The following is a 57,671-nucleotide window of genomic DNA, read 5'->3' as shown; positions in this document are numbered from 1 at the left end:
TCCTCGCGCAGCCGCGGCACGCGCAGCGCGTCGGTCAGCGCCTGGTAACCGTCCAGCGGCATCAGGGGGTTGAAGTTGTAGAGGGTGTTCAGGTAGAGGCCGAAGGCCAGGTGGTAGAGGACGGCGGAGGCCGGTCCGGCGGGCAGCAGGGCCGCGCCCGTCGCGCACCAGCCGGCCAGGGCCGCCGTGGACAGCGGCCCGGAGAGGGCCACCACGACGCGTGACCAGCGGGAGCCGAACCACATGTCGCTGGTGTCCACGAACGCGAACGGCATGCCCATCATCAGCAGGAACCCGCCGCGCCGCACCGTGCGGCCGTACGACTTCACGGCGAGCGCGTGGGTCAGTTCGTGGACGAGCAGCGCCGTCACGTATCCGGCGATGAGCAGCACGGGGCCCCACGCGCCCGCTCCGCCGAAGTCCAGCAGGCGGTGGTGTCCCTGCGCGGAGAGGAACGCGACGAGGCCGCCCACGACGGACAGCCAGCCCAGCGTCACCCCGGTGCGGGTGAACAGCCGCCAGCCGAAAGCCTGGTAGAGGCGGGTGACCAGCCGGTCGAGGCCGGGTACGGACACCTCCAGTTTCAGCAGGGCGCGGTGGACCGCACGTGCCGCGCGACGCAGGCCTTTCGGCTGCTCCGTCTCCGGGCGGCCCGGCAGGCCGCGCAGCAGCCCGGCGTCCGCGAAGGCGGCCAGCGCGGACTCGATGCGGGGCAGGGCGAGTTCGCCGTAGCGCTCGGCGTACGCGAACAGCAGGTCCCGTACGGTGTTCTCGCCGTCGGCCGCGTGCCACAGGAAGACCTGGCGTTCGTCCAGCTCCAGGTAGCGCCCGGTGCGGGTGCTGCTGAGCACCCAGCGGGGCTCGCCGCCGCCGCTGGGCACCTGCTTCAGCGCCCAGCCGGAGCGGCGGCGGGGGCGCGCGGTGAGCGGGCCGGTCGCCTCCGGGGCCTCCTCCTGTGCGGGGGTGGGGAGTTGGGTCAGCTGGGTGCCGACGACCATCGTGCGCGAGCCGATCCGCGCGTCGCGCGGCTGCTCGAAGACCAGGCGTACGTCGCCCACGGACAGTTCGGTGCCGTCGGCGAGGCCGGCCGCTCCGCCGTGCAGCTCGACGCCCGCGACCGCCGTGCCGTTGAAGGAGTCCAGGTCCTCGATCCGGAAGCCCTCGGAGCTACGGACGATGCGGGCGTGGCGGCGCGAGACGCTGCCGTCGGCGAGGACCACGTCGTTGTCCGCGCCGCGGCCCAGTGTGGTGACCGGGCCGGTCAGCGGGACCAGCAGGGCGGGGTCGTCGAGGCCGCGCAGCTGGGGCGCGGCGTACGCCGTGGGGGCCGCGCCGCGGCGCAGGGTGCCGCAGCGCAGGCAGTACGGGAAGTCGCGCCGCGTGTGGACGCGGCAGACATGGCAGAGCATGGGGTGGCTCAGCCTCCGCCGGAACCGCTGAGGAAGGTTCCGCCGTTGAAGCCGCCGTCCGCCTCGGGCGCGGAGGGCGTCATGCGGGTGGCCGCGCCGCCGACGCCGGGCAGGTCGATGCCGCCGCGCACGGGCGTCTCGGCACCGCCGAGGGAGCCTTCGCGGCCACCGCCGCCGCTGCCGAAGCGTCGGCCGTTCTCCGAACCGCCTACGCCGTCGTCGCCGCTGCCGCCTTCACCGCCGCCGGGCCCGCCACCACCGCTGGGCCGACGGCCGTTCTCCATCGGATCCGCGCCACCGTCACCACCGCCCTCACCGCCACCACCACCGCCGGGCTCACCACCACCGCTGGGACGACGGCCGTTCTCCATCGGATCCGAGCCGCCCTCACCACCGCCACCGCCACCACCACCGCCGGGCTCACCACCACCGGGCTCACCACCGCCACTGGGACGACGGCCGTTCTCCATCGGATCCGAGCCGCCCTCACCACCGCCACCGCCACCACCGTCGCCGCCACCACCACCGGGCTCACCACCGCCACTGGGACGACGGCCGTTCTCGCCGGCGCCCTCACCGCCACCGCCCTCGCCACCGCCACCGCCACCGCTGTCGCCGCCGCCGTCCTCGCCGCGGTCGTAGATGCCGCCGTGCCCGAAGTGACCGGCGTCGCCACCGTCTTCGCCACCGGCCCCGCCGAAGCCACCGTGGCCGCCGAAGTCGCCATGGCCTCCGAAGTCACCGGATCCGGCACCGCCGTCACCGAAGCCGCCGAAACCACCGTCAGTCCCGCCGAATCCACCGTCGGCCCCGCCGAAACCACCCTCGCCGAAACCACCGTCGGCGCCGCCGAAGCCGCCGTGGCCGAAGCCGCCGTCGTTCCCGTCGCCGAACCCGCCGAAGTCTCCCTCGGCGCCCCCGGCATGGCCTCCGAGACCGCCGAGGTCCGTGCCGTCCCCCCCGTTCTCGAAGCCCCCGAAGCCGCCGAACTCACCGGATCCGCCGAACTCGGCCGCGCCGCCGCCCACTTCGCCCGGGGAGCGCTCGAACAGCTCGCCGCCCAGCAGGCTGTGGGCGCCGGTCGAGGACGCGTCGACGCCGCCGAAGCCCTCCTGAACGCCGGTGTCCACGGGCACGTCGGAGTGCGCCGGGACCTCGGTGTTCGCGGCCACGTCGGTGTGCGCAGGCGCCGCCTCGGTGTGCGCCGGAACGTCGTGGTGGGCCAGCGCGTGTGCCGCGCTGCCGAAGAACAAGGAGGACTTGGACAGTCGCGGGTCGAGTGCGGCCGGTCCCCCACCGGCCGCGGACTCGATGCGCAGGGAGCGGAGTGCGTCGACCTGGGCGGGCGTCAGGCCGAGTCTTCGGGCCACCTCGGCGCTGTCGCCGTCGAGTTCGGCTCTGAAGCCGGGGTCGGCGGCAAGCCGGATCATGGCAGCACGGTAGGCGTCGTCGGTCATGGCTGAGGTCTCCGTCGGTCTGCGGGCGGTGATGCCGATCGCGGCGGAGCCGAGGATCCCCCTGGTCGGCGGCAACTGCCATTTCCGGCCATCCCCGCCGATACCTGCTGGAGACGTTATAGAGGTCGCGCCATGAGCAGCGCAAGAGCTACGAGCTGGACATCCGGGGCGGTTTCGCCCAGGTCGGGCGGTGCGACGGCGTACGCCGGCCGATCGAATACGGCCATCGCGGACGGCGACGGCACTCGGGCCCCGGCAGCCGCCTCAGCCCGGCACGTCTCCCTGCCGGAACCCGGCGATCCACTCCGACGTGGCCCGCAGCCCGCCGAACGTATAGAAGTGCACCTTCACCGCGCCGTGGCGGGCGGGGTCGTACTGCCGGGCCAGGGCGTGCAGGAAGCGGTCCGGGCCGGTCGTACCCATGAGGTTGGTCAGCGAGAAACCGTACTTGCGGGCCACGGAGGCGCCGACGCCGAAGCGGGTGGCGTAGCCGAGCAGCCGTCGTACGCCCGCCGGGCCGGGGACGCCGATGCGGACGGGCAGGTGGACGCCCCGCGCGCGGGCGGCCTCCAGCCAGGCCAGGACCGGGTCGACGTCGAAGCCGAACTGGGTGATGACGTCGCCGGAGAGCTGTTCGGCGCCGAGGGCCGCCGTCTTGTCGGTCAGCGCCGACCACAGCGCGCCGTCGGCTATCGCGGGGTGGCCCTCCGGGTAGCCGCTGATGCCGATGTGACGGGCGCCGTGGTGCTGGAGCAGCCCGGTGCGGATGAGCGCGAGGGCGTCCTCGTAGGGGCCTTCGGGGCGGGCCGGGTCGCCGCCGACCACGAACACGTTCTCCGCGGTGCCGTCCGCCGCCAGCCCGGCCAGGAACTCCTCCAGGTGGGCCCGGGAGGGCAGCCGTCGGGCGGAGATGTGCGGCACGGGGACGAAACCGAGCCGCTTGACCGCGCGGGCGGCGGCCAGCCGCATGCCGAGGTCCTCGCCCGCGAGGAAGGTGATGTTGATCCGGGTGCCCTGCGGGATGCCACCGGCCGCCTCCTCCAGCGCGGGCACGTCCTTGCCGGTCATCTCCAGGGAGAAGTCGTCCAGCAGTGCGGTGCCCACCGCGGGCGCGGCAGGGAGAGCGGGGGTCATCGTGCTCCTTGTGCGAGGGCGTGCGCGCTGGTGGCGCGCGATTTGTGCGCTGGTGAGGCACCATGCCGGGGGTGTACGGCGGTGGGCCCGATCCCGGCCGATGATGCCACGCGGGCCGGGTCCGGCCCGGGCCAGGGGGCGGGCAGTGTGTGCGCCCCGCTGGGCGGCGGCCGGAACAGGGAGCCGAATATGGACCTGTCGTTCGCGCCGTCTTTGGCCCTGGCAGGCGGACCACACCCCCGGCAGGGTGGGAGACCCCGATCCGACCGGAGGTCTGTTTCACCATGCGATTCCGGCACGCGGACGCCGTCTGGTCCGCCTTCCCCGAACTCGCCGCCGGCGCTCTTCATGCCACCGGGGTCGGCGCCCCCGCCGACACCGGGCCACGCGCCGTCGAGTACACCGCCCGCGCCCTGGCCCGGCTGGCCGATGCCACGGAGGGCGAGTTCCCCGAGGTGCTGGCCTGGCGGCGGACGTTCTCCCGGATGGGGCTCCGGCCGACGCAGTACCGGTGCGCGGCGGAGTCGCTGCTGCGGCGGCTGCGGAAGGAGGGCTCGCTGCCCCGCATTCATCCGCTCGTGGACCTGTGCAACGCGGTCTCGGCGGCTTACGCGGTCCCGGTGGCGGTCCTCGACGCCGACCGCATCTCCGGTCCCCTGCTGGAGGTGCGGCACGCCCGCGGTGACGAGACGTACACGGCCTTCGGCGGCGGCGCCGAGCAGCCCGCGCCCGGCGAGGTGACCTTCGTGGACTCCGCCGGGCGGGCGCACGCCCGGCGCTGGACACACCGGCAGAGCGGCCACTCGGCGGTCGGCGAGCACACCACCCGGATCCTCGTGGTGACGGAGGCCATGCACGACGGCGGCGCGGACGTGGTGCCCGAGCTGCTGAAGACCCTCGCGGAGGAGCTGGCGGCCCACTGGCCCGCCGACACGCAGTCGGCCGTCCTCACGCCGTCCATGCCGTACTTCGGCTTCGGCCGCTGACGGCGCATGACAGCATGAGCGGGGTGAACGCGAGTGAACTCCCGTCCCGCGGCCCGGATTTCCCTTCTCGCGGCTCCGACTTCCTTCAGCTGGCGGTCGGTGACGTGCCGCCCGGCGGGAAGGCCGAGTGGCTGGCCGGCCGGTTGCGCGCGGCGATAGCCGACGGTCGGTTGGGGGCGGGCGGGAGGCTGCCGCCCACCCGTGTCCTCGCCGCCGAGCTGCGCGTCTCGCGCGGGGTGGTCACCGAGGCGTACCGGCGGCTGGCCGAGGACGGTCAGGTGGCGGGGCGGCGCAGGGGCGGCACGGTCGTCGTGGCGGCGCCCGTCACGGCGCCGGCCGCGCCCCGGGAGAGCGCGGCGGGCCCGAACCCGGCCACCACGGCCGGCGCACTCTTCAGCCCGGAACCCGGCCCGGAGATCTTCGACGCGCTGCGTGCCGCCCCCGCCGCCGTCGACTTCACCCCCGGCCGCCCCGATCTCGCCGTCTTCCCGCGGGCGGCCTGGCTGCGGGCCGAGCGGGATGTCCTCGCCGGGCCGGCCGCCGACAGCCTCGGCTACGGCGACCCGCGCGGCGCCCCCCGGCTGCGCCGGGCCGTCGCGGGCTGGCTGGCGCACAGCCGGGGTGTGCGGGTGGATCCGGACGAGGTGCTGATCGTGGCGGGTACGGCGCAGGCGCTGACCTTGCTGCACCCGGTGCTGCGGGCCGACGGTGTCGACGCCGTCGCCGTGGAGGATCCCGGCTCGCTCGGCGCCCGTCAGCACTTGCGCAACGGAGGGCTGGCCACCCCGCCGGTGCCGGTCGACGAGGACGGGGTGCGGGTGGACGCGCTGCGGGCGAGCGGCGCCCGCGCGGTGCTGCTCACTCCCGCGCACCAGTTCCCGACGGGCGTGGTGACCAGCGGCGGACGCCGGCGCGAACTGCTGGGCTGGGCACGGGACGGCGGGCTGATCCTGGAGGACGACTACGACGCGGAGCACCGCTACGACCGCCCGCCGGTCCCGGCGCTGCACGGCATGCTGGCCGACCGGGTGTGCTACATGGGCAGCGTGTCGAAGCTGCTCGCGCCCGCGCTGCGCATCGGCTGGCTGGTGCCGCCGCCCCGCTACCGGGCCGCGCTGGTGGAGGCGAAACGCTTCAACGACCTGGGCAACGCGGTGCTGCCGCAACTGGTGCTGGCCCGGCTGATGGAGTCCGGTGAACTGGAACGGCATCTACGGCTGCTGCGCGGGCGCCATCGCAGGCGGCGCGACGCGATGATCGCCGCCGTCGCCGCGCGCCTGCCGGGCGGGACCGTGCACGGCGCCGCGGCCGGTCTGCATCTGACGGTCACGTACGCCTCGGACGTCCCCGACACCGCGCTCGCCGCGGCGGCGCTCGCCCGCGGTGTGAAGGTCCAACCCCTGTCGTGGCACCGCCAGTTGCCCGGCCCTCCCGGCCTCGTTCTCGGCTACGCGGCCACGGCGCCGGGTGTCATCGCCGAAGGGGTGGAGCTGCTCGGCGCGGCCCTGCGTGAACTGGCCTGACACTCCGGTCGTGCCGTTTGTCTGCTTATGGCAGGCTCGAACCATGACCATCCCGGTAAACACGACCGGTGCGGACGACGCCACGGTGTACTACGGAGACCTGGACAGCCCTCATGAGCTCCAGGTCTTCCTCGAACTGCGGGACCGGGCGAGCCAGCAGATGGCGGAGAGTCTGCTGGGCACGTTCCGGCAGGCCGCCGACGAGGGCAGGTTCGTCGTCAAGTTCCATTTTGCGGCGCTGATCGACGACACGGTCGGCGGCAGCGGTTCGCAGCGCGGCCTGAGCGCGCTCGGCGCGGCGGGCGACGCGGGGCAGCGGCAGTTCATCGAGTACCTGGCGGTGCTCTTCGCCGAGCAGCCGTTCCCTCCGGGGTACGACCGCTTCGCCGACACGGCGGTGCTGCTGGATCTGGCGGGCCGGGTCGAGGGGCTGCGCTCTCCCGACTTCGACCGCAAGGTCTCGGGCGAGACGTATCTGACCTGGGCGGGAGAAGCTGTCGGCAGTTTCGACTCGTTCGGTGTCGTGGGCACCCCGGTCGTCTGGTACGACAAGGAGGTCGTCCCCGTCGTACAGGTCGGCGGCGGCCCGGCGATCACGCCCCAGGACTTCCTGGCCCAGCTCCCGCGCTGAGCCGGCCCGCGTCATCCGCCGTGGTGCAGGCGGTCCAGCAGGGCGTAGGCGCGCCGTTCGGCGGCGGCGAGTTCGGCGGGGTCGATGCCGGCCGGCCACAGCTCACCGGCCGCCGCGTCGTCGGCGTCGCGCAGTTCCACCACCGCCAGCGCCAGCCGCACCTGGACGCGGGCGGGCGGCGGCCCGGCGGCGGGGTCCAGCGCGCGTTCGGCCCGGTCGGCGGCGGCCACGCAGGCGGCGAGGGCGCGGTCGACCCGTACGGCGGCCCGGTCGTGGACGACGAGCAGCGCGCACAGCAGGCCCGTGACGATGCCGACGACGCTGCCCAGCACCCGGTCGAGGACCAGTTCGCCGACGGGTGCGGGCGTCGCCAGGTCGCTCAGCAGCAACGCCAGCGGGGTCAGGAAGACGACGCCGAGGCCGTAGTTGCGGGCCACCACGTATTCCAGCAGGAACTCCAGGGCCACGATCACCAGCGCGAGCGTCATGGGAGGCGGCTGCGCGGCCAGCACACCGAACGCGATGAGCAGCCCGAGGACCGTACCGAGCGTGCGCTGCACGGCCCGCTGGGCAGTGGTGCGCACGTTGACCGAGTGCAGCACGGCGGCGGCCGAGATCGCCGCCCAGTACCCGTGCTCCAGATGCAGCAGGAGGGCCAGCCCGCCCGCCACCCCCGTACCCAGGGTCATCCGCAGCGCGGGGACAGCCACGACGGCACGATGATGGGGCCCGCCCGGCCGCCCGACGAGCAACTCCGTGGCCCGCAGCGCGACGAGGTCACCCCTGACCCCACCCGAACCCTCCGGCCATCCGGTCCCGCCCGCACTCCCCGCCTCTCCCTCCGTCCCGCCGTCCGGTGTCCCCCGCAGCGGCGCCGCCGGGATGAACGGCAGCTCGCGGAGCACCGCGGGAGTTCGGCGGCGGCGTTCGGTGAGGAGGGTGGCCTGGCGGCGGAGGTGTGCGGCCGTCGTGGCCCGTTCGTCCGGGGGTCGTCGCGCGGAGCCGACCAGGAGGGTCCAGGACAGGTCGGTCAGGCGCAGGAAGACGGTGTCACGGTCGGACGCGGCCCGCCTGCCCTGGGCCGGTGGCGGATAGCCGAGGCACTGGTACGCGTGCAGGACGGCGACGGTCGCCCCGTGCCGGGTCCGGTGCGGGGCGGCTCCCGCCGCCGACACCTCCAGCAGGTCGGCGAGTCGGCGCAGGGCCGTGGCCACCGCCAGGCGCTGCGGCCGGTCGGGGTGGACGAAGCGGCCCAGGATCCCGAGCAGCCAGGCGCAGCCGGCGCCCGCCGCCGCAAGCGCCATGCCGGGGAGCACGTCGGCCCAGGTGGACGGCTCGTTGGCCGCCACCGCGAACGAGGACAGCAGCAGGACGACGCCGAGCCCGCCGAGCCGCGCGGTGTCGCAGACGTACTTCGCCGTGCCCGCGACCAGGGCCGTCGCCACGACCACCACGGCGGCGCCGGCCGTGCTCTCCCCCGGCCGGGCCGCCACCGCGAGCGCCGCGCCACCGCCCACGCACGCGGTCATGGCCAAGCCCGCCGCCGCGAGGACGCGGGCGCGGCGGGCGTAGGGCAGATTGCGGCCGAAGGTGGTGGTGAGGGATCCGAGCATGGCGTAGACCGCGAGGCCCGGCTGTCCGGCCGCCACCAGCGGTACGGCGACCAGCCCCATGGCCAGGGCCGCCCGCAGGGCGAACAGGACCGCTCCGTCCACGTCGTGCAGAGTCAGCGCGCCGCGCGGGGAGAGCGCGCGCCCCGCCCCGGCGACCGGATTCCGCCGCCCGTGCCGGGGCACGGAAGGGAAGGGTCGGCGCGGGTTCGGCATGTCTGGTGTATACCTCGCCCCTCTCCCGGACGCGCGGCGACGCGGGGCCCCCGGCCGCCCCGGAGGGCGTACTACGACGGGCCGGCCGGCGCCGGCGGCAATACCGTGGTGGCGCATGAGCACCTGGTCGCTGCTGGAGGCGACGCCCCGCCTGGTGGGTTCGATGGTTCTCGGCGCGGCGGTCGGCGCGGCCGTCGGCCTGACGAGCCAGGCCCCGCTGGGAGTGCTGGCCGGGATCGCGGCGACGGAGCTGGCCTTCGTCGTGTCGGGCTGGGTGGTGCTGTGGCCCATGGATGCGAAGGCCACTCAGGACAACGCCGGCCGGGAGGACTTCCGGCCCGGCGCCGAGGAACTCGCGGTCGTGAGCGCCGCCCTGTGCGGGCTGGTGACCATCGTGGTGCTGCTTCTGCTCGGCCGCTCCCGCACCGGCAACGCCGGCGCCGCGACCGCGCTGCTCGGGGTGTTCGCGGCCTGGGCGGCCGTCCACCTGGTCTACGCAGCCCGCTACGCCTACGTGTACTACACCGACGGCGACGGGATCGACTTCAACTCCCAGGAGCCGCCCACGTACCGGGACTTCCTCTACTTCAGCTACAACCTCGGCATGACGTACCAGGTGTCCGACACCGACGTGTCGAGTACGACGATCCGCGCGATCGTGCTGCGGCACACCCTGCTGTCGTACGTCTTCGGGACCAGCATTCTCGCCACCGCCATCAACCTCGTCGTGAACCTCGTCAGCCGCTGACCCCGGTCTTTGCTCCGCTTGCGGAGCCGTCGGCATCGCGCTTGGGTTGAGGGGGGCTCGTCACCGCACCAGGAGCGCACCATGTCGATGTCGTCGTTCGGTTTTGGCCCGTCGGATCCCTTCAGTGAACTGCTGAATCGATTCTTCGGCATGTCGCCCGCGTCCTCGCCGCCGGCGGTGCAGCGGGTGCCGATCGGACGGCTGCTCACCGAGTCCTCGCAGGAGCTGCTCAACCTGGCGGCCAGACGGGCGGTGGAGGACGGAACGTCCGATCTCGACACCGAGCACCTGCTGTGGGCGGCGACGAAGGTGGACCCCGCGCGTGCGCTCCTCGCCCAGGCGGGCGTCGACCCCGACACGCTCGCGGCCGAGATCGCCAAGATCCTTCCCCACGAGTCCGGCGAGCCGTCCGCGGAACCGGGGCTCACCCCGGCGGCCAAGCGCACCCTCGCCACGGCGTACGCCCATTCGCAGGCGACGGGGACGTCGTACATCGGCCCCGAACACATCCTCGGCGCCCTGCTGGACGACCCCGACTCCGGAGCCACCCGGTTCCTGCGCGCCGAGGGCGAGGACGTGCGGAAGCTGGCGGGGCTGACCGAGCAGGCGGCCCGCGCGGAGGGGCAGCCGGCCAAGGAGAAGAAGCCCGCGACGACCCTGGACGAGTACGGCCGCGACCTCACCGACGAGGCCAGGGCCGGCAGGCTCGACCCGGTGGTGGGGCGGTCCGAGGAGATCGAGCAGACCGTCGAGATCCTCTCGCGGCGCTCCAAGAACAACCCGGTGCTCATCGGCGAGCCGGGGGTCGGCAAGACCGCGATCGTGGAGGGGCTGGCGCAGCGCATCGTTGCCGACGAGGTCCCCGAGTCCCTGAAGGGCAAGCGGGTGGTCGCCCTCGACATGTCCGGGCTGGTGGCGGGGGCGCAGTACCGAGGGCAGTTCGAGGAACGGCTGAAGAAGGTCATCGAGGACGTGCAGGCCGCGGGCGGCGACATCATCCTGTTCATCGACGAAGTGCACACGGTCGTCGGCGCCGGCGCCACCGGCGAGGGCTCGATGGACGCGGGCAACATCCTCAAACCCGCCCTGGCCCGCGGCGAGTTGCACGTGGTGGGCGCGACGACCATCGACGAGTACCGCAAGTACGTCGAGAAGGACGCCGCGCTCGAGCGGCGCTTCCAGCCGGTGATGGTTCCCGAGCCGACGGTCGAGGAGACGGTGCAGATCCTGGAGGGGCTGCGCGACGCGTACGAGGCACACCACCAGATCCGTTACACGGACGAGGCGTTGGCCGCCGCGGCGGAGCTGTCCGACCGCTACATCACCGACCGGTTCCTGCCCGACAAGGCGATCGACGTGATGGACCAGGCCGGCGCCCGGGTGCGGCTGCGCACCGCCGGCCGGTCCACCGAGGTGGTCAGCCGCGAGGACCGTATCGCCAAGCTGCGGCGGGAACAGGACCAGGCCGTCGCCGCCGAGGACTTCGAGAAGGCCGCGCAGCTCAAGCCGCAGATCGCCGAGGTGGAGGGCGAACTCGCGGGCATCGAGGAGCGGCGCGCGGGGGTCGTGTCCGTCACCGCCCACGACATCGCCGACGTCGTCTCGCGGCGCACGGGGATCCCGGTCTCCCAGCTCACCGCCAGCGAGAAGGAGAAGCTGCTGAAGCTGGAGGAGCAGATGCACGCCCGGATCGTCGGCCAGGAGGAGGCGGTCACCGCCGTCTCGCAGGCCGTGCGGCGGAACCGGGCGGGCATGGGCGACCCGAACCGCCCCGTGGGCTCCTTCCTCTTCCTCGGTCCCACCGGCGTCGGCAAGACCGAACTCGCCAAGACACTCGCCGAGTTGCTGTTCGGCGAAGAGGACCGCATGATCCGCTTCGACATGAGCGAGTTCCAGGAGAAGCACACGGTCGCCCGGCTCGTCGGTGCCCCTCCCGGATACGTCGGCTACGAGGAGGCGGGCCAGCTCACCGAGAAGGTCCGCCGGCAGCCGTACAGCGTGGTCCTGTTCGACGAGGTGGAGAAGGCGCACCCCGACGTCTTCAACACGCTGCTCCAGATCCTGGACGACGGCCGCCTCACGGACGCCCAGGGCCGCACCGTCGACTTCCGGCACTGCGTCATCATCATGACGTCCAACATCGGCGCCCATCGCATCCTCGACCACAAGGGCGATGTGTCCGAGCTCAAGGACGAGTTGATGGGCGACCTGCGCACGCTGTTCCGGCCGGAGTTCCTCAACCGCATCGACGACATCATCATCTTCCACGGCCTCACCGAGTCCGACCTGGCGGAGATCGTGGACCATCTGCTGGACCGGAGCAAGCGCCGGGTGCACGCTCAGGGCATGCGGCTGGAGGTCACGGAGGCCGCCAAGAAGCTGCTCATCGCCCACGGCCACCAGCCGGAGTTCGGCGCCCGCCCGCTGCGCCGCACGATCCAGGCCGAACTCGACAACCGCATCGCCTCGTTGCTGCTCAGCGGTGAGGCGGAGCCCGGGGACACGATCGTCGCCGACATCGTGAAGGACTCGCTGCACTGCACGGTCCGCAAGCCGGACGCCGACGAGGGCTGAACGGGCCAAAGGCTCAGGGCGTACCGCCGAGGGACACCACCACCGCGGTCGCCGGTCCGTGGGGCGCGACGTACCGCACCGAGTCGCCGGCCCGGCGGCCGAGGAGGGCGCGCCCGAGCGGGCTGTCGGCGGTGACGAGGGTCTGGTCCAGTACGGCGGCCGTCCCGCCGATCTGGACGGTGTCCTCGGTGCCGTCCGCGAAGCGCAGGGTGACCGTGGTGCCGACCCCGACCACGTCGGTGGAGGGCGGGCCCGCGTCGGCCGCCTGCCGCAGCCGGGTGCGGATCTCCTCGATACGGTCGTCGAGGCGGTTCAGCTCGGCGGCGCGCTGCAGTTCGTCGGCGCTGTCGGCGAGCGTGCCGACGGTGTCGTCGCTGTCCCGCAGGGTCGTCGCGACCGTGTCGCGTTCGGTGTGCAGGTCGGCCAGTTCCTTTTCGAGTGCCTGACGAGCGGCCTCGCTGATCGGCTCGGGTTGGCTGGTCATGCGTACTCCTGAAATGATTGCAGAACTACCATCATAGGAATTGTCGTATATAACTGGTTTTGGGCATATTGGACGAAGGGGTGAGTGCCGTGAGCGCCTCCGGTGACGAGCAGGAACACCTTGAGCCCCGGGTGGGGCCCGCCCCCAGGGGAGAGCCGGAGTTCCACCCGTACCATCACCCCGCAGCGGGCTGGGGCGCCGCGAAGAGCGTGAGCCAGGTGCTGGTGCGCGAGCGGGCCTTCGTGGACGGGCCGCGGGCCATCATGCGGATGAACCACGAGAACGACGGCTTCGACTGCCCCGGGTGCGCCTGGCCGGACGACACCAAGGGCCTGCACCTGGACATCTGCGAGAACGGCATCAAACACGTCACCTGGGAGATGACCCCCAAGCGGGTCGGCCGCGAGTTCTTCGCCGCCCACTCGGTCACGGAGCTCTTCGGCTGGAGCGACTTCGACCTGGAGGACCAGGGCCGGCTGACCGAGCCGATGGTCTACGACCCCGGCTCGGACCACTACGTCCCGGTCAGCTGGCACGACGCCTTCGAGCTGGTCGGCCGCACCCTGCGCGAACTCGACGACCCGAACCAGGCGTCGTTCTACACCTCCGGGCGGCTGGGCAACGAGGCCACGTTCCTGTACCAGCTGATGGCCCGTGAGCTGGGCACGAACAACCTGCCCGACTGCTCCAACATGTGCCACGAGGCCAGCGGGCGCGCCCTGGAGGCGTCCCTGGGCACCGGCAAGGGCACCGTCGACCTCAAGGACTGGGAGACCGCCGACGCCCTGTTCATCATGGGCGTCAACGCGGCGTCCAACGCGCCGCGGATGCTCACCGCCCTCGCCGAGGCCTACCACCGCGGCGCACAGATCGTGCACGTCAACCCGCTGGTCGAGGCGGCTGCCACGCGCACCATCGTGCCGCACGACTTCACCGACATGGCTCTGTTCAAGACGACCCGGACCAGCACCCTGAACCTCCAGCCCCGGGTCGGCGGCGACATGGCGCTCGTGCGCGGCATGGCCAAGGCGGTCCTGGAGCAGGCGAAGACCGATCCCAAGGCCCTGGACCAGGAGTTCATCGACCGTCACACGGCCTACTTCGACGAGTACCGGGAGCTGTGCGAGGCGACGTCCTGGGAGGAGCTCGAGCGCCAGTCCGGCCTGGACCGGGCCGCCATCCTCAAGGCGGCGCGCGTGTACCGCGACGCCGACCGCAGCATCTTCAGCTGGTGCCTGGGAGTCAGCCAGCACGAGCACGGCGTCGACACGGTCCGGGAGATCGTCAACCTTCTTCTGCTGCGCGGCAATCTGGGCCGGGAGGGCGCGGGGCCGTCACCGGTGCGCGGGCACAGCAACGTCCAGGGCAACCGGACGTGCGGCATCGACCACCGGACCGCCGAGGAGTTCCTGGACCGGCTCGCCGAGGTCTGCAAGATCGACCCGCCGCGCAAGCACGGCCTGGACACCGTCGGCACCATCCAGGCGATGCAGCGCGGCGAGATCAAGGTGTTCGTCGGCATGGGCGGCAACTTCGCGCTCGCCGCGCCGGACACGCCGAGGACGTACGAGGCGCTGCGCTCCTGCGAGCTGACGGTCCAGGTGAGCACGAAGCTGAACCGCAGTCACCTCGTGCACGGCCGCCGGGCGCTCATCCTGCCGTGCCTCGGCCGGACCGAGAAGGACGAGCAGCGGGGCGGCCTGCAGGCCACGTCGGTCGAGGACTCGATGAGCATGGTCCACCTCTCGCTCGGCATGAAGCGGCCCGCCTCGAAGCACCTGCTGTCCGAGCCCGCGATCATCGCCGGCATGGCCCGCGCCGCGCTCCCGGACAGCGACACGCCCTGGGAGTGGTACATCGAGGACTACGACCGTATCCGCGACACCATGGCTCAGGTGCTCGACGGGTTCGAGGACTGCAACCGCCGCGTGCGGCTGCCACTGGGCTTCCGCATCAAGCAGCCCGCCCGCGAACTGGTCTTCCTGACCCCGTCGGGGCAGGCCGAGTTCTCCGTGGCCCCGCTGCCCGACGTCGTCCCGGCCCCGGGCACCCTGGCCCTGGGCACCATGCGCTCCCACGACCAGTGGAACACCACCATCTACTCGGACAACGACCGCTACCGGGGCGTGAAGAACCTGCGCACGCTCGTCTTCATGAACCGGGACGACATGCGCGAGCGCGGGATCTCCGAGTTCGACCCGGTCGACATCACCAGCACGGCGCGGGACGGCAGCAAACGTCATCTGAACGGCTTCCTGGCCATCCCCTACGACATCCCGCGCGGCTGCGCGGCCGGTTACATGCCGGAGATGAACGTGCTGTGCGCGCTGTGCGACTACAGCACCCAGAGCGACCAGCCGCTGATGAAGCACGTCAAGGTGACGATCACCGCGGCCACTTGACGACAGGCTCTCAGCCGGCCTGCCGGGCGAAGGTCTCGTAGGCGGCGCTGTCGAAGAGGACGAAGCGCACCTCTTCGACCGCCGTCGGCGTGTTCCGTACCGTCTCCAGCGCGATCCGGGCCGCGTCCTCCATCGGCCACCGGTAGACGCCGGTGGAGATCGCCGGGAACGCGACCGTACGGGCGCCCAGTTCGTCGGCGACGCGCAGGGATTCGCGGTAGCAGGAGGCGAGCAGGCCGGAGCGGTCCTCGGAGGCGGAGTAGACCGGGCCCACCGTATGGATCACCCAGCGGGCGTCCAGTTCGCCGGCCGTGGTGGCGACCGCCTGGCCGGTGGGCAGGCCCTTGCCGTACTGCGAGGCGCGCAGCCGCCGGCAGTCCTCCAGGATCGCGGGGCCGCCGCGCCGGTGGATGGCGCCGTCCACGCCGCCGCCGCCCAGCAGCGAGGAGTTGGCCGCGTTGACGATCGCGTCGGCGCTCTCCTGGGTGATGTCGCCCTGGACGAGCGTGATGGTGGTGCTCATGCCTGTCTCAGTCTCCTCCAGACCGCCTTGGCCGCGTTGTGCCCCGACATGCCGTGCACGCCGGGTCCCGGCGGGGTGGCCGAGGAGCAGATGAAGACGGCGGGGTGCGGGGTGTTGTAGGGGAACAGGGACAGTCTGGGGCGCAGCAGGAGCTGGAGTCCGGACGCCGCGCCGCAGGCGATGTCGCCGCCCACGTAGTTGGCGTTGCGGGCGGCCATCTCCGGTGGTCCGGCGACGGCGCGGGCCAGGACGCGGTCGCGGAAGCCGGGCGCGAAGCGCTCCAGCTGGCGCTCCATCGCGTCCGTGAGGTCGCCCTGCCAGCCGCCCGGCACATGGCCGTACGCCCAGAAGACGTGCTTGCCCTCGGGGGCGCGGGTGGGGTCGGCAACGCTGGGCTGCACGGTGATCAGGAACGGCCGGTCGGGGGCGCGGCCCTCGCGGGAGGCGGCGCGCAGGGCGGCGTCGATCTCGGCCCGGCCGGCACCGATGTGCACGGTGCCGGCGACCCGGGCCTCGGGGGCGGTCCAGGGAACCGGCCCGTCCAGCGCGTAGTCGATCTTGAAGACGCTGGGGCCGTAGCGGTAGTTCGCGTAGTGACTGCCGAAGCCCGCGATGCGGGCGAGCGCGGTGGGTGAGGTGTCGAAGACGTACGCCCGCGCGGGCGGCAGGTCGTCGAGCCGCTTGATCTCGTAGTCGGTGTGCACGGCGCCGCCGAGGTCCTTGAGGTAGGCGGCGAGGGCGTCGGAGATCGACTGGGAACCGCCGCGGGCCACGGGCCAGCCGCGGGCGTGCGCGGCCAGGGCGAAGACCAGCCCGACCGCGCCGGTGGCGAGGCCGTCCAGCGGGGCGATCACATGGGCGACGAGGCCGGCGAAGAGAGTCTTGAAGCGCTCGTCGCGGAAGCGGCGCATCAGCCAGCTGGACGGCGGCAGTCCGGCCAGGCCGAAGCGGGCCAGGGTGACCGGGTCACGCGGCAGCGCGGTGAGCGGCAGGGACATGAAGTCCCGGGCGAGGGTGTCCCACTTGAGGAGGAAGGGCTCGACCAGCCTGCGGTACGTGCCCGCGTCCCGCGGGCCGAAGGAGGCGGCCGTCTCGGCGACCGACCGGGCCAGCACGGCCGCGGTTCCGTCGAGGAAGGGGTGCGCCATCGGCAGCTCGGCGTGCAGCCATTCCAGGCCGTAGCGTTCCAGGGGCAGCGCGCGGAACGCGGGTGAGTTGATGCCGAGGGGGTGGGCGGCCGAGCACGGGTCGTGCCGGAAGCCGGGGAGGGTCAACTCCTCGGTGCGGGCGCCGCCGCCGACCGTGGACTGCGCCTCGAACAGGGCGACGGAGTAGCCACGGCGGGCCAGCTCCACGGCAGCGGTCAGTCCGTTCGGTCCCGCACCCACCACAACCGCATCGAGCATCGACGGCACCTTCGGACCCCCTCGTCAGCCGATGGCCACTCGGGTTCAGGATATGCGGGGGCACTGACAATCCCCGGGACCGGGGGCCGACCGGGGGCGGGCGAGCGTGCGAACCCCTGGCGCACCGGGAGCCGACCGGGGTGCGCCGGGTGCGGGCCGGGGCTCAGGCCCCGGTGCGCAGCAGCTCGGCCACCCGGCGGGCAGTGGCGGCGTCGCGGGCGGCGGTGAACGGCAGTGCGTTGCCGCCCGTCACCCGGAACGGCTCACCCGTGCCGGTGAGGTGGACGCCGCCCGCCTCCTCGACGAGCAGCAGCCCGGCCGCGTGGTCCCAGGCGGCCTCCCAGGAGAACGCCACGGCGTCCAACTCGCCCCGGGCGATGGCGAGATACTCCAGGCCCGCCGAGCCGCACGGACGCGGGGCGATCCCGTCGGTCCACAGGGCCTGCAGCGCGTGCTTCTGCTCGGCGGTGGTGAAGTCCGGGTGCGAGGTGGCTATGACGAGGTCCTTGCCGGGCGCGGGCGGCCCGGCGAACAGCCGCTCGCCGTCGAGGAAGGCGCCCTGGCCGCGCACGGCCGTGGCGAGCTGGTCACGCGCCGGGGCGTAGGTCCAGGAAGCGAGCACGACACCCCGCTGGGCCAGCGCGACGAGGGTGCAGAAACCCTCCTCGCCGTGCACGAACTGCCGGGTGCCGTCGACCGGGTCGATGATCCACACCGGGGCGTCGCCCTGGAGCGCGTCGTACGTCTGCGGGTTCGCGTGCACGGCCTCCTCGCCGACCACCACCGAGCCGGGCAGCAGGGTGCCGAGGACCTCGGTGAGCCGCCGCTCGGCGAGGCGGTCGGCGTCCGTCACCAGGTCGTGCGGTCCGCTCTTCTGGTCGACCTCGTGCGCGGCCAGGCGGCGGAAGCGGGGCAGGATCTCGGCCGCGGCGGCCTCGCGGACCGCCTCCTCCACGTCGGCCGAGTGACGTGCGAGAAACTCGTCGATGGTTTCCGTCATTGCTTCGATCATGCCCCCAATAAGACCACGCGCCTCTGACAATCCCCGCCTGTGGGGTGTACACCGGATGGAATCGGGATGAAGAACGGGAGCCGGGCGCGGCCGTAGGGGATACGAGGTCAGCGGCCCACCGCGTATCCCTGCATCCCGCGCGGGTTCGCCGCGGCCGACAGCACGCCCGTCTCCGGATCCCGGGCCACCGCGCACAGGCGCCCCTCCGACCAGGCCGGACCGACGGTGACGTCATGGCCGCGCCGCCGCAGCTCCTCGACCACCGCCGCCGGCATCCGGGACTCCACGGTCACGCTGCCGGGGCGGTGGCCGCGCGGATGGAAGGAGCTGGGAAAGGCGTCGTTGTGCCAGTTCGGGGCGTCGATGGCGCCCTGGAGGTCGAGGCCGCCGCGGACGGGGGCGCGCAGCGCGGCGGCGAGGAAGAAGTGCAGCTGCCACTGGTCCTGCTGGTCGCCGCCGGGCGTACCGAAGGCCATGACCGGTACGCCGTCGCGCACCGCGAGGGACGGGGTGAGGGTGGTGCGGGGGCGGCGGCCGGGCGTGAGGGAGTTCGGCAGGCCCTCCTCCAGCCAGGCCATCTGCAGCCGGGTGCCGAGCGGGAAGCCCAGTTCGGGCACGACCGGGTTGGACTGGAGCCAGCCGCCGCTGGGCGTGGCGGCGATCATGTTGCCCCAGCGGTCGGCCACGTCGAGGTGGCAGGTGTCGCCGCGGGTGCTGCCGTCGGCGGCCACATACGCCTCGTCGGACGCCCCCATGACGGTGGGTTCCCCCACCCCCATGGAGTTGAGGCCGGGCTCATACGGCATGCCCGCGCGCGCGTGGGCCTGCGCGGGCAGCCGTGGGGCGCGTCCGCCGGGGCTGCCGGGGCGCAGTCCGTAGGAGGCTCTGGCGCCGACGAGCGCCCGCCGCCCGGCGTTGTAGCCGTCCGACAGCAGCTCGGCCAGGGGCACCTCGGCGGCGTCGCCGTACCAGGCCTCGCGGTCCGCCATGGCGAGCTTGCAGCCCTCGATCAGCAGGTGGACGTAGTCGGCGGAGCCGTATGCGGGCAGCTCGGGCGGGAGCAGGGCGAGCTGCTGGAGGAAGGCGGGGCCCTGGCTCCAGGGGCCGGCCTTGCACACGGTCCAGCCGTTCCAGTCGTACGTCAGCGGTGTCTCGTAGGCCGCCGACCAGCCCGCGAGGTCGGCCTCGGTGAGCGTGCCGGTGTGCCGTTCGCCGCTGGTGTCCAGGGTGGGCCGCCCGGACTGCCGGACCAGGGCCTCGGCGATGAACCCGGAGCGCCACACCGCACGCGCGGCGTCGATCCGGGCCTCGCGGCCGCCCGCACGGGCGGTCTCGGCGAGCAGCCGCTTCCAGGTGGCGGCGAGAGCGGGGTTGCGCAGCAGCACACCGGGCCGGGGCGCCTTCCCGCCGGGCAGGTACACGTCGGCGGACGAGGTCCACTCGGTCTCGAACAGCCCGCGCACGCTCTCCACGGCCGCCCCGACGTTCTCCACGGGCGCGTGTCCGTGTTCGGCGTATCCCATGGCGTACTTGAGGACGTCGTCCAGGGGCTTCGTCCCGTGGTCGCGCAGGAGCAGCAGCCAGGCGTCGAAGGCACCGGGCACGGCGGCGGCGAGGGTTCCCGTACCGGGTACGAGATCCAGACCGAGTCCCCTGTAGTGCGCGATCGTGGCGCCCGCCGGGGCCACGCCCTGTCCGCACAGCACGCGCACCTCGCCGCCCGCCGGGGCGAGCAGGATCGGGACCTCGCCGGCCGGGCCGTTGAGGTGCGGCTCCACCACGTGCAGCACGAACGCGCCGGCCACGGCGGCGTCGAAGGCGTTGCCGCCGTCCTCCAGGACGGCCATCGCCGACTGGGAGGCCAGCCAGTGCGTGGAGGAGACCATGCCGAAAGTGCCCTGAAGCGTGGGCCGGGTGGTGAACAAGGTGCGCTCCTTTGCTCGACGGCCTCTCGACGGCCTGATCGGTCACGGGCGTTGATCGGTCGCGGGCGCGCCTGATCAGCTGCGGCACTTTGCGATCGTACGGACACGGCCCGCGCCCGGGAACACCGCGCGGCGGGACCTGCGCGTGCCGCGGCGCGGTCGAGCAAAGGGTCCGCGGCGGATTCAGCAAAGGGTCAAGAGATGCCCAGTCCCCGGCCAAGCAAGCGTATGAGTTCCGCATGCGCCCAGGTCAGCACACCGACATAGCCGGATTTGCGTCCTCGCCCGATGGCTACCGTGGTCGCGCCCATTCGGCCACGCAAGACCACGGGGAAGAGGTGACGGCGATGGGCGCGCCGATACGTTCACGCCTGCTCGATTTCGTAGAGCCGGAGCCGGAGCCGCCCGAAGGGCCCGCTACGGCCGCTCCGACCGGGCAGGCCCCGCAGCCACGCCGCTCGCACCTGCTGGACCTGGTCGACGCGGCACCGCCCCCACGGCCCGAGGGCGACGACCGTCCCGCCCCCAAGCCGGGCGTGCCCGCGTACGACACGCCGGTCTTCGTCCCTGCGCATCCGAGGTCCGTCGCGGCGGCGGACACGCAGGGGCGCCCGGTCCGTGTGCCCTTCGTCGTCTACGAACTCTTCGAGCACCCGGAGGACGGCACCGTGGCCCTCGCCTTCACCACGCCACGAAAGCTGGCGGAGGCGCTCGGCGAGACACAGCCCTGGGTGGCCACCCCGATCGGCCTGCTGGCCGAGAACGTGCGCGAGCGGGGCATGACCGTCGTCCTGGACCCGCGGGTCGCGCCCGGAGGGCACAACTGGCAGCCGGCCGACCTGGCCGCATACGCGCAGGAGGTGCGCCGGTGACGGCCGACTTCAAGGTGATCTACGACGACCTCGCCACCATGGCGAAGACGTTCCACGACCAGGCCACCGACTGGCGCAAGCTGCACGGTGACGTGGCGCCGGCTGTGGTCAGCGGCGGCGACCCCGGGCTGGACCACGCGATCAAGCAGGTCTCCGAGCTGCTCATCGGCCTGCACATCGGCCTCGCGGACAAGCTGGACGACCACGGGGACAAGGTCGCGTACGCGCGGGACTCCTTCCACCGGCACGACGTCGACATCCACGGCGTGTTCGAGGACCTGAAGCTGGAGGAGAGCTGATGGGCGACAGCTGGGTCGGGGGCGACATCGGCGGACTGCGCACGATGGCCGAGACGTACAAGAACGCCAAGGACAAGCTGGACGGCGTCGTCAAACCGCTCACCCGGGTCGTGGACCAGCTGGCGACCGACGCGAGCTGGAAGGGCGAGGCGGCCGACACCTTCCGCGGCGCCTGGACCAAGGATTCGATCACGGCAGGCGCCTTCGCCGTCCTCGTGCACTCCGCGGGCACCATCCTCGGCGACCTCGCCGACGCCCTGAGCACCTGCGAGACCGCCCTGCAGAACGCCGAGCACGTCGCCGCCCGCAACGGTGTGGTGACGGGCGGCAAGGGCGTCCCCGCGCCGACCGTCACCTCCGACGCCGAGCACGCCCACGCCCTGAGCGACTACGAGACGGCCCGGAACGGGATCCTGCACACCGCGCAGCACGCGCGCCTCGCGGCGGCGGACAAGCTGCGGGGGCTGTACCAGCAGGTGACGTCGAAGGACGACTCGGTACCCGACGGAGACAAGATCACACTGGCCGACGCGCTGCGTGGTCTGTACGCCTACGACGCCGAGGACGCCCGCGCCGGCGGGATCGAGGCCCGCAAGCACCTCGACACGGCCAAGGACGAGGCGCGGCTCGCCAAGAAGGAGCTGCGCGCGGAGCGCAGGGCGTACCAGAAGGCGGGCAAGGCGCTGCCGAAGGACCTGCCCGCCAAGACCGCCTACCGTGACGCGATGTCCAAGGTCGAGTCCCTGGAAGGCGACATCGCCCGCGCCGACCACGGCAGCACCAGACTGCCCTACGACCGCCAGCTGAACGTCAAACTGGCCGACGCCGCGGACGCCCTGCGCCTGGGCCGGAGCCTGGAGCGACTGCCGCAGTTCCTCAGGGAGATCCCCGTCCTGGACATCGCCGCCGCCAGCGCCTACGGGCTGCTCGAGGCGAAGGGCGACCACGACGAGGGCTGGTCCTGGCAGCACGCCGTCGTCGTCGACGGCGGCGCCGCCCTGGGCGGCCTGGCCATCGGCGCGGCCGTCACGGCCGCCGCGCCCGTGGAAGGCGCCGTCGCGGTGGCCGCGGTCGGCGTGGGGTCGGCGATACTCGCGGGCGACGTCCTCGACCACGCCTTCCACGAGCACTGGAGCGAGGACATCCACGACCACGGTGTGGTCGGCGGTCTGCTGCACGGAACGGGCAACGTCCTCTCGGCAACCGGGGACGACGTGGTACGACTCAAGGACGACGTCTGGCATGGCATCAAAAGCATCTTCTGAAGCATTCGCGGCCGGCGCCCCCGCCCAGGTCCCGAAGCTGCCCGGGCTCGGCAGGACCTGGTACGCGCGGGGTGCGGCGTACTGGCTGCGCCGAGTCGTCACGAGCGGTCTCTGGCTGCTGCTCCTGGCGTTCATCAGCTACCTGGTGGTCCGGCTCTACGCGTCGTTCCGTGTCGAACTGTCGCCCACCCTGCGCCTGGTGTGGGACTGCGTCCAGGCTGCCGCGTCCTGCGCGGCCGTGGTGTGGGGATGGGTGGTGGCGCGCCGACGGCACGCGAAGGCGCTGCTGGACCCGCCCACTCCCGATCAGTTCCGTGCGGCGCGCCGCGCGCGGACCCGCCGCAACCTCGGTGTGGTCGCGGCCGGGCGCATCGTGTGGCTGATCGTGATGCCCGTCATGCCGTCGGTGTTCGCGTACGCCATCGGCGAGTTCGTCGCGGCCCTGACCGTGCGCGAGTCCGCCGCCGAGGCCGGCGCCCGCCGCTGGCTCGAAGAACGCCGGTCCGGAACGTGACGTCCACCGGGGCACCCGTCGGGATTCCGTCCCTGCCGGGCCTCGGCACCACCTGGTACCGGCGCGGCCCGCGCTACTGGCTGCGCCGCACGGTGAACAGCGTCTTCCTGCTCGCCGTACTGGCCTTCTGCTGCTTCATCGCGCTCTCCCTCTACGCGGGGTTCCGCGACGAGCTTCCGTCCGGAGCGCGGACGGTGTGGGACGCGGTGCAGGTGGCCGGGTCCTGCGCGGCCCTGGTGTGGGGCTGGGTGAAAGGGCGGCGGGACATCCGTGCGGGCCTCCTGGATCCGCCCGCCCCCGGAGAGTTCCGGACCCGCAAGCGCAGGGAGACCAGCCGCGCGGCGGGCCTGGCGTCCGCGGGCCGCATCCTCCTGCTCCTCGCGGCTCCCGTACTGCCGGCCTTCTTCGCCTGGGGCGTCGGCTGGTTCCTCGCCTCACTCACCGTCCGCGAATACCCCAGCGAGGCCGGCGCCCGCCGCCGGCTCCAGGAGCACACCGCCGGAACCCGGGCCGGATCGCCCTCGGCCGCCCTCTCGTGCTGTTCGCACCCGCCCGGAACATAACCGGGCACGACGGGCGCCAATCGGCGGCCTGTGTCACCGCGCAGGCACGCAGCGAGTTTTCCCTTCCGCCCCACCGGCACTCGTGTGAGACTGTCGTCTCCGTCCACCATGCGGACCCTTCCGTACCCCCTCCCCTACGAGAAGTGAGCCGTGCGTTCCCTTCCTCTGCCGCTCGCCCTCACCGCGCGTCTGACGCCGGTCGCCGTGCTCGCCTGCGCCGGCTGGGCGCTGTCGTCGAGCCCGGCCGCACCGCACGCCGCCGGGCACCGGCCGGCCCCGCAGACGTCCACCGGGTCGGCCCCCGCCCCGTCGTCGACCACGGAGTCCAAGACGTACTCCTCCGCGCCCGCCCCCTGCGCGAGCGTGCCCGTGGGCACGGTCACCGGCCTCGTGCCCGGGGCGAAGGCAGCGGGCAGGGAGATCCCGTCGACGGATCCCTCGCTGCGCCGCACCTGCTCCTGGAACGCGCTCAAGGGCTACGACTACCGGTGGCTCGACGTCTCCTTCGAGCTGGCCTCGTCCGACCAGGAGGCGACGACGGAGTACCAGCAGCGGGTCGCCGAGAAGAGCGGCGGCGGGACCGTACCCGGGCTCGGCGACAGCGCGTACTCCGTCGTGAACCTGACGACGGAGGACAAGCAGCAGACCCGCGAGGGCGTGGTCATGGTGCGCGTCGGCAACGCCCTGGTGATCGTCACCTACAACGGCAGCGACTTCGAGACGAAGAAGGCGCCGGACACCAAGGAGATCAACACGGGCGCCATCAAGGCGGCCCGGAGCGCGGTCGCGGCGCTGAAGGGCGGCGGGTCCGGCTGACCGCCCTCAGGCCCCAGCCCCTCGCCCTGGTCGACGGCATCCCGCCGGTGACCGGCAAGCCCGGCAGTAGTAGTGGCGGGCCAGGGGCAGTAGGCCGGGCATGGTCGTCATGCCCGAGGGAACGCCGTCCTGATCTGTCCACCGATCGGCACCGCTCTCTGCCTCGGACCGGACTCATGCCGTTCGAAGAGGCTCGATCCCGAAGGTCCTCGACGGCTCACGGGCGAGTGCGAGGGCCCGCGGTCTCCAGTTCTCCGTGGGCCGGCGCGAGCCGCGCGGGCGGCCGGACATCGACCATGCGCCGCTCCGGGCCGCTCCGCCGCAGCACGAGGTACCCGAAGAACGCGGCCGGACCGAAGAAGATCTGCGCGGGCACGATCTCGGGAAGATGTCCGGTGAGAGCCTCGACCGTGATCGGCGTCAGTGTCGGTGCCAGCGCGCCGAACACGGCGACCAGGCAAAGGGCCAAGGTCAGCCCCTGACGTCCGTACGCCTTGTAGGCCACGGTGGTGAAGAGGGCGTACACCAGGAGATCGCCCATGCCCAGGACGGCACCGAACTCGCCGATGCGCACCCCGGCCGACGGTGCGAAGGCGTAGCCCTGTACAGCGCCGAACAGCTTCTGGGTGAGCGGTACGGCGGTGGCGAAGAAGAGGTCGTACACGGCGAGCGCCAGCGCGAAGCGGGAGACGTACCGCAGCTTCAACCCGCCCTGCGTGTTGAGGTTGGCTGCGCCGATCGCCATCAGCAGGATGACCACACTGTTGATCAGCCAGTACGGCAGGGCGTGGGTGGGATCGTGCTCGGCGCTGCGCGCGGTGAACCAGTCGGCGGCCATCAGGCAGATGATGAGGGACCAGCGCACCAACCCCTGCCGCACGACCGCCCCGTAACCGACACTGAGCCCCCCGGCCAGGGTCAGCCCCAGTACGGGCGGCAACAGCCAGCCCGGAAGGGCAAGATAGAAGAAGGGCAGTGCGATCACGAAGCCCATCATGATGACCATGTCTTTGCCGTTGAAGACGCCGACAGCGGGGCGGGGCAGCGTGACCTTGCGGAAGTAGCCGACCGAGGCGAGTGAGACGCCCAGTGCGATCGTGAGTGTCACGAGGACAGAGAACACGTCTTGTGCGGCGGTCATGCGGCGCCCCCGATGGAGGAGAAGCTGTGCTCGAGCAGATCGCAGCGGTGGCGACGCAGTTGGGCTCCTTCCACCGGTACGACGTCGACCGTGGCATCCATGCCCGCATCGGCGAAGTAACGCGCGATGCCGGTCGTCTCCGGCACTGAGGAGGCGGCCACCGTGACGTGCAGCCGACCGTCCACCACCTCGGCGCGGTAGCGCATCGGCCAGCGCGCGCCGGGCAGCGCATCGAGGACCTCGACGATGTCGCGCGAGGTCACCGGGCCGTCGAAGGTGCGCAGCACATGGTCCGCCTTGCCGAGGATGTGCGAGGTCGCCGGTACGTTCTGCATCTCGCAGTCGAGTGGTGCGTCGGGTAGCCGCCGCACCAGGTCGCGGGTGTCGTACCGGAAGATCGGCATGCACTCCCGGTAGGGGTAGAACGGGGTGGCGACGATCGTGCCGAGTTCTCCGGGCGCGGCCTTCCTTCCGGTGTCGAGATCGCACACCTCCACCAGTCCGACGCCCCCGTCGATGTGGAGATGCCGCTGCCGGCAGACCGCGCCCGCCACCGGCGAGATCTCGGTCATGCCGTAGAGGTCCTCGACGGCGGCGCCGAAGACAGCCTCGGCGGCGGCCGCGAGTGTGGGTGAGAGTACTTCGCTGCCTACGGTGATGCTACGCAGCCGGAAGTCCGCGGGCCCGAGCCCGCGTTCGCGGGCCAGGCGGACCAACTGCCCCAGATAGCTGGGGTAGGTGACCATCAGGGTCGGGGCCGATTCGTCGGTTCCCGCCGTGACGTCCAGCGTCTCGGCGGGAGGTATCAGGCCCACCATCCGGATCGTCGCTCCGGCCATGCGCGCGACCTGCATCTCCGTGTACGCCGTGCCGGTCGCTCGGGAGCTGACGTTGAACTGGATCAGGTCGGTGGTGTGGATGTTGCCGCGCAGTACCTGGGAGAGGGCGACGAGCGCGGGCCACAGGCGTTCCTCGTAGCGGGAGTACCAGACCTCTGTGGGCCGGCCCGTCGTCCCGGTGGTGCGGGATGCGAGAAAGGGCTCGCTGCACAGGAAGTCCCGGGAACGCTTGACCAGGTCGGTCTTGGTGGTGACGGGCACTGTGTCGATGTTCTCGAGGTTCAGTGTGGCCGGGTCGACGCCCGCCGCGGCGAAGTGGTCCGCGTAGAAGGGCGACTTCGCCGCGAGGCGTTTCGCGGTGCGACGCAGAGCCCTGTTCGCAAGGTCGGTGCGCATCTGTGCCTCACCGGCGGCGGCGCCGTGCAGCAACTGTTCGACGTCCTCGCCGGGCGAGCCGAACTCGGCTAGCGTCGCGAGGGCGTCCTCGACGAGCCGCTCGGCGGAACGCACGTTGATCGGGCGGCCGAGCACCATGGCCAGCGCCATCCGGAACTGTCGTATCCCCGCGTCGAACATGGTCCCTTTCCACCCTCACCCCGCCCCCGGCCTCGTCCCCATGGTGGGGTGGGCGACCGTGGCCGCCCACCCCACCCGCGGGTTAGCTGATGCAGAAGCTGAAGAGCACCGCCGTCATCGAACCCATGACGTACTTCGTGTGCTTGAGCGTGGAAACGATCGCAGACATTCGAATACCCCCTGTCTCAGTTCTTAACTGAACCCCCACCAGTCAGCGGAGGCACAACGATGTTCATATGCGCATCATCTGCTGTCAAGGTGTATTGGGTTATTCAGCCTTCAGTCGCCGAACATGCAATTGGCATACGCTTCCTGTGAATTAGCGGAATACATGCGTCACCTTTTCGGCGGTCGATCCGGAGCAGCCGCTCCCACATTTCACAACCGTTGCACCATCACGCGGGAACTCCGGGAACCCGCAGACAGAATCTGTAGTTCAGGCATCCTGGTTCCGCCCGGTGCCGAGGCTGAGCAGCATGTAGAGCAGCACGGCGGAGGCCAGGCCGACCGCCCAGCCGTAGTCGGCCAGGGGCTTGAGGAACGGGATGATGCCGTCGGCGGGGAAGGGGCCCTGCTTGACGCCCTTGACCACGGTCGAGTACGAGCCGCCGACGGCCAGGACACCGCCGATCACGAAGGCGGCCACCGCGCGCAGGTTCCACCCGCCGGTGTACCAGTAGCGGCCGTCGCACTGGTACAACTCCCCCAGCGCCAGGCGGGTACCGCGCACGATCCAGTAGTCGGCGACGAGGATGCCGGCCACCGTGCCGAGCAGGCCGCCGACGAAGCCGAGCCACGTGAAGATGTACACGTGCGGGTTGGCGATCAGCTTCCACGGCATGATCAGGATGCCGACCACGCCGGTGATCAGCGCGCCGGTGCGGAAGCTGACCAGTCGCGGCAGCAAATTCGACAGGTCGTACGCCGGGGAGACGACATTGGCGGCGATGTTCACCGACAAGGTCGCCACCATCACGATCAGCAGCGCGAACAAGGCACCGACGGTGTTGCTCATCTTCGCACTCAGGGCGATCGGATCCCAGATCGGCGCCCCGTAGACGGCCTGGGAGCCGGACGTCACCAGCACCGACAGGATCGCGAACAGTGTCATCGTGGTCGGCAGGCCCAGGGCCTGACCCCACAGCTGGGCGCGCTGGCTGCCGCCGAAGCGCGTGAAGTCGGGGATGTTCAGCGACAGCGTGGACCAGAAGCCGATCATGCCCATCAGAGAGGGGAAGAACACCTTCCAGAAACCGCTCCCCCAACCCAGGCGCGAAGGCTGGTCCAGCAGCGGGCCGAAGCCGCCCGCCTTGGCTGCCATGACCCCCAACAGCACCAGCGCGCCGACGATCACCAGCGGCGCCGCCCAGTTCTCCACCCTGCGCAGCGTCTCCATGCCACGGGTGATGATGGCGACCTCAATCAGCCAGAACACCCCGAACGACAGCCACTGGGTCCACGGCGTGCCCCCGATCGAGCCGGCGTGCAGCCAGCCGTGGCCGAACAGCTTGCCGGCCAGCAGAAAGATGCCCTCCCCGCCGATCCACGTCTGGATTCCGAACCAGCAGCACGCCACCGCCGCCCGCACCATCGCCGGCAGGTTCGCCCCGCGCACCCCGAAGGACGCCCGCGCGAACACCGGGAACGGGATCCCGTACTTGGTGCCGGCATGACCGGTCAGCAGCATCGGCACCAGGACGATCACGTTCGCCAGCGCAATCGTCAGCACTGCCTGCTTCCAATCCATCCCCAGTGCCACCAGCCCCGATGCCAGCGTCCACGACGGGATGCAATGCGCCATTCCCACCCAAAGGGCGAGATAGTTGTAAGTCCCCCACGTCCGGCGCGCGATCGGTACCGGCACCAGGTCCGCGTTGGCGAAACGCGAATCATCCAGCACCGCCGGATCGGACAGCGCGACCCGGCCGTCCGGGTACACCTGCTGCGCAACGGCCGGATCGGCCAGGGTTCTTCCACTGGGGGACATCAGGACCACCTCGTATCGCGAAGACTCATGTGACGATGCGGACTCCGGGAAGCTCGACTCATCCCCGGAAGCGCTTGGCCACGAAGACGGGAAAGGCCGTGCGGGCACCAGCCCCTCCCCGGGACGGCGGGAAGGGGTGACCAGGAGGTGGGGGGTGCGGAGGGGCAGAGGGACGGGGGGTGCGTCAGGCGTTGACGGCGGGGATCACCGTTGCGCCGTAGGCGTCGATGGTCGCCTCCTGCGCGTCGTGCATGTCGTACACCGCGAACTGGTCGACGCCCAGCTCGCGCAGCGCGTGCAGTTTCTCGATGTGCTTCTCGGCCGGGCCGATGAGGCAGAAACGGTCGACGATCTCGTCGGGCACGAACGCGGTGTCGGGGTTGTCGGCGCGTCCGTGGTGGGAGTAGTCGTAGCCCTCGCGGGCCTTGATGTAGTCGGTGAGTTCGTCGGGGACCTGGCCGGAGTGCTCGCCGTACTTGGCGACCAGGTCGGCCACGTGGTTGCCGACCATGCCGCCGAACCACCGGCACTGGTCGCGCGCGTGGGCGAGCGCCTCGGGCGAGTCGTCCGCGGTGACGTAGGCGGGGGCGGCGACGCAGACGGTGATCTCGGACGGGTCGCGGCCCGCGGCCACGGCCGCGTCCTTGACGGCCTTCACCATGTACTCGGTCAGGTACAGGTCGGACAGCTGGAGGATGAACCCGTCGGCCTCCTCACCGGCCATCTTCAGCGCCTTGGGACCGTACGCGGCCATCCACACGGGCAGTTCGGCGCCCGGCTTGATCCACGGGAACCTGACGGCCGTCCCGCCGAGGTCGGCCTCGTGCCCGCTGCCGAGGGCCCGGATGACCTTCATCGCCTCGCTGATCCGCGCGAGGGTATTGGGCTTGCGGCCCGCGACGCGCATCGCGGAGTCACCGCGGCCGATGCCACAGACGGTGCGGTTGCCGAACATGTCGTTGAGGGTGGCGAAGGTGGAGGCGGTGACCTCCCAGGTGCGGGTGCCCGGGTTGGTGACCATCGGGCCGATCTTCAACTTCGTGGTCTGGGCGAGGATCTGACTGTAGATCACGAACGGTTCCTGCCACAGCACGGCGGAGTCGAAGGTCCAGCCGTAGGTGAAGCCGTTGCGCTCGGCCCTCTTCATCAGGCTGATGACGCGGGAGGCAGGGGGGTCGGTCTGCAGGACGAGTCCGAAGTCCATGTGCGCCACTCCTAGTTGAGGTACTGACAGGTGGAGCGGGGGGTGAAGACGCCGTGGCCGGCGCGTCCGGTGTACTCCCGCTCGGTGATGACGGGTTCGCCGCGCGAGAGCACGGTCTCGACCCGGCCGGTCGTCCGCCTGCCCTCGTACGCCGAGTAGTCGACGTTCATGTGGTGTGTCGCGGCGGACATGACCTGCTCGGCGTGCGGGTCGTAGATGACGATGTCGGCGTCCGCGCCGGGCGCGATGGTGCCCTTCGCCGGGTAGAGGCCGAACATCCGGGCCGGGGTGGCGCAGGCGATCTCGATCCAGCGGCGGCGGGAGATGTGCCCGTCGACCACGGCCTGGTGGAGCAGGTCCATGCGGTTCTCCACGCCGGGCAGCCCGTTGGGGATCTTGGAGAAGTCGCCGCGGCCCAGCTCCTTCTGGCCGGTGAAGCAGAACGGGCAGTGGTCGGTGGAGACGACCTGGAGGTCGTTCGTCCTGAGCCCCTGCCAGAGCTTGGCCTGGTGCTCCTTGGGCCTGAGCGGCGTGCTGCACACGTACTTGGCGCCCTCGAAGTCCGGCTCGGCGAGGTTGTCGGTGGACAGGAACAGGTACTGCGGGCAGGTCTCGCCGAAGACGTTCAGCCCTTCGTCGCGTGCCCGCGCCAGTTCCGCCACGGCCTCCATGGCGGAGACGTGCACGACGTACAGGGGCGCCCCGGCGACCTGGGCGAGCCGGATGGCGCGGTGCGTGGCCTCGGCCTCCAGCAGGGCCTTGCGGACCTCGCCGTGGTAGCGGGGGTCGGTCTCGCCGCGGGCGAGGGCCTGTTCGACGAGCACGTCGATCGCGATGCCGTTCTCGGCGTGCATCATGATCAGGCCGCCGTTGTCGGCGGAGCGCTGCATGGCCCGCAGGATCTGGCCGTCGTCGGAGTAGAACACCCCCGGGTAGGCCATGAACTGCTTGAACGAGGTCACGCCCTCCTCGATCAGCAGGTCCATCTCCTTGAGCGTCTCGTCGTTCACATCGGAGACGATCATGTGGAAGGCGTAGTCGATCGCGCAGTTGCCCTCGGCCTTGGCGTGCCAGGTGTCCAGGCCCTCGCGCAGGGTGTGGCCGACGCTCTGCACCGCGAAGTCGACGATGGTGGTCGTGCCGCCCCAGGCGGCGGCGCGGGTGCCGGTCTCGAAGGTGTCGGAGGCGAAGGTGCCGCCGAACGGCAGCTCCATGTGGGTGTGGGCGTCGACGCCGCCCGGGATGACGTACTTCCCGGTGGCGTCGATGACCCTCCCCCACCCTCCGGGCGGGGGTGCCCCCATCTCGCTTCGCTCGGCAATAAACGCCTCGGCGGCGGGGGTGCCGGAGGCGGCGAGGGCGGCGATGCGGCCGTCCTCGATCAGGACGTCGGCGTGGATCTCGTCGGACGCGGTGATGACGAGGCCCCCGCGGATGACGGTACGGCTGCTCATGCTGCTCCCTCGGTCGGCGGTGCGGTCAGGGTGCGGTCAGCGGCGTGTACGCCCCCGGCGCCCGGTCGCGGTAGAACTGCCAGCGGTCGCGGACCTCGCGGAGCTTGGCCAGGTCGAGGTCGCGGACGACGAGTTCGGTCTCCTTGTCGCTCGCGACCTCGCCGACGAACTGGGCCTCCGGGTCCACGAAGTAGGTGGTGCCGTAGAAGTCGTTGTCGCCGAGGTCCTCCACGCCGACCCGGTTGATCGCGCCGACGAAGTACTCGTTGGCGACGGCCGCCGCCGGCTGCTCCAGCTGCCACAGGTAGCGGGAGAGTCCCCGCGAGGTCGCCGAGGGGTTGAAGACGAGCTCGGCGCCGGCGAGGCCCAACGCCCGCCAGCCCTCCGGGAAGTGGCGGTCGTAGCAGATGTACACACCGATCCGGCCGACGGCCGTGTCGAAGACGGGCCAGCCGCTGTTGCCGGGGCGGAAGTAGAACTTCTCCCAGAATCCCTGGACTTGGGGGATGTGGGTCTTGCGGTACTTGCCGAGGTAGGTGCCGTCCGCGTCGATCACCGCGGCGGTGTTGTACAGGACGCCCGGCTGCTCCTCCTCGTACATGGGCAGGACCAGGACGATGCCCAGTTCCCGCGCGAGCGCCTGGAAGCGCTGGACGGTCGGGCCGTCCGGGATCCGCTCGGCGTACTCGTAGAAGGCCTTGTCCTGCACCTGGCAGAAGTAGGGGCCGTAGAACAGCTCCTGGAAGCACAGGACTTGGGCGCCCTGCGCGGCGGCGTCGCGGGCCGCCTGCTCGTGCACCCGGATCATCGACTCCTTGTCGCCGGTCCAGGCGGTCTGGAAGAGGGCGGCACGGATCACTCGGCTCATCGGGACCTCCGGTCGCTCGGTGTGCTGGGGCGGGCGTCGGAGGTCGCGTCGTCCGCCCGAAGGGCGGGGCGGGCGGCGTCCGGTGCGTGCTCTCGGCGTGCCGGGCGCGAGCCCACGTACTGGACGTACTTGGGCTTGCGTCCGGTGCGGCGAGAGTGCGTGCAGGGCGTCGCCCGGCAGACGGGACCTCCGACGCCCGCCCCAAGAGCCTAGAAAGCCCCGATGGCCGGTTTGAGTTGCAGCGTGTCACGTCTGCGGGCGGTCGGCGTGCCACCGTGTCACGCGCGTACGGTCCCATGTTTCACCGCCGTTTTTCCAGGTCGTTGTATGTTTCACCCCTGTTGCGCGTCGTGCGCGAGGAGCGCGATGTGCACGGAGGCCGCCTGTTCGAAGTCGTCCAGGTCGACGCCGAGGCGGGCCTGTATGGCCTCCAGGCGGCGGTAGAGCGCGGGCCGGGAGACGTGGTGGAGCTGCGCGGTGCGGGACTTGTTGCGGCCGGTCGCCAGGTAGGTGCGCAGCACGTTCAGCAGCTCCGGCTCGGCGCCGCGCAGCAGTCCGGCCAGCTCCCGTTCGGCGAAGGACTGCACCTGCGGGTCGTCGCGCAGCAGCCGGATCAGCCCGCGCAGATGCACGTCCTTCAGGCGGACGACGGCCGGCAGGTCGAGGGCCGCGGCGGAGTCGGCGACGGCGTCGGCGACATGCCGGGCCTCGCGCAGCCCGGCGGGCACCTCGTCCCAGGCGGTGCGCGGATCGGCGGCGGCGACCACGGCGGCGGGCCGCGCGGTCTCGGTGCGCAGCCGGGCCGCGAAGTGCGCGGTCAGCGCCTCGGCGTGCTGGTCGCGGGCGAGGCTGAGCAGCACGGCGGTGGCCCCGTCGGCCAGCTCGGCGACGAGCCCGGACAGCCCCAACATCCGTAGCACCCTGTCGAGTTGACCGAGATCCCCGTCGGGTACGACGAGCGGGACGAAGGTCCGCCGGTTGACCGGCAGCCCGGCCGCCCGCGCCCGTGGCAGCAGCTGCCGGGCCGGTACGGCACCGGAGACGAGGTCGGTCAGCAGGCTCTGCGCGGACTGCTCCTCCCAGGTCCGCGCGGAGCCGCCGCCGAGCATGCGGTGCAGGACCAGCGCCTCGGCGGCCCGGTCGGCGAGCAGCCGCCCGGCGGCCGGGTCACCCCGGTACCCGCACAGTAGGATCCGGCCCCAGCGCTCACCGCGCCCGCCCAGCTCGGCGCGGATCCAGCCGTCGCCCGCGCTGCCGCCGGCCTGCCGGGCGATCCGCTCCCAGTCCCGCAGCACGTCGTCCACCGCCGACCGCTCCCCCGCCGTGGCGAGGACGCGGTGCGCGAGGTTGGTGACGACGACCGGACAGCCGCTGTGCACGGCGACTTCGTCGAGGAGCCGCTGGAGGGGGGCGCCGGCCGTGATGAGGCCGGTGAGCGCGGTACGGACCGACTCCGAAAGGCTGACGGCGGCGAACTTCTGACGTACCAGCCGGGACTGGACCTCCTCCGTCAACTCGGCGAAGGGAAAGGGGCGGTGGAGGACCACCATGGGCAGGCCGCAGCGGTCCGCCGCGCGGCGCATCGCGTCCGGGGGCGCGGGGAAGGCACGGCCGAGGCCGAGGACGACCGCGGCGGCCTCGGCCCGGTACAACGACTGGATGTACTCGGCCTGTTTGCTCTCGTCACCGGCGAGCAGCACGCCGGTGGTGAGCACCATCTCGCCACCGCTGAGCATCACCCCGACATCGGCGGCCTCGGCGACGTGCACCCAGCGCACCGGCCGGTCGAGCTGACCGGCACCGGCCACCACCTCGGGCTCCCCGGCGAGCACCCGCTCCAGGGTGAGGACCTGGCGGACCGAGAGGGCGGAATGCGGGGACTCCGAGATGATGGTCATGGCCGTATCCCTTGCTCGGGCGGTGCTAGTACGTGCTCCTCAGCGCGTGTTCGAGGATCGCCGCGCCCTCCTCCGCCTCCGCGACGGTCAGCGTGAGCGGCGGGGCGATGCGCAGGGCGCTGGTGTTGTGGCCGCCGCCCTTGCCGATGAGCAGTCCGCCCGCGCGGGCCGCCTCCAGCACGGCGGCGGCTCCCTGCGGATCGGCCTCGTCCGTGCCGGGCTTGACCAGTTCGATGCCGATCATCAGGCCCCGTCCGCGTACTTCGCGGACGCCGGGCAGCTGGGCGGCGACGGCGCGCAGCCGCTCGATGAGCAGCCCGCCGACCCGGCGCGCGTTGCCCTGGAGGTCGTGTTCCACGAGGTAGGCGACGTTGGCGAGGCCGGCGGCCATGGTGATCTGGGTGCCGCCGAACGTCGAGATGCTGTTGGCGTCCAGGCAGTTCATGATCTCGCCGCGGGCGATCACACCGCCGACGGACATACCGTTGCCGATGCCCTTGGCGAAGGTGACGAGGTCCGGCGGGCCGCTCTGGGCATGGGCCTGCCAGCCCCAGAAATGGTCGCCGGTGCGGCCCCAGCCGGTCTGCACCTCGTCGGCGATCCACAGGATCCCGTGTGCGTTCAGCACGTCACGGAAGGCCGCATACAGTCCGTCGGGCGGGGACGTGAAGCCGCCGACACCCTGGATGGGCTCGGCGATCAGCGCGGCGGGCGGCCGGCCCTGCCCGAGGACGTCCTTCAGGTCCGCGACACAGGCGTCGATGAAGGCACGGTCGTCCAGCTCGGCGAACGGGCCCCGGCTGCGGACGCCTCCGTGGACGTACAGCGTCTGCAGCGGGGACAGGGAGGTCGGGGACCAGCCGCGGTTGCCGGTGATGCCGACCGTGCTGAAGGAGCGGCCGTGGTAGCTGTTGCGCATGGCCAGGACGGTGTTGCTGCCGCGGTAGGCGGTGGCGAGCAGCAGGGCGGTGTCGTTGGCCTCGGTACCGGAGGTGGTGAAGAACACCCGGGCGTCCGGGATGCCGCTCAACTTGGCGATGCGCTCGGCGAGTTCGACCATCGGCCGGTTGAGGTAGAGGGTCGAGGAGTGCAGGATGCGGCCGGCCTGCTCGCTGACCGCCTTGGTCACCTCGGGCAGGGCGTGCGCGGTCATCGTGGTGAGGATGCCGCCGAAGAAGTCCAGGTACTTGTTGCCGGCCGAGTCCCAGACGTGGCGGCCCTCGCCATGGGTGATCTCCAGCGGCTCGTCGTAGTAGAGGGCGAGCCAGTCGGGCATGACCTGGCGGTGGCGGCTGTAGAGGTCGTTCACGGCTGCACCAGCCCTTCGTAGGCGTCGGGGCGGCGGTCGCGGTAGAACGCCCACTGCTGCCGGACTTCCTCGATGACGCCGAAGTCCAGGTCGCGGACGAGGAGTTCCTCCGTCTTGTCATTGGCCGTCCCGCCGACCATCCGGCCACGCGGGTCGACGAAGTAGCTCGTGCCGTAGAAGTCGTTGTCGCCGTACTCCTCCTGGCCGACCCGGTTGATGGCGGCGACGAAGTACTCGTTGGCCACGGCCGCCGCGGGCTGCTCCAGCTGCCAGAGGTGGGCGGACAGGCCGCGGTGGGTGGCGGACGGGTTGTAGACCAACTGGGCGCCGTTGAGGCCGAGTTGCCGCCAGCCCTCCGGGAAGTGGCGGTCGTAGCAGATGTAGACGCCGACCTTGCCCACGGCGGTGTCGAAGACGGGCCAGCCGAGGTTGCCGGGGCGGAAGTAGTACTTCTCCCAGAAGCCCTTGACCTGCGGGATGTGGTGCTTCCTGTACTTGCCGAGGTAGCTGCCGTCGGCGTCGATCACGGCGGCGGTGTTGTAGTAGAAGCCGGACTGCTCGACCTCGAAGACCGGTGCGACGACCACCATGCCGGTCTCGCGGGCGAGGTCCCGCATCCGGCGGACGGTCGGCCCGTCGGGCACCGGCTCGGCCCAGCGGTAGTGCTCCGGCTCCTGGACCTGGCAGAAGTAGGGCGCGTTGAAGACCTCCTGAAAGCCGATGATCTTCGCACCCCGGCGGGCCGCCTCGCGGGCGTGCTCCTCGTGTTTCGCCACCATGGACTCGGTGTCGCCGGTCCAGGTGGCCTGGACCAGTGCGGCACGTACGACGTTGGCCATGAGCTGCTCCTTCGACGCGATGTCCGAGCGTCTACGCGCGTGTACGCCGACGGTAGAGGGCAAATTCCCCGCTGGGAAGGACGCCCGCCCACTCGATCGAGTGAACCGCTTTCGAGCCACCACGAGAACCGGGCGTGCGCGGTTTTCTCCTCGCCGCCCTGCGCAACCGGCCCGCTCGATGCCGAGCGGGCCGGTCAGGCGGCGTGCAGGGCCGGTCAGGCGACGTGCACCTCGGTCAGGCGGCGAACCCCGCGACTCGTAAAGCGTGCACCAGATCCCAGTACCGCTCCTGCGAGACCCCCTGAGCGGCCTTCAGCAGCAGCGGCACCAGCCGCCGGGGGTCGGCGGCGACGCTGCCGGCGGCCTCCTCGGGGGTGCGGACGCGGACGTAGGCGTCCAGCAGGGCCCCTACCTCGCGGTCCCGGCCCGCCGTGTCCAGCCCGAGCACGGCGGCGCCTATCTCCGCGGCCGGCCGCGCGACGCCCTGCCGCAGGATCTGCTGCCCGTCATCGGCCCGGCCGGCCGCCTCCAGTGCGTCGGCGGCGGCGACGAGCCGCTCGGCGGGCAGCGAGGCGGCCTCCCACAGCAGCGTGGCCCAGTCCGCGCCGAGCCCGGCGCGCCGCAAGGCGTCCGCGAGCAGCGGGAAGCGGGCGGGCGGCCACTGCGTGGCCTCGACCATCAGGGCATGCGCTTCCCCGGTACGCCCCTCGGCCCTGAGCCGCACCAGCCGCTCGACGGCCTCGGCCACGGCCGCCTGCCCCCCGCCGTCGGCCTCCTCCACGCGGGGCTCCGCCCGCTCGGCCGACTCCCCCGCCCAGGCGAACCGGGCCCCTCGGGGGACACGCCGGCGGGCGGAGGCGTCGGGCGCGGCCGGATCCGGCGTCTGGGGTACGGCGCCGGGCGCGCCGCCGTCCTCGGTGGCCCCGGCGAACCGGGCACTGCCACGGCGCCGCTTGCGGACTTTACCGGACGCCTCGGAAGCGATGGGTGCGGCGGGCGCGGGGGCCTGGGCGGGCACAGTGGGCTGGGTGGGCTGGGTGCGCTGTGCGGACTGAGCGGGCTGAGCGGGCTGAGCGGGCTGAGCGGGCAGTGCCGACCGAGCCGGCTGAGACGTCTGTGAGTCCTCGGCGGTTCGGAGCGTCCGGGCGAGGGGGCCGGCGGCGGACGAGCCTCCCCCTGCCGGCGCGTCTCCCCCGTCCCGGTCGGTCTTCTCCAACCTGGCCATGCGTGACCGGAGTTCGGCGCAGCGGGCGGTCGCCCGTTCGTGGTCGTCGCGGGCCCAGGCGAGGTCGAGGTGGAGGGACTGGGCCTCCTCGCGGGTGGCCGCGGTGACCATGAGGCGGCCGAGTTCCGCCTGGCGCTCGGCGGCGTACCGCTGCTCGCGGAGCATGACGTCGAGGCGGTCGCCGAGGGAGTCACGGGCGCCGGGCCGGGCGTCGTACGCGCTGAGCGCCGCGGCGTGCAGGGCGCGCGCCCTCTTCTTCTCGGCCGTCGCCGCAGCAGGGCCGTGTTCCGCGGCGAGGTCCTGCAGCAGGGCCTCCACGACGTCCCACGGCGGCACCTCCCGCCCGTCACGGCAGGCCTGCATGCCCTCCGGATCGCGTTGCCAGAAGACCCCGGACCAGCCGCCGCCCGGGTCCAGGCGTGCCAGGAGGCCGTTCAGGTAGCTCGCGAACTCCCGCACCTGCCCGGGGAGTTGATTCACAGCCATCGTCCGACTCCCGCCCGCCTGCCAGCACTCGGGTGGTAGGCAACACCAGCTGTGTTACGACTCTGCTACGCAGAGTTTTCCAGGAGAGTGCCGTCAGCTCATCACTTGCCCTCGGCCGCTGCGCGCACCGATGGGCGGGGCGGGGTCAGACGGCCAGCAGTGCACAGCGGGCGACCAGGTCGTCCATGGACAGCCCGAGCACGCCGGTCAGCGCGGCCACCGTGAAGAAGGCCGGCGTCGGGGCCCGTCCGGTCTCGATCTTGCGCAGGGTCTCGGCGGACACGCCCGCCTCCGCCGCGACCTCGGCCATGCTGCGTGCGCCGCGCGCCTCGCGCAGCAACCGCCCGAGCCGCTCGCCGCGTTCACGCTCTTCAGGGGTGAGAGGGGTGCGCACCATGCCGCCCATTCTAATACCGCCCCCACCCTGCCCCCAATTCAAATACCGGTATAGTAATTGGCATGGTGGAACTGAAGACGGACACTTCTGTCGACGCGATGCACGCGGCGGGCCAGGTCGTCGGGCGGGCCCTGACGGCCGTACGGCAGGCCGCGGACGTCGGCGTCAGCCTGCTGGAGCTGGACGGGGTGGCACGGGAGGTGCTGCGGGAGGCCGGGGCGTCCTCACCCTTCCTCGGCTACCGCCCCTCGTTCGCCCCGACCCCGTTCCCGGCGGTGATCTGCGCCTCGGTCAACGACGCGATCGTGCACGGCGTCCCGGACCCCTACCGCCTGCGCGACGGCGACCTGGTCTCCATCGACTGCGGCGCCGAGCTGGACGGCTGGGTGGGCGACTCGGCGATCAGCTTCGTTGTGGGCCGCCCGCGCGCCGCCGACCTCCGCCTGATCGACACCGCCGAGCGGGCGCTGCGGGCCGGTGTCGAGGCGGCCGTCGTCGGCAACCGCATCGGCGACATCGCGCACGCCGTCGGCCGGGTGTGCCGTACGGCCGGCTACGGCATCCCGCAGGGCTTCGGCGGGCACGGGGTGGGCCGCCGCATGCACGAGGACCCGGAGGTCCCCAACGAGGGCCGCCCCGGCCGCGGCCTCCCCCTGCGCCACGGCATGGTCCTCGCGATCGAGCCGATGCTGATCGCGAGCGGCAAGGACGACTACTACGAGGCGGCCGACGGCTGGACACTGCGGACAAGCGACGGCTCCCGAGCGGCCCACGTGGAGCACACGGTGGCGATCACAGAGGACGGTCCCAGGATTCTTACGGCAAGGGCAGGGCTCTGAGGGGCGCGGGGCTGTATCGATATGCGGCTCCGCCGCGTGGGCGTGACCAACCACGAACAACCGGCAGCCGCCGCACACGAGGAGGTACCACCCCCGTAGGCGAACATGCCCCCACCCCCACTTCGTGTCATCGTGGCAACAGCGGGCTCTCACCGGTTGACCCGGCGGGAGCCAACCGGCGGAGCCAGTCGTCTGCTGCGAAGGATGCGAAACCATGACCAGCGGCTACCCAGGCCCGGAGGGCGACCCCTTCGGAGAGTTCTTCGCCCGCTTCTTCGGCGGAACCGGCGGAGCCCCCGGCGGAGCCGGCCGCCCCCGCCACATCGACATCGGCCGACTCCTCAGCCAGCCCGCCCGGGAGCTGGTCAGAGGGGCCGCGCTGTACGCCGTCGAGCACGGCAGCCGGGACCTGGACACCCAGCACCTGCTGCGCGCGGCCCTGTCGGCCGAGCCCACCCGGAGCCTGCTGAGCCGGTCCGGCGCGGACCCGGACTCACTCGCGACGGAGATCGACCACCGGGCGGGTCCGGTGCAGCACGCCCCGGGCGAGGGGCCGCCGCCGACCTCGCTGTCGCTCACCCCGGCCGTCAAGCGGGCCCTGCTGGACGCGCACGACCTGGCGCGGTCGACCGGGGCCGGGTACATCGGCCCGGAGCACGTGCTGAGCGCGCTGGCCGCGAACCCGGACTCGGCCGCCGGGCACATCCTGCACGCGGCCCGGTTCTCGGCCGCACCCCTGCCGACCGAGGTCCCGGAGACCGCCCAGGCCCGCCCGGAGCGGCAGCGGGCCACCGGCACGCCCACCCTGGACAAGTACGGCCGCGACCTGACCGAACAGGCCCGGGAAGGACGTATCGACCCGGTGATCGGCCGCGAAACGGAGATCGAGCAGACCATCGAGGTGCTGTCCCGGCGCGGGAAGAACAACCCGGTGCTGATCGGTGACGCCGGTGTCGGCAAGACGGCCATCGTCGAGGGGCTCGCGCAGCGCATCGCCGACGGGGACGTACCGGACGTGCTGGCCGGGCGGCGCGTGTTCGCGCTGGACCTGACCGGGGTCGTCGCGGGCACCCGCTACCGGGGCGATTTCGAGGAGCGCCTGAACAACATCGTGGAGGAGATCCGCTCCCACTCCGACAAGCTGATCGTCTTCATCGACGAGCTGCACACCGTCGTCGGCGCCGGTGGGGGCGGCGAGGGCGGCGCGATGGACGCGGGGAACATCCTCAAGCCCCCGCTCGCCCGCGGCGAGCTGCACATCGTGGGCGCGACCACGCTGGAGGAGTTCCGGCGGATCGAGAAGGACGCGGCGCTGGCCCGCCGGTTCCAGCCGGTCCTGGTGCCCGAGCCGACCGTCGAGGACACGATCGAGATCCTGCGCGGCCTGCGCGACCGGTACGAGGCCCACCACCAGGTCCGCTACACCGACGAGGCGCTGATGGCAGCCGTGGAGCTGTCCGACCGCTATCTCACCGACCGCCGGCTGCCGGACAAGGCGATCGACCTGATCGACCAGGCGGGCGCCCGGGTACGGCTCGGTGCCCGCACCAAGGGCTCGGACGTACGCACGATGGAGCGCGAGCTCGAGCAGCTCGTCCGGGACAAGGACCAGGCGGTCTCCGACGAACAGTACGAGCAGGCCATGCAGTTGCGCGACCGGATCGGCGCGCTGAAGCAGCGGATCACGGAGGCGAGCGGCGAGGACCAGGCCGACGAGGGCCAGGACCTGGAGGTGACGGCGGAGGCCATCGCCGAGGTGGTCTCCCGGCAGACCGGCATCCCGGTCAGCCGCCTCACCCAGGAGGAGAAGGAGCGGCTGCTCGGCCTGGAGGATCACCTGCACAAGCGGGTGGTCGGCCAGGAGGAGGCCGTCGCCGTGGTGGCCGAGGCCGTGCTGCGCTCCCGGGCGGGGCTCGCGAGCCCGGACCGGCCGATCGGCAGCTTCCTCTTCCTCGGCCCGACCGGCGTCGGCAAGACCGAGCTGGCCCGCGCGCTCGCCGAGGTGCTGTTCGGCAGCGAGGACCGCATGGTCCGCCTCGACATGAGCGAGTACCAGGAGCGGCACACCGTCTCCCGCCTGGTCGGCGCCCCGCCCGGGTACGTCGGCCACGAGGAGGCGGGCCAGCTCACCGAGGTGGTGCGCCGGTTCCCGTACTCGCTGCTGTTGCTGGACGAGGTGGAGAAGGCCCATCCGGACGTCTTCAACATCCTGCTCCAGGTGCTGGACGACGGACGCCTCACCGACTCGCAGGGCCGGACGGTGGACTTCACCAACACGGTCATCGTGATGACCAGCAACCTCGGTTCCGAGGCGATCACGCGGCGCGGTGCCGGGGTTGGCTTCGGGGCGGGCAGCGCGGAGGCCGACGAGGAGGCGCGGCGCGAGCGGATCCTGCGCCCGCTGCGCGAGCACTTCCGGCCGGAGTTCCTCAACCGCATCGACGAGATCGTCGCCTTCCGCCAGCTGACGGGCGAGCAACTGCGGCAGATCACCGATCTGTTGCTGGAGCGCACCCGCCGGCTGCTGGAGGGGCAGGACGTCACCGTCGAGTTCACGGACGCGGCCGTCGACTGGATCGCCGAGCGCGGCTACCAGCCGGAGTACGGCGCCCGCCCGCTGCGCCGCACCATCCAGCGGGAGGTGGACAACCAGCTGTCCCGGCTGCTGCTGAACGGCACGATCACGGAGGGCGGCCGGGTCACGGTGGACGCGACGGAGGGGCGGCTGGACTTCCGGGCGCAGGGCGGCACGACGGCAGCCCGGCCGACGGACGGCACCGACGTCGCAGACGGCCCCGAAGAGGGGCCGCCTGCCGCGGAGTTGTGAGTGTTACGGCGCCGGGTCCACCACCATCGCCGAACCGCCGCCGCGCCGTACCTTCTCGGCGGCGGCCAGCCACCGGCCGTCCGGCAGCCGTTGGACGCCGGTGGCCGCGCCGATCTCGGGGTTGAGCTTGAAGCTGTGCCCGATGGCCGCCAGCTGGGTCTTCAAGTCGCTGTTGTAGAGGGCGGGTTCGAGTTCGGTCTGGGCCGCGTTGCGCTGGCTGGCGCGCGGTGCGGCGATGGCGTCGACGAGCGGCAGGTGCCGGTCGAGGAACTCGGTGAGGGTCTGCAGCACGGTGGTGATGATGGTCGCGCCGCCGGGCGAGCCGAGCGCCACGACCGGCCTGCCGTCCCGGTCCAGGACGATCGTCGGCGAGATGGACGAGCGCGGACGCTTGCCCGGGCCGGGCAGGTTCGGGTCGTGCACGGCGGGGTTCGCCGGGGCGAAGGAGAAGTCGGTCAGCTCGTTGTTGAGCAGGAAGCCCCGGCCGGGGACGGTGATGCCGCTGCCGCCGGTCTGCTCGATGGTGAGCGTGTAGGAGACGACGTCGCCCCACTTGTCGGCGACGGTCAGGTGCGTGGTGTTCTCACCCTCGTACGTCGTCGGCGCCGCGGTTCCGCCCTCGCCGCAGGCCGCCGGGTGGCGCGGGTCGCCCGGGGCGAGCGGGCTGGTGAGGACCGCGTCGTCCTTGATCAGGCAGGCGCGCGAGTCGGCGTAACCCTGCGACAGCAGCTGCTTCGTCGGTACGTCCTCGAAGGCGGGGTCGCCGAGCCAGCGGCCCCGGTCGGCGAAGGCGATCCGGCTGGCCTCGATGAAGTGGTGCAGGTACTGCACCTCGCTCGCCTTCGAAAGGTCCGTGTTCTCCAGGATGTTGAGCGCCTCGCCGACCGTGGTGCCGCCGGAGGAGGAGGGGGCGATGGAGTACACGCTCAGGCCGCGGTACGTCGTCCGGGTGGGGCTCTGCAGTTTGGCCCGGTAGGCGGCGAGGTCGTCCTCGGACAGTTTGCCGGGGCGGGCGTTCCAGCCCGAGTCCGGGTCCACGGGCGGCTTGTCGACCGTGTCGACGATGTCCTCGCCGAGGTCGCCGTCGTAGAGGGCGTCGGTGCCCTCGCGGCCCAGTTCCTGGTAGGTGCGGGCCAGATCGGGGTTCTTGAAGGTGGAGCCGACGGCGGGGAGCTGCCCGCCCGGCAGGAACAGCTCGGCGGTGTCGGGGAAGTAGCGGAAGCGGGTCTCGTTGGCCGCGGTCTGCGCGCGGAAGGTGTCGTCCACGGTGAAGCCGTCGCGGGCGATCCGCTCGGCTGGCCTGAGGACCGTGGCGAGGCTCCTGCTGCCCCACTCGTCCAGTGCCGTCTGCCAGGTGGCGGGCGTGCCCGGGGTGCCAACGCTCAGGCCGCTGCTGACGGCGTCGGCGAAGGCGAGCGGCTTGCCGTTCTCCTGGAACAGGTGGGAGTCGGCGGTCAGCGGGGCGGTCTCGCGGCCGTCGATGGTGTGCACCGTACGGGACTTGGCGTCGTAATAGACGAAGTAGCCGCCTCCGCCGATGCCGGAGGAGTAGGGCTCGGTGACGCCGAGCGCGGCGGCCGTGGCGACGGCCGCGTCGACCGCGTTGCCGCCCTTCCTGAGCACTTCGATGCCGGCCGCGGAGGCGTCCGCGTCGACGCTCGCGACCGCTCCTCCGTAACCGACGGCGACCGGAACCTTCGTGATCTGATCACTGGTCGCGGCGGGCGGCGCCGCGGCTCCCACCGACACCACCGCGGCCGAGACCGCCACCACCGCGAGTCTTCGTGCTGCCCGACGACGCATCCGCACCTCCAGTCGAGAACCTTCACGAATCTTTCCCTCTGCATGCCCTCGCCACCACCTCTCATACCCGAGTCGGACACCCCTTGGTCGAACGCCCTTGTGGATCGGCCCGCTAGCATGCGCGGTCATGAACGACGACGTGCGCAATATCGTCCTGGGCCTGATAGCCGCCGGCATCAGCGCGGCGCTGGGCTGGCTTGCCCGTACCTATCTGTGGAAGCGGAAACTCCGCCGCAAACAGGCCTTTTTCGGGCTGCCGGAGAACTCCGAGTCCCTGCTGGTCGTCAACCGTGACCCGGCCACCGCGGAAGCGGCCGTACACCGCTTCGACGTCTTCGCGCTGCTGGAGCTGGCCGCACTGATCAAGGACTGCGGTGCGCACGTGCAGATGGTCACCCAGGACTCGGTCCAGCAGGGCTTCGGCGAGCGCACCGAGTTCTGCGTGGGCGGCCCCTCCTCGAACCGGCGGATGCTGGCCCACATGGCGGCGATGCTGCCGGGCGTGCGGGTGAACACCGACCCCGAACCCGGACCGGACCGGAGCGCGTTCCAGATCGGCGCCGACCGCTATCGCATGGACCCGGGCGTGACGGAGTACGTCCTGCTGGCCCGGCTCACCCCCGCGCGCCACGACGACGCGCGGCCCGTGTTCCTGTTCTGCGGGCAGCGGGCGATCACGAACCAGGCCGCGACCCGCTATCTCGCCCGCAACCACGAACGGCTGGCCCGCAAGCACGGCAACGGTTCCTTCGTGCTGCTGCTGAAGGTGGTCAACTCGAAGGCGTACGGCCCGGACGTGGTCGAGCTGGTCGGGGACGTGACGCGCACGGCACAGTCGCCCCTGCCGCATGCGGAGTCCGCCCGTACGTCCCACAGGGCCTCCTGACGTACTTGCACCTCTCAATAATCTTTACCGGCACGTAACTTACCGACGGGTTACTTGCAGTAGCACGCACGGTTACCGTCGGGTCACTTTGCACTGACACGAGTGAGGAGTGACCCATGGGACATGGTCGCACCCGTCGCACCACCTTGCGCACCGCAGCCGTCGGAGCCGTCTCGGCGGCGCTGGTCGCCGGCACCGTCGTCGGTCTGGCGCCCGCCGCACAGGCCGCACCGAGCGTCCGATTCGTGGACATCGCCGGTGACGGCGGCACCGTGCTGAAGGCGAACGTCGTCACGCCCGCGGGCGCCGACAGCTCGCACGCGTACCCGCTCATCGTGCTGCCCACGAGCTGGGGCCTGCCCCAGGTGGAGTATCTCGCCCAGGCACAGCAACTCGCCGACTCCGGCTATGTGGTGCTCACCTACAACGTGCGCGGCTTCTGGCAGTCCGGCGGCGAGATAGAAGTGGCGGGTCCGCCGGACGTCGCGGACGCCTCCAAGGTCATCGACTGGGCCCTCGCGAACACCCCCGCCGATCCACAGCACATCGGCATGGCGGGCGTCTCCTACGGCGCCGGGATCAGCCTGCTCGCCGCCGCCCACGACAAGCGGATCAAGGCGGTCGCCGCGCTCAGCGGCTGGGCGGACCTGGTCGGCTCGATCTACTCCGGCCGCACGCAGCACGTCCAGGCGATGGCCGTGCTGGACGGATCGGCCACGCTCACCGGCCGCGAGAGCCCCGAACTCCGGCAGACCTTCGACGACCTGTACTCCTCCAACCTGTCGAAGGAACAGGAGATGATCGACTGGGGGCGCAAGCGCTCGGCCGCCACCTACGTCGACCAGCTCAACCGGAACGGCGCCGCGGTCATGCTCGCCAATGCCTGGGGCGACACCGTCTTCCCGGCGAACCAGTACGCCGACTTCTACGAGAAACTGACGGTGCCCAAGCGGCTGGAGCTGCGCCCCGGCGACCACGCCACCGCCGAACTGACCGGCCTGTTCGGACTGCCCAACGACGTGTGGACGGACACCGAGCGCTGGTTCGACCACTACCTCAAGGGCGCGGACAACGGCGTCGACCGCGAGCAGCCCGTGCGGCTCAAGTCCCGCAGCGGGGGCGGCTACGAGGGCTACCCGGACTGGAAGTCGGTCGGGGCCACCCGGCGGAAGGTCGACCTCGCGGGCTCGACGACCATCCACGCGAACGTCGACTCGGGCGCGGACGGCGGGATCGTGTTCCTCTCCAGCATCCTGGACCAGGTGGCGCAGCTGCCGCCGGTCGCCTCGCTGCCACTGCTGCCGCGCCTCTGGGCCGCGGTGTGGCAGTCGGAGCGGTACGCGGACGGGCAACTGGTGCGCGGGACCGCGCGGTTGCACACGACGCTCACCCCGACCGCGGAGAGCGGCACCCTCGTCGCCTACCTGTACGACGTGGGCCCGCTCGGTTTCGGCAAGCTGGTGACCCACGCCCCCTATACCTGGCACGGGCGGACGCCGGGCGAGCCGTTCGGCGTGGATCTGGACCTGTTCTCGACGGCGTACGACGTGCCCGCCGGGCACCGGCTCGCGCTGGTGGTCGACACCGTCGACCCGCTCTACATCGAGCACAACCCGTCCGGCGCGCAGCTGACCTTCTCCTCGCCCGCGGACGACCCGTCATACGTGTCGGTCCCGCTGCGCGAGCAGTGATCTCCGGCTGCCGCCGGACGAGCCTGGCCCGTGTGAACTGCCACCCCCCGGCGGCAGCATCCCCTCGCTGAAGGAGGGATGAACGGCCCATCGTAGTCGAGGTTCGATGTGATGAGATTCCCGGTACGCAGCTCTACCCCCCGCTCTCAGCCGTGTCGTGGCTGCCGCAAACTATCCAGAGGCCAGGGGAGTTGACGGGCGACACGCACTTTTCAGGCATAAGCCGTATTTAACAGGCTGGGGTGCGCGGGGTCAGGTCTCGGAGACCTCCGCGTACCACTGGGACAGCTCGGGGACGCCGCTCGACGCCCACTCCCGCCCGGCCGCGACGACCTCGACCTCGCGGCCGGTGGCGAGCCGTACGACGGGCTCGGCGTCGGGGCGGAGCTCCCAGGCGGCGCCGGGTACGGTGCGCACCACGACGGTGCCCAGGTACAGCCCGGCGTCGTTGCCCAGCCAGGGCAGGATCTCCGGGTCGTCGCGCCAGCGCGGCAGCAACTGGTCCAGGGCCTCCAGGGAGCCCGGCGTATCGTCGAGCCGGACGCCCGCCAGGCCGGCCTGGGAGCGGAGCAGTTCGCATTCGGACAGGAGCGCGGCGACTCCCTCGGGGTCGGCGGGGATCTCCCCCACGCTCGAATGCGCTCGCGCGGGGGCACCCCCATCCTCACCGTCCTTCTTGTGCCGATGGCCCGGGAACCACAGATGCATGGACCCAGCGTGACATCACACGTCGAGGTCGACCACCACCGGCGCGTGATCGGACGCACCCTTGCCCTTGCGCTCCTCGCGGTCGACGTAGGCGTCCTTGACGGCCTGGGCGAAGGGCTCGTTGCCGTACACCAGGTCGATGCGCATGCCGCGGTTCTTGGGGAAGCAGAGCTGGCGGTAGTCCCAGTACGTGTACGGGTGGTCGTACTTCAGGGGGCGCGGGACGACGTCGTTCAGGCCGGTCTCGCGCAGGGCGGCGAGGGCGGCGCGCTCGGCGGGGGTGACGTGGGTGAGGCCCTCGAAGGCGGCCACGTCGCAGACGTCGTCGTCGGTCGGCGCCACGTTGTAGTCGCCCAGCACCGCGAACGGGCGGCTGCCGCCCGCGTCGCCGGCGACTGCGGCCTTCAGCGCCTCGAACCACTGGAGCTTGTAGGCGTAGTGCGGGTGGTCCACCTCGCGGCCGTTGGGCACGTACACCGACCAGACGCGGACCGGGCCGCAGGTCGCCGAGAGGGCGCGCGGCTCGGTCGCGCCGTCGTATCCGGGGTCGCCGGGCAGCCCCTTGACGACGTCCTCCAGGCCGACGCGGGAGAGCACCGCCACGCCGTTCCACCGGCCGGTGGCGTGGACCGCCGCCTCGTAGCCCAGCTCGCGCAGCTGTTCGAACGGGAACTGCTCCTCGGCGAGCTTGGCCTCCTGGAGGCAGAGCACGTCGGTGCCGCTGCTCTCCAGCCAGGCCAGCAGCCGCGGGAGGCGGGCGGTGATCGAGTTCACGTTCCAGGTAGCGATGCGCATGCCTCACAAACTACCTGGCGGGTGTGACAACCGGCCCGCCCCCGGCTCACTGGTCAGCTCACAGCTCGGCGGAGCCGCCCGGCACCAGCCGCAGGTGCTCGGCTCCGGCCAGGGCGCCGATCTGGCGGTCGTAGATCGGGCGGGCGAGGTCGGTGAGCAGGGCGTCGTGCACGTCGTAGGCGCGCACCGGCTTCAGCTCGCGCACGTAGTCGATGACCTCGGCGATCTTGCTCCAGGGGGCCATCACCGGGAGCATCAGGGTCTCCACCGGGTGGTCGGGGACCGTGAGGGCGTCGCCGGGGTGGAAGACCTTGCCGCCGTCGATCAGGTAGCCGACGTTCGTGATGCGCGGGATGTCCGGGTGGATGACCGCGTGCAGCTCGCCGTGGACCTGCACGTCGAAGCCCGCGGCGGTGAAGGTGTCGCCGTGGCCGACGGTGTGCACGCGGCCCGGGAAGGCCGCCGAGAGCTGCTCGGCGACCGAGCGCAGGGTCCAGATCTCGGCGGCCGGGTTGGCCTCCAGAGCGGCCCGCAGCCGGCTCTCGTCGAAGTGGTCCGGGTGCTCGTGCGTGACCAGGACGGCGTCCGCGCCGACCGCGGCGTCCTGCTCGCTGAACCCGCCGGGGTCGATGACGAGCGTCCGCCCGCCCTTTTCGAGGCGGACGCAGGCGTGGGACTTCTTGGTGAGCTTCATGGCTCCCCATCCTGCCGCGTGATCCTCACGCGCGCCCTCGCCCCGGCTCACTGCGAGCTCACACCGGGCTCACGCTGGGCTCACTCGGCGGGGGTGGTCTCCTCACGGATGACCTGCTGGGCCACCTTGAACGCGCTGTTGGCCGCAGGCATGCCGCAGTAGACGGCCGTCTGGATCAGCACTTCCTTGATCTCGTTCGGGGTCAGGCCGTTGCGCAGGGCCGCCCGGGTGTGGAAGCCCAGCTCCTCCAGGTGGCCGCCCGCGATCAGCGCGGTGAGGGTGATGCAGCTGCGGGTGCGCCGGTCGAGGCCGGGCCGGTCCCAGATCTCGCCCCAGGCGTACCGGGTCAGGAAGTCCTGGAAGTCCTCGGAGAATTCGTCGGCCTGCGCCAGCGTGTGGTCCACGTGGGCGTCGCCCAGCACCTCGCGGCGGATCTTGAGTCCGGCCTCGTAGCGGTCCGGCAGCCCCAGGGACCGCTCCGGTACGACGGCGGGGGTGAGCTCGGCTACGGGCACGACCTGCGCCGGCACGGGCACGGCCGGGAGGGCGGTCTGGCCGGTGTCGTAGGGCTGCTGCCAGGCGGTGCTGAAGTGGTGGGCGAGGAGGTCGGTGACCGCGGCGGGCTGTTCGACCGGGACCAGGTGGGACGCGCCGGGGACGACCGCGAGCCGCGCGTCCCGTATGCCCGCGACCAGGGTGCGGGCCTCGGCCGGCCCGGTGACCTGGTCCTCGGAGCCGACCAGCACGAGTGTCGGCGCGGCGACCCGGCCCAGCTCGGAGCGGGTGTCGAAACCGGCGAGGGCCTCGCAGGCGGCGATGTAGCAGCCCGGGTCGGTGGTGCGCACCATCTGCACGGCCCAGTCGGTGATCGCGGGCTGCGCGGCGGCGAACCCGCCGGTGAACCAGCGCTCGGGCGAGGTCCGGGCGATCGGGTCGAGCCCGTTGGTCCGGACGACCACCCCGCGCTGGCGGAACTCGTCGGGGGTGCCGAACCGGGGCGAGGCGGCGACCAGCGCGAGCGAGGCGAGCCGCTCCGGGTGACGCAGGGCCAGCTCGACACCGACGGCGCCGCCCAGCGCGCAGCCCGCGTAGCCGAACCGCTGCACGCCGAGCGCGTCCAGCGTGGCCAGCAGCCGGGACGCCAGCTCGGCGACCGAGTCGGCCGGACGGGCGGGGGCGCCGCCGTGACCCGGCAGGTCGAACCGGAAGACCCGCCACTGCTTGGCCAGCTCCGGTACCTGCCGGTCCCACATGTGCCATGTGGTACCCAGTGAGGGACCCAAGATCAGGACCGGAGCGTCTTCTGGCCCGTCAAAGCGGTATTGCAGGGTGTTCGGTGGTGTCTCACTCACGCTCCAGACCCTCTCACGTCTCACGACTGCCCCTATAACGGAGGTGACGACTGCACTGGTCTGACCAGGTGGAAGACCTCCCGGGCCGCGTAGCGCTTGAGGCTTCGGACTATCTCGCGCCGGGTCTTGCCCTCCTTGCTGCGACGCTCGTAGTAGTCCTGGGTGCGCGGGTCGACGCGGAGGCGGGTCTGCACGATCCGGTGCAGGGCCGCGTTCGCTTGCCGGTCGCCGCCCCGGTTGAGGCGACGGTACTGCCGACTGCCCGAGGAACGCTCGACGGGGCTGACCCCGCACAGCGCCGCGAACGACGCCTCACTGCCCAGGCGTTCCGGGTTGTCTCCGATCGTGATCAGCAAAGTGACGGCTGTGTCCGGGCCGATGCCCACTACCTCGAGCAGCTGCGGAGCGTGGCGTTCCACCAACCGAGTCAGGCGGCCTCCCAGGTCCTGGATCTCTTCGCTGAGCTGTCTGATGCGCCGGGCCAGGAGAGCCAGGGTGACGTGGGTGGCGTGGAGCACCGCCCCTTCGTCGGCCTCGTGGTTCAGGCTGTCGTCGACGAGCCCTGCGCAGGTGCGGAAGAGGTCTGCGTTGCCCAGCCCGGCAAGTTCCTCCCTCAGCTGCGGATCAGCACGGATGAGGACAGCCTTGAGCTGGTTGATCGCCTGTGTGCGGGCCTTGACCGCCGAGTCCTTGGCCAGCTTGTACATCCGGGCGATCTCCACCGGCCCGTCGCCCGTCTTGGCCTGAGCGCGTGCCCGTCCGCTCAGCACCGCCCGGGCCGCGTTCTCGGCATCGAGCGGGTCGGACTTGCCGCGCCGGCGGCGGTCGGCCCGGTCGAACCGGTTCACATCGAAAACGTCCACGCCCTGGGCCAGCAGGTAGCGGGACAGGGCCGCCCCGAAGGAACCGGTTCCTTCCACTCCGGCCCGCCGCACCGTACCCGACGCCCTGGCCCACCCCAGCAGGTCCCGGTATCCAGCCGCACTGGCCGGGAACTCCTCGGTGCCGATCACTTCCCCCACCAGGGAGAGCACGGCGGCCACATGGGCATCCCGGTGCGTGTCCACTCCCAGAATCACCTCCCTCGCCGGCCGACGCCGACGAGGACGCGAAGCGGTGGACGTGCCGATCACGCTCGTTCCCTTTCAGGCCGACGGCTTATCGCTAGCCGGCACCGGGCCGTGCGGACGGTCAGAATCGTGATGACGCCTTTCGGCAAGCCCCTATCGAGACACGCCCGGTCAGCCCGAGACCAGCAATGCACCGCCCCCGGTCGGTGGTCGACACAGTGTGAGCAGGACACCCCGGTCAGACATCTCAGGAGTCAGACCCCCGCCGCAGAACAGCACCTGCCTACTGTTCTCCGTCCAACCGGCTTGCAGCCACGTCCGCCTGCTCGTCCGAGCGAATTGACTCGAAGCGCCCGTCGCCGACGAACAGAACTGGCACCATGCCGCCGTCGTACGTCACATCGAGGCGAAGGCAGACCATTGGAACGGCGGGTCAATGAGCGGCAGCTCTCGGTGTTGCAGTGGGTGGGAGCCGGGTGCCCTGCAGAGGTATGGAACACAAGCTCCTACAAGACCACCTGCCAGGCACTCCACAACCGTGGCCTGGTAACGGTCTCCCGGAAAAGCGGGCAGTGGAGCGTCGCCCTGACAAGCGCCGGCCAGCACTACCTGGCACACGGCACGTACCCTTCCCGCGGATCACGCCCGCGGAAGACCCAAGCCGCCGCTCCACGACCTAAGTCCACCAGAGCGCAGGAAACTCCGGCCACCGAGCGGAAGCCAAGCCTTCCATCACAGCCTCGCGTAACGTTCACGGAGCAGCTGCTGCAAGAACTCGCGGAGGCCGGCGGCAAGATCGTCAAGAGCGGCAGCGGTCCTGACTTGGAGAAGTGGCCGTCCCGCGTCGCCGCCGCACGCAGATCCGGACGGATTCCGGAGGCGAAGGAGCTGTACGGAAACTGGTGCCGCGACGGGTACGAGATCAAGCTCATCGACATCCCCGCCTGGCGCCTTGCCCTCCTCGACCCCGTCCACGTGCCCTCGCGGCTCACTCGGCCGCACACCGTGGTCCGGGCCATGCAGAACGAACGCCAGCCGCTCGGCCTGACCAAGCCCGTCCAAGGACGCGCTCTCCGACTCATCCAGGCACTGATCACCGCCGCCGAGGCCGACGGACACACCTGCTCGGCCGGTCAAACCGGCTTCGCACCCCCGTCTCATCGCCGCCGCAGGGCAAATCCCCACTTCACCATCACCGCCCAGGGCCAGACCGTGGGGTTTCTTGTTCTCCAGGAGCAGGACCGGGCCGAACACGTCGCCACCGAGAAGGAACTCGCCGACGCCAAGAAGCACTCCTGGGTCAGGATCCCCCGCTTCGACTACACGCCGTCCGAACGCCTCCGCTTCATCATCAGCGGCGGCCAGCCACACCGAGCGAGCGAATGGGCCGACACCCCCGGCCGTCCCCTTGAAGAGCAGCTCGCCGAGATCGCACAGGAGGTCACGCTGCGCGGCGAAGCCGCCGAACGCAGACGCCGGGACGAGGCCGAAGCGGCACGCCAGAAGCGGATCCGCTGGGAAGCCGCCATGGAACAAGCCCGCATCCGGTACGCGGAGGCGTACCGCGTCAGGCACCTCGAAGCCCAGGAAGCGGCATGGCGCCACGCCACCCGGCTGACCGAGTACGTGAGCGCGGTACGCACACGCGTCGAGGCCATGCCACCGGGGCAGACCAGAACCGAAGCCGAAGCATGGATCAGCTGGGCAGCAGCCACTGTGGAGCGCCTCGACCCACTGAACACACCGCCCCGACTGCCCGACATCCCCAACCCACGGGCCGACGACCTGAAACCCTTCCTCAGGCACTGGAGCCCCTACGGCCCCTGAGCCGCGATAGCGGGCGCGCACCGACTGGGTGGCACTCAGATGATCATCCGTGATCTCAGACAGCACGGCACGGCCTCGTCGCACCCAATGTCGGATGTCGTCGATCGCGCTGAGCGTCGCTGCACGGCCGAGCTCGCGGGTGGCGGCGTGGTCGATCTCCGTTGAGCAGCAGCGGGGACATACCAGGAGCCGCGCAGCCATGATGGCTTCGTTTGACGCACGCACGCTGCCCCCGCGATCGCCCAGCGTGTCTGCAAGATCGCCGTACCGTCCACCGATTGCGCTCCGCACGTTGAGGCACGCCCGGGACGCACTCCCGGCTCACGCTCCAACCGGCCTCCGTACGCGGGGCTTTGGCGGCTTGTCACCAATCAACCTACATCCACTGGTGTTTGCTGCTTGAGATGTCATGGGCATTCTGTATGGGTCTGATCGTCGGCGTGGGTGCAACCTTGGGGGGCCGATGGCAAGAGGGGACGTCTGGGCAGGAAAGGGCACGACCGGATCGGTAGCGGACCTCGTTGCCCAGTTCGGCGAGGAGGTCAGGGCCAAGCTGCAAGGTCCCGCAGGGGCGGTGAGCAGTAAGGAGGACAGCCTGACCGCGCCGGTGGAGCATCTGCTGCGCGGCATGGCCTCGCGGCAACGCCTCAAGCTCATCGTCCACGGTCAGAGTCGCATCAAGGAACTCGGGATCCGGCCCGACTTCGCCATCGCCTGCGGCGGCAGGACCATAGGGCACGTCGAGCTGAAGCAGCCGGGCTCGGGGGCCGATCCGGAGAAGTGGTCGGTGAAGAGCCACGACCGCAAGCAGTGGGAGAAGATCAAGGCACTCCACAATGTGCTGTACACCGACGGATACCAGTGGGCGGTCTACCGTTTCGGCGTACAGGTTGGCCCGACCGGGATCCTGGTGGGAGACCTTGATTCCGGTAGTCGGCAACTCATCGTCGCGGACACCGGGTTCGAGCGGGCCCTCACGCATTTCTTCCTGCCAGCGCCCATCGTCCACGACAGCATCAACGAACTGGTCAAGCGCATCGCGGGAATCTGCGCCCTGCTGCGTGACGAGGTCACCGAGCGTCTGACCCGAGAGGAGCACGGGGAGGCTGACGCTGCGTTCTCGATCCTGGCCGGCAACTGGAAGGACCTGCTCTTTCCCGATGCTCGCCCGGAGGAGTTCGCGGACCAATACAGTCAGACCCTGACGTTTGCCATGCTGCTGGCTCGTCTTGAGCACATTGATCTGGGCAGGCTCACGCTTCCCGAGGTCGCGATTCGACTGGGCAAGCGGCATTCCTTGATGGGCAAGGCGCTGGCGGTGCTGACGGACGACGCCCTCGACGATCTGCGGGGCATCATCGACCCGCTGATCGACGTCTTATCGGCCGTCGACCCCGAGATGTTCAAGGACGAGACCGGAGACGCCTACCTCCACCTGTACGAGGGCTTTCTGGGCGCCTACGACCCGGAACTGCGACGGCGGACGGGTACGTACTACACGGCTGGCGAGGTCGTCCGCTTCATGGTCGGCTTCACCGACGAGGTGCTGCGTGACCGGCTCGGCCAGGAGGACGGCTACGGAAGCGAGGACGTCACCGTCGTCGATCCGGCCATGGGCACCGGGACCTTCCTCATCAACATCATCGACCACGTCGCCAAGTCCCTGTCACTGAAGTATGGCAGCACGCTCAAGTCCGGGCTTCTCCGGGAGCTCTCGGGCCGGCTGGTCGGGCTGGAGAAACAGACCGGGCCGTACGCCGTTGCCGAACTCCGTGTGCACCACGCCTTCCGGTCCCACGACGCCGACATCACGCGCCGCCCGCCGAGACTTCTGGTGGCCGACACACTCGACGATCCCGCCGTCGAGCACCACCTGGGCTTCATGTACGAGGCGATCGCCCGCCACCGCCGAATGGCGAACAAGATCAAGGCGGACGAGAAGGTCATGGTGGTCATCGGCAATCCGCCCTACCTGCGAGGTGCGAGACAGTCGGGCGTCGGACGCTGGATCACCGAGGGCAACCCGAACGGCCAGGGCCCGATCCTCGCCCGCTTCCACCCAGAGGACAACGGACGCGTCGGATACGCCCTCGACAACCTCTACGTCTACTTCTGGGCCTGGTCCACCTGGAAGGTCTTCGACCAGCTGACCGCCTCGGGAGCGCCGAAGGCCCCCAGCGGGATCGTCGCCCTCATCACCAACTCCGGATACCTGGACAGCGAGGGATCGGCCGGCATGCGCCACTACCTGCGCGAGGCCGCCGACGAGGGCTGGGTCATCGGTCTCTCCCCCGAGGGCGCCTACTCGGACACGCGCACCCGGGTCTTCCAGGATGTTAAGCGGGAGATCTGCATCGCCGTCTTCGTCCGCCATGGCGCCCCGGACGCGGGTACACCGGCGCGGGTCTGGCGACTTGACGTCCCCGCGGGCACACGCGAGGAGAAATTCAACTGGCTGGAAGGGCTTGGCCTCGACGGTCATCGCGACGGGACCTCCTGGCAACTATGCCCCACACAGTGGACCGCGCCTTTTCACGTCCCGTCCGACTCCGAGTGGTCGGCCATGCCACCGGTGGACGCCCTGCTGCCCTGGACGAGCTCCGGCAACAAGAACAACCGCAGCTGGCCCGTCTCACCCAGCCGCGACGTCCTGGAGAGCCGGTGGCGCAGACTCGTCCAAGCCCCAGCGGAGGACAAGGCCGCACTGCTGAAAACAACCAGAGACCGCCGTCCGGACAAGCCGGAACCGCCACTGCCCGGCCAGCAGGAAAGGGACAGCCTTGCCGCAGAGAAGGAGACGTTGCCGGTCACTGTTCCCTACGGCCGGATGACCTTCGACAGGCAGTACATCATCGCGGACAGACGAGTGATCGACTTTCCCCGACCGGCCTTGTGGTTCGCCCACAACGACCAGCGTCAGATCTACCTGTCCGAACTCCACACGGAATCAGGCCGTCCGGGGCCGGCGGTGAGTTTCACTGCCCTGCTGCCCGACATGCACCACTTCAAAGGCACCGAAGGCGGCCGCGTCGCCCCTCTCTATCGCCACCCTCACCAGGCTGAACCAAACGTCACCCCTGGCCTGCTGCGTCTCCTCACCAAGACGCACGGCGTGACGGTCACCGCTGAGGACCTCTTCGCGTACATCGCGGGAACAGCCGGCCACAGCGGCTACACCCGCCGCTTCGCCGCAAACCTCGCCGAGCGCGGTGTCCGTATCCCCGTAACACGCGACCCGGCTCTATGGGCGGAGCTCGTGGAAGTGGGCCGACGCACGGTGTGGATCCACACGTACGGCCAGCGCTTCGCCTCCCACCACGACAGTTCACCTGGCTCGTCCCCGAGGCTTCCCCCGGAGGAACAACCGGAATGCGTCGTCGTGATCGGAGAGGACGACGGGTTACCTGCGGACATCTCCTACGACGCGTCCACGCGAACCCTCACGGTGGGCACGGGCTGCATACGTCCGGTGGCGCCGGAAGTGTGGGACTATCGGATCGGCGGGGTGCAGGTGATCCGCAAGTGGTTCAGCTTCCGCAAGCGCAAGCCAGACGTGGAACGACAGACCCCGTTGAACGACATCCTGCCCCCGACCTGGCCTGCCCGGTGGACCGTTGACCTGCTTGACCTCATCAACGCGCTCGGGCTCCTCATAGCCCTCGAACCCCGACAGGCCAGGCTGCTGGACGCAGTGACCAGCGGCCCGCTCATCAGCACCGACGACCTACGGGGCGAGGGCATCCTGCCCGTACCTGCCTACGCAACCAAGGAACCGAAACCGCCGCGGAAGTCTCGACGCGCCCCCGGCCCTGGTCAGGAGAGCCTCGACTTCTCGGACTGACACCCGTCCGGCCTCAGTGCCTGACGCCCGCAACATCAACGGAATATTCGCACGACGACGCCCCGCCGCAGCAAGCCAGCGGGGCGTCGTTGTATCAGGTCCCCGTCTACGCAGGACCCCCGCCGGAGCGATCCGACGGGAATCCTCACCTGTCACTAGCGATCACACGCCCCTATAACGGAGGCTCGGTGGATACCGTCCTGACCAGGTTGAAGACCTCGCCGGCGGCATATCGTTTGAGGCGTCAGATCACCGTGAGACCAGGCACGTAGCTGGACCCATGGTGATCGCGCCGCAGTTCATCAGGGCCGGCAGGACGGCCGGACGCTGAGCAGTTCGGTCCGCAGCACGGGCGTGCCATCGACAGGCGCCGGGTCCTGACTAGTTGGCTCAATACCGCCAGCAGCGATCTTGTCGAGCGTCTTCAGGCCGGCGGCACCGACTGTGCCGAACACCGTGTAGTTCGGTCGCAGCGCGGAGTCGCCGTAGACGACGAAGAACTGCGAACCGTTCGTGTTCGGCCCGGCGTTGGCCATCGCCAGCAAACCGCGCCCGTAAAGGCGACGGACGCCGGTCGGATCGCTCGGTGCCGGCGGCAGGTCCACCGGAAGCTCGTCCTTGTACTCGTACCCCGGCCCACCCTCGCCAGTTCCGGTCGGGTCGCCACACTGCAGGACCTTCAGCGTCGGATACGCCGTCAGCCGATGGCACACCGTACGGTCGTAGAACCGGTGCCGCGCCAGGTG

45 protein-coding genes (1 of these 45 running past the window's edge) are annotated in these 57,671 nt (G+C 71.2%); 18 read left to right on the top strand and 27 right to left on the bottom strand.

The genetic code is table 11. From position 1 onward, the window contains the following. From ACWD35_RS30765 to ACWD35_RS30755, 3 genes are all read right to left on the bottom strand, one after another. Positions 1 to 1,409: the 5' portion of an FHA domain-containing protein gene (locus tag ACWD35_RS30765; RefSeq protein ID WP_451354603.1), read on the bottom strand. Its footprint begins 352 nt before the window's first position; only the first 1,409 of its 1,761 coding nucleotides appear in the window; it begins with the start codon at positions 1,407 to 1,409; the stop codon falls past the left edge of the window. Positions 1,410 to 1,417: 8 nt separating this feature from the next. Beyond that, positions 1,418 to 2,866: a hypothetical protein gene (locus ACWD35_RS30760; protein ID WP_451354602.1), complete on the bottom strand. Its 1,449-nt coding sequence runs from the start codon at positions 2,864 to 2,866 to the stop codon at positions 1,418 to 1,420. Positions 2,867 to 3,130: 264 nt separating this feature from the next. Continuing rightward, complete coding sequence (locus ACWD35_RS30755) at positions 3,131 to 4,000, bottom strand: methylenetetrahydrofolate reductase (protein ID WP_451354601.1); 870 nt, start codon at positions 3,998 to 4,000, stop codon at positions 3,131 to 3,133. Between the two features lie 284 nt (positions 4,001 to 4,284). Here ACWD35_RS30755 and ACWD35_RS30750 point away from each other — a divergent pair, with 284 nt between their 5' ends. Genes ACWD35_RS30750 through ACWD35_RS30740 form a run of 3 tightly spaced genes read left to right on the top strand, consistent with a single transcriptional unit; the run spans position 4,285 to position 7,140 of the window. Next, complete coding sequence (locus ACWD35_RS30750; RefSeq protein ID WP_451354600.1) at positions 4,285 to 4,986, top strand: B3/B4 domain-containing protein; 702 nt, start codon at positions 4,285 to 4,287, stop codon at positions 4,984 to 4,986. A 14-nt stretch (positions 4,987 to 5,000) separates the two neighbouring features. Beyond that, on the top strand, positions 5,001 to 6,509 hold the full coding sequence (gene pdxR, locus ACWD35_RS30745; RefSeq protein ID WP_451354599.1) for a MocR-like pyridoxine biosynthesis transcription factor PdxR: 1,509 nt from the start codon (positions 5,001 to 5,003) through the stop codon (positions 6,507 to 6,509). A gap of 43 nt (positions 6,510 to 6,552) precedes the next feature. Continuing rightward, positions 6,553 to 7,140 (top strand): thioredoxin domain-containing protein, encoded by a 588-nt coding sequence (locus ACWD35_RS30740; protein ID WP_451354598.1) that lies wholly within the window; start codon positions 6,553 to 6,555, stop codon positions 7,138 to 7,140. Between the two features lie 11 nt (positions 7,141 to 7,151). Here ACWD35_RS30740 and ACWD35_RS30735 read toward each other — a convergent pair whose 3' ends face one another. Continuing rightward, the gene (locus ACWD35_RS30735) at positions 7,152 to 8,966 is read right to left on the bottom strand and encodes an FUSC family protein (protein WP_451354597.1); all 1,815 of its coding nucleotides are present in this window, start codon (positions 8,964 to 8,966) and stop codon (positions 7,152 to 7,154) included. 115 nt (positions 8,967 to 9,081) lie between these two features. Here ACWD35_RS30735 and ACWD35_RS30730 point away from each other — a divergent pair, with 115 nt between their 5' ends. After that, entirely contained in the window at positions 9,082 to 9,714 is a 633-nt protein-coding gene (locus tag ACWD35_RS30730; protein ID WP_451354596.1) for a DUF1345 domain-containing protein, read from the top strand. Between the two features lie 81 nt (positions 9,715 to 9,795). Continuing rightward, entirely contained in the window at positions 9,796 to 12,288 is a 2,493-nt protein-coding gene (locus tag ACWD35_RS30725; RefSeq protein ID WP_451354595.1) for an ATP-dependent Clp protease ATP-binding subunit, read from the top strand. 13 nt (positions 12,289 to 12,301) lie between these two features. On the opposite strand, the gene ACWD35_RS30720 is transcribed toward ACWD35_RS30725, so the two are convergent. Continuing rightward, complete coding sequence (locus tag ACWD35_RS30720) at positions 12,302 to 12,772, bottom strand: GreA/GreB family elongation factor (protein WP_451354594.1); 471 nt, start codon at positions 12,770 to 12,772, stop codon at positions 12,302 to 12,304. 89 nt (positions 12,773 to 12,861) lie between these two features. On the opposite strand from ACWD35_RS30720, the gene ACWD35_RS30715 reads away from it, so the two are divergent. Beyond that, positions 12,862 to 15,174, top strand: coding sequence for an FdhF/YdeP family oxidoreductase (locus ACWD35_RS30715; protein WP_451354593.1), 2,313 nt, complete (start codon positions 12,862 to 12,864; stop codon positions 15,172 to 15,174). Between the two features lie 10 nt (positions 15,175 to 15,184). On the opposite strand, the gene ACWD35_RS30710 is transcribed toward ACWD35_RS30715, so the two are convergent. From ACWD35_RS30710 to ACWD35_RS30695, 4 genes are all read right to left on the bottom strand, one after another. Further along, positions 15,185 to 15,697 (bottom strand): O-acetyl-ADP-ribose deacetylase, encoded by a 513-nt coding sequence (locus ACWD35_RS30710; RefSeq protein ID WP_451354592.1) that lies wholly within the window; start codon positions 15,695 to 15,697, stop codon positions 15,185 to 15,187. Then, positions 15,694 to 17,103, bottom strand: coding sequence for a phytoene desaturase family protein (locus ACWD35_RS30705; protein ID WP_451354591.1), 1,410 nt, complete (start codon positions 17,101 to 17,103; stop codon positions 15,694 to 15,696). The genes ACWD35_RS30710 and ACWD35_RS30705 overlap by 4 nt, the downstream gene beginning before the upstream one ends. A 163-nt stretch (positions 17,104 to 17,266) precedes the next feature. Next, the gene (locus tag ACWD35_RS30700) at positions 17,267 to 18,115 is read right to left on the bottom strand and encodes an inositol monophosphatase family protein (protein WP_451354590.1); all 849 of its coding nucleotides are present in this window, start codon (positions 18,113 to 18,115) and stop codon (positions 17,267 to 17,269) included. Between the two features lie 107 nt (positions 18,116 to 18,222). Further along, the gene (locus ACWD35_RS30695; protein ID WP_451354589.1) at positions 18,223 to 20,040 is read right to left on the bottom strand and encodes a gamma-glutamyltransferase family protein; all 1,818 of its coding nucleotides are present in this window, start codon (positions 20,038 to 20,040) and stop codon (positions 18,223 to 18,225) included. 347 nt (positions 20,041 to 20,387) lie between these two features. Here ACWD35_RS30695 and ACWD35_RS30690 point away from each other — a divergent pair, with 347 nt between their 5' ends. The 6 genes from ACWD35_RS30690 (at position 20,388) to ACWD35_RS30665 (ending at position 24,369) form a co-directional block, all read left to right on the top strand. Then, positions 20,388 to 20,912, top strand: coding sequence for an SAV_915 family protein (locus ACWD35_RS30690; RefSeq protein WP_451354588.1), 525 nt, complete (start codon positions 20,388 to 20,390; stop codon positions 20,910 to 20,912). After that, on the top strand, positions 20,909 to 21,211 hold the full coding sequence (locus ACWD35_RS30685) for a DUF6317 family protein (RefSeq protein WP_451354587.1): 303 nt from the start codon (positions 20,909 to 20,911) through the stop codon (positions 21,209 to 21,211). The genes ACWD35_RS30690 and ACWD35_RS30685 overlap by 4 nt, the downstream gene beginning before the upstream one ends. Then, positions 21,211 to 22,476 (top strand): WXG100 family type VII secretion target, encoded by a 1,266-nt coding sequence (locus tag ACWD35_RS30680; protein ID WP_451354586.1) that lies wholly within the window; start codon positions 21,211 to 21,213, stop codon positions 22,474 to 22,476. The genes ACWD35_RS30685 and ACWD35_RS30680 overlap by 1 nt, the downstream gene beginning before the upstream one ends. Then, positions 22,454 to 22,990 (top strand): hypothetical protein, encoded by a 537-nt coding sequence (locus ACWD35_RS30675; protein WP_451354585.1) that lies wholly within the window; start codon positions 22,454 to 22,456, stop codon positions 22,988 to 22,990. The genes ACWD35_RS30680 and ACWD35_RS30675 overlap by 23 nt, the downstream gene beginning before the upstream one ends. Then, positions 22,987 to 23,553 (top strand): hypothetical protein, encoded by a 567-nt coding sequence (locus ACWD35_RS30670; RefSeq protein WP_451354584.1) that lies wholly within the window; start codon positions 22,987 to 22,989, stop codon positions 23,551 to 23,553. The genes ACWD35_RS30675 and ACWD35_RS30670 overlap by 4 nt, the downstream gene beginning before the upstream one ends. Positions 23,554 to 23,703: 150 nt before the next feature. Further along, positions 23,704 to 24,369: a hypothetical protein gene (locus tag ACWD35_RS30665; protein ID WP_451354583.1), complete on the top strand. Its 666-nt coding sequence runs from the start codon at positions 23,704 to 23,706 to the stop codon at positions 24,367 to 24,369. Between the two features lie 217 nt (positions 24,370 to 24,586). Here ACWD35_RS30665 and ACWD35_RS30660 read toward each other — a convergent pair whose 3' ends face one another. From ACWD35_RS30660 to ACWD35_RS30610, 11 genes are all read right to left on the bottom strand, one after another. After that, positions 24,587 to 25,510, bottom strand: a complete 924-nt coding sequence (locus ACWD35_RS30660) for a hypothetical protein (RefSeq protein ID WP_451354582.1) — start codon at positions 25,508 to 25,510, stop codon at positions 24,587 to 24,589. Continuing rightward, a complete protein-coding gene (locus tag ACWD35_RS30655; protein ID WP_451354581.1) occupies positions 25,507 to 26,925 on the bottom strand; it encodes a phenylacetate--CoA ligase family protein in 1,419 nt (472 codons plus the stop codon). The genes ACWD35_RS30660 and ACWD35_RS30655 overlap by 4 nt, the downstream gene beginning before the upstream one ends. 436 nt (positions 26,926 to 27,361) lie before the next feature. Next, positions 27,362 to 28,912, bottom strand: a complete 1,551-nt coding sequence (locus ACWD35_RS30650; protein ID WP_451354580.1) for an NCS1 family nucleobase:cation symporter-1 — start codon at positions 28,910 to 28,912, stop codon at positions 27,362 to 27,364. 184 nt (positions 28,913 to 29,096) lie between these two features. Beyond that, the gene (locus ACWD35_RS30645) at positions 29,097 to 30,116 is read right to left on the bottom strand and encodes a TIGR03842 family LLM class F420-dependent oxidoreductase (protein ID WP_451354579.1); all 1,020 of its coding nucleotides are present in this window, start codon (positions 30,114 to 30,116) and stop codon (positions 29,097 to 29,099) included. Between the two features lie 11 nt (positions 30,117 to 30,127). After that, complete coding sequence (gene hydA / locus ACWD35_RS30640) at positions 30,128 to 31,570, bottom strand: dihydropyrimidinase (RefSeq protein ID WP_451354578.1); 1,443 nt, start codon at positions 31,568 to 31,570, stop codon at positions 30,128 to 30,130. A 25-nt stretch (positions 31,571 to 31,595) separates the two neighbouring features. Continuing rightward, positions 31,596 to 32,438: a nitrilase-related carbon-nitrogen hydrolase gene (locus ACWD35_RS30635; protein WP_451354577.1), complete on the bottom strand. Its 843-nt coding sequence runs from the start codon at positions 32,436 to 32,438 to the stop codon at positions 31,596 to 31,598. A gap of 332 nt (positions 32,439 to 32,770) precedes the next feature. After that, positions 32,771 to 34,336, bottom strand: a complete 1,566-nt coding sequence (locus tag ACWD35_RS30630; RefSeq protein WP_451354576.1) for a PucR family transcriptional regulator — start codon at positions 34,334 to 34,336, stop codon at positions 32,771 to 32,773. Between the two features lie 25 nt (positions 34,337 to 34,361). Further along, on the bottom strand, positions 34,362 to 35,645 hold the full coding sequence (locus ACWD35_RS30625) for an aspartate aminotransferase family protein (RefSeq protein ID WP_451354575.1): 1,284 nt from the start codon (positions 35,643 to 35,645) through the stop codon (positions 34,362 to 34,364). Continuing rightward, positions 35,642 to 36,484 (bottom strand): nitrilase-related carbon-nitrogen hydrolase, encoded by an 843-nt coding sequence (locus ACWD35_RS30620; protein ID WP_451354574.1) that lies wholly within the window; start codon positions 36,482 to 36,484, stop codon positions 35,642 to 35,644. The genes ACWD35_RS30625 and ACWD35_RS30620 overlap by 4 nt, the downstream gene beginning before the upstream one ends. Before the next feature lie 235 nt (positions 36,485 to 36,719). Then, positions 36,720 to 38,195, bottom strand: a complete 1,476-nt coding sequence (locus ACWD35_RS30615) for a hypothetical protein (protein WP_451354573.1) — start codon at positions 38,193 to 38,195, stop codon at positions 36,720 to 36,722. 145 nt (positions 38,196 to 38,340) lie between these two features. After that, positions 38,341 to 38,592 (bottom strand): helix-turn-helix domain-containing protein, encoded by a 252-nt coding sequence (locus ACWD35_RS30610; protein ID WP_451354572.1) that lies wholly within the window; start codon positions 38,590 to 38,592, stop codon positions 38,341 to 38,343. A gap of 62 nt (positions 38,593 to 38,654) precedes the next feature. Here ACWD35_RS30610 and map point away from each other — a divergent pair, with 62 nt between their 5' ends. Then, entirely contained in the window at positions 38,655 to 39,431 is a 777-nt protein-coding gene (gene map, locus ACWD35_RS30605; protein ID WP_451354571.1) for a type I methionyl aminopeptidase, read from the top strand. A 214-nt stretch (positions 39,432 to 39,645) separates the two neighbouring features. Next, positions 39,646 to 42,258: an ATP-dependent Clp protease ATP-binding subunit gene (locus ACWD35_RS30600; RefSeq protein ID WP_451354570.1), complete on the top strand. Its 2,613-nt coding sequence runs from the start codon at positions 39,646 to 39,648 to the stop codon at positions 42,256 to 42,258. Positions 42,259 to 42,261: 3 nt separating this feature from the next. Here the strand turns inward: ACWD35_RS30600 and ggt are convergent, their stop codons facing one another. After that, positions 42,262 to 44,061, bottom strand: a complete 1,800-nt coding sequence (ggt, locus tag ACWD35_RS30595; RefSeq protein WP_451354569.1) for a gamma-glutamyltransferase — start codon at positions 44,059 to 44,061, stop codon at positions 42,262 to 42,264. Between the two features lie 127 nt (positions 44,062 to 44,188). On the opposite strand from ggt, the gene ACWD35_RS30590 reads away from it, so the two are divergent. Both ACWD35_RS30590 and ACWD35_RS30585 read left to right on the top strand, forming a co-directional pair. Then, entirely contained in the window at positions 44,189 to 44,947 is a 759-nt protein-coding gene (locus ACWD35_RS30590; protein ID WP_451354568.1) for a hypothetical protein, read from the top strand. A 116-nt stretch (positions 44,948 to 45,063) separates the two neighbouring features. Beyond that, complete coding sequence (locus tag ACWD35_RS30585; protein WP_451354567.1) at positions 45,064 to 46,638, top strand: alpha/beta fold hydrolase; 1,575 nt, start codon at positions 45,064 to 45,066, stop codon at positions 46,636 to 46,638. A gap of 252 nt (positions 46,639 to 46,890) precedes the next feature. Here ACWD35_RS30585 and ACWD35_RS30580 read toward each other — a convergent pair whose 3' ends face one another. From ACWD35_RS30580 to ACWD35_RS30560, 5 genes are all read right to left on the bottom strand, one after another. Next, positions 46,891 to 47,346 carry a DUF6278 family protein gene (locus tag ACWD35_RS30580; protein ID WP_451354566.1) on the bottom strand — a complete coding sequence of 152 codons (456 nt, stop codon included), beginning with the start codon at positions 47,344 to 47,346 and terminating at the stop codon, positions 46,891 to 46,893. Between the two features lie 15 nt (positions 47,347 to 47,361). Then, positions 47,362 to 48,141: an exodeoxyribonuclease III gene (locus ACWD35_RS30575; protein WP_451354565.1), complete on the bottom strand. Its 780-nt coding sequence runs from the start codon at positions 48,139 to 48,141 to the stop codon at positions 47,362 to 47,364. Between the two features lie 58 nt (positions 48,142 to 48,199). Further along, positions 48,200 to 48,835, bottom strand: coding sequence for an MBL fold metallo-hydrolase (locus ACWD35_RS30570; RefSeq protein ID WP_451354564.1), 636 nt, complete (start codon positions 48,833 to 48,835; stop codon positions 48,200 to 48,202). A gap of 80 nt (positions 48,836 to 48,915) precedes the next feature. Further along, positions 48,916 to 50,187 carry a bifunctional 3-oxoadipate enol-lactonase/4-carboxymuconolactone decarboxylase PcaDC gene (gene pcaDC / locus ACWD35_RS30565; RefSeq protein WP_451354563.1) on the bottom strand — a complete coding sequence of 424 codons (1,272 nt, stop codon included), beginning with the start codon at positions 50,185 to 50,187 and terminating at the stop codon, positions 48,916 to 48,918. Positions 50,188 to 50,219: 32 nt separating this feature from the next. After that, positions 50,220 to 51,320, bottom strand: a complete 1,101-nt coding sequence (locus ACWD35_RS30560; RefSeq protein WP_451354562.1) for an IS110 family transposase — start codon at positions 51,318 to 51,320, stop codon at positions 50,220 to 50,222. 759 nt (positions 51,321 to 52,079) lie between these two features. Between ACWD35_RS30560 and ACWD35_RS30555 the strand changes: the two genes are divergently transcribed. Then, positions 52,080 to 53,084, top strand: a complete 1,005-nt coding sequence (locus ACWD35_RS30555) for a hypothetical protein (protein WP_451354561.1) — start codon at positions 52,080 to 52,082, stop codon at positions 53,082 to 53,084. 574 nt (positions 53,085 to 53,658) lie between these two features. After that, a complete protein-coding gene (locus ACWD35_RS30550) occupies positions 53,659 to 56,925 on the top strand; it encodes a type ISP restriction/modification enzyme (protein WP_451354560.1) in 3,267 nt (1,088 codons plus the stop codon). A gap of 302 nt (positions 56,926 to 57,227) precedes the next feature. Here the strand turns inward: ACWD35_RS30550 and ACWD35_RS30545 are convergent. Next, positions 57,228 to 57,671, bottom strand: a 444-nt coding sequence (locus ACWD35_RS30545) for a peptidylprolyl isomerase (protein WP_451354559.1), incomplete at its 5' end; no start/stop codon positions are given.

The sequence above is a fragment of the Streptomyces sp. NPDC002671 genome (genome assembly GCF_053592475.1).
Note: the sequence above shows the minus strand (reverse complement) of the source record. Positions and strands in the feature narration are given on the sequence as shown.

Bases quoted from the DNA above. Each gene is read 5' to 3' on its own strand.
- ACWD35_RS30760 (WP_451354602.1), bottom strand. From the start codon at position 2,866: ATGACCGACGACGCCTACCGTGCTGCCATGATCCGGCTTGCCGCCGAC.
- ACWD35_RS30755 (WP_451354601.1), bottom strand. From the start codon at position 4,000: ATGACCCCCGCTCTCCCTGCCGCGCCCGCGGTGGGCACCGCACTGCTG.
- ACWD35_RS30750 (WP_451354600.1), top strand. From the start codon at position 4,285: ATGCGATTCCGGCACGCGGACGCCGTCTGGTCCGCCTTCCCCGAACTC.
- pdxR (WP_451354599.1), top strand. From the start codon at position 5,001: ATGAGCGGGGTGAACGCGAGTGAACTCCCGTCCCGCGGCCCGGATTTC.
- ACWD35_RS30740 (WP_451354598.1), top strand. From the start codon at position 6,553: ATGACCATCCCGGTAAACACGACCGGTGCGGACGACGCCACGGTGTAC.
- ACWD35_RS30735 (WP_451354597.1), bottom strand. From the start codon at position 8,966: ATGCCGAACCCGCGCCGACCCTTCCCTTCCGTGCCCCGGCACGGGCGG.
- ACWD35_RS30730 (WP_451354596.1), top strand. From the start codon at position 9,082: ATGAGCACCTGGTCGCTGCTGGAGGCGACGCCCCGCCTGGTGGGTTCG.
- ACWD35_RS30725 (WP_451354595.1), top strand. From the start codon at position 9,796: ATGTCGATGTCGTCGTTCGGTTTTGGCCCGTCGGATCCCTTCAGTGAA.
- ACWD35_RS30720 (WP_451354594.1), bottom strand. From the start codon at position 12,772: ATGACCAGCCAACCCGAGCCGATCAGCGAGGCCGCTCGTCAGGCACTC.
- ACWD35_RS30710 (WP_451354592.1), bottom strand. From the start codon at position 15,697: ATGAGCACCACCATCACGCTCGTCCAGGGCGACATCACCCAGGAGAGC.
- ACWD35_RS30705 (WP_451354591.1), bottom strand. From the start codon at position 17,103: ATGCTCGATGCGGTTGTGGTGGGTGCGGGACCGAACGGACTGACCGCT.
- ACWD35_RS30700 (WP_451354590.1), bottom strand. From the start codon at position 18,115: ATGATCGAAGCAATGACGGAAACCATCGACGAGTTTCTCGCACGTCAC.
- ACWD35_RS30690 (WP_451354588.1), top strand. From the start codon at position 20,388: ATGGGCGCGCCGATACGTTCACGCCTGCTCGATTTCGTAGAGCCGGAG.
- ACWD35_RS30680 (WP_451354586.1), top strand. From the start codon at position 21,211: ATGGGCGACAGCTGGGTCGGGGGCGACATCGGCGGACTGCGCACGATG.
- ACWD35_RS30675 (WP_451354585.1), top strand. From the start codon at position 22,454: ATGGCATCAAAAGCATCTTCTGAAGCATTCGCGGCCGGCGCCCCCGCC.
- ACWD35_RS30660 (WP_451354582.1), bottom strand. From the start codon at position 25,510: ATGACCGCCGCACAAGACGTGTTCTCTGTCCTCGTGACACTCACGATC.
- ACWD35_RS30655 (WP_451354581.1), bottom strand. From the start codon at position 26,925: ATGTTCGACGCGGGGATACGACAGTTCCGGATGGCGCTGGCCATGGTG.
- ACWD35_RS30650 (WP_451354580.1), bottom strand. From the start codon at position 28,912: ATGTCCCCCAGTGGAAGAACCCTGGCCGATCCGGCCGTTGCGCAGCAG.
- ACWD35_RS30645 (WP_451354579.1), bottom strand. From the start codon at position 30,116: ATGGACTTCGGACTCGTCCTGCAGACCGACCCCCCTGCCTCCCGCGTC.
- hydA (WP_451354578.1), bottom strand. From the start codon at position 31,570: ATGAGCAGCCGTACCGTCATCCGCGGGGGCCTCGTCATCACCGCGTCC.
- ACWD35_RS30635 (WP_451354577.1), bottom strand. From the start codon at position 32,438: ATGAGCCGAGTGATCCGTGCCGCCCTCTTCCAGACCGCCTGGACCGGC.
- ACWD35_RS30630 (WP_451354576.1), bottom strand. From the start codon at position 34,336: ATGACCATCATCTCGGAGTCCCCGCATTCCGCCCTCTCGGTCCGCCAG.
- ACWD35_RS30620 (WP_451354574.1), bottom strand. From the start codon at position 36,484: ATGGCCAACGTCGTACGTGCCGCACTGGTCCAGGCCACCTGGACCGGC.
- ACWD35_RS30615 (WP_451354573.1), bottom strand. From the start codon at position 38,195: ATGGCTGTGAATCAACTCCCCGGGCAGGTGCGGGAGTTCGCGAGCTAC.
- ACWD35_RS30610 (WP_451354572.1), bottom strand. From the start codon at position 38,592: ATGGTGCGCACCCCTCTCACCCCTGAAGAGCGTGAACGCGGCGAGCGG.
- map (WP_451354571.1), top strand. From the start codon at position 38,655: ATGGTGGAACTGAAGACGGACACTTCTGTCGACGCGATGCACGCGGCG.
- ACWD35_RS30600 (WP_451354570.1), top strand. From the start codon at position 39,646: ATGACCAGCGGCTACCCAGGCCCGGAGGGCGACCCCTTCGGAGAGTTC.
- ggt (WP_451354569.1), bottom strand. From the start codon at position 44,061: ATGCGTCGTCGGGCAGCACGAAGACTCGCGGTGGTGGCGGTCTCGGCC.
- ACWD35_RS30590 (WP_451354568.1), top strand. From the start codon at position 44,189: ATGAACGACGACGTGCGCAATATCGTCCTGGGCCTGATAGCCGCCGGC.
- ACWD35_RS30585 (WP_451354567.1), top strand. From the start codon at position 45,064: ATGGGACATGGTCGCACCCGTCGCACCACCTTGCGCACCGCAGCCGTC.
- ACWD35_RS30580 (WP_451354566.1), bottom strand. From the start codon at position 47,346: ATGCATCTGTGGTTCCCGGGCCATCGGCACAAGAAGGACGGTGAGGAT.
- ACWD35_RS30575 (WP_451354565.1), bottom strand. From the start codon at position 48,141: ATGCGCATCGCTACCTGGAACGTGAACTCGATCACCGCCCGCCTCCCG.
- ACWD35_RS30570 (WP_451354564.1), bottom strand. From the start codon at position 48,835: ATGAAGCTCACCAAGAAGTCCCACGCCTGCGTCCGCCTCGAAAAGGGC.